Consider the following 56,518-nt stretch of genomic DNA (forward strand, 5'->3'; position numbering starts at 1 on the left):
GGCGATGAAGATAGCATGGCCGCCCATGAGTTCCCTGCCCCGGTCCCGCACCCACGCCGAGCCGCAGCTGCTGCTGCTGTTGCTGCTGGCCGCCGTCGTCGCGCTGCCGTTCCTTTTCGCGCCCAGCTTCTCGCCCACCACGACCTTCGTGAACCAGTGGCTGTCGTTCGCCGGTCTGGCCTTGCTGCTGCTGCTGTGGCGGCTGGCGTGGCGACCGGGGCCGGACGACCGGCTGGTCTCGCGTGCGACCGCAGGTCAGGGCTGGGACGCCCTGCGGCTGCTGGTGCTGCTGCTGCTGGTGCTCGCCGCCGGCCAGGCCTGGACCACCGCGCCGCTCGGCCAGCGCCTGATCCCCATCGCCACGCTGCTGCTGGCCGCCGTGCTGGCGTGGGTGGCCGGACGCAGCGCACGTGTCTGGCAAGGCTCGGCGTCCGATGACGGTGCGCCGTCCGGTGACCTGTGGTGGCATGGCCTTCTGCTCGGCCTGCTGCTGGCCGGGCTGCTGAGCGTGGTGGTGTCGGTGGTGCAGGTCTTCGTGCCCGATCTGGCCGACGGCCTATCGGTCGCGGCGACGACCACGCCAGGCCGGGCGATCGGCAACATGCGCCAGCCCAACCAGCTCTCGACGCTGCTGCTGTGGGCCTGCGGTGCAACGATCTGGCTGTCGCGCCGAAATGGCTGGGGCTGGCCGGGCACGGCGCTGCTGCTGGTCGCGCTGGTCGGCGCCGAGGTGCTGAACGCCTCGCGCACCGGCATGGTCGGCGTCGGCCTGCTGGCGCTGTGGGGTCTGGTCGACCGCCGTCTGTCACGCGGCGCGCGGCTCGCGATGGTGCTGGCCATCCCCGTCTACCTCGCCGGCTGGTGGGCGATGGAGCACTGGGCCAGCCTGCAGGGGCAGATGTATTACGGCGACGACCAGCTGCGCAAGACGCTGCATGGCGACCCGAGCAGCTCGCGCGGGAAGATCTGGGCCAACACGCTCGTGCTGATCGCCGAACACCCCTGGACGGGCGTGGGTGCCGGTGCCTTCAACTTCGTCTGGTCGATGACGCCGTTCCCGAACCGGCCGGTGGCCTTCTTCGACCACACCCACAACCTGGTGCTGGAACTGGCGGTCGACTTCGGCCTGCCCTACACGCTGCTGGTGCTGACGCTGATGGCGGCCTTCGCATGGCGACTGCGCGGCGCCTTCACGCAGGCCGACGACCTGCGCGCCCACGCGGCCCGCTGCGCCGCCTTCCTGCTGGTGCTGGTGCTGCTGCACAGCATGCTGGAGTACCCGCTCTGGTACGTCTACTTCCTGCTGCCGACGGCCCTGGTGGCCGGCTGGCTGGCCGGCCTGGTGCCGCGCGACGATTCGCCTCCAGCGGCGATCGGCGTACCGGCTTCGGCGACGCTGCCGGTGCGGGCGGCCCGTCTGCTGCTGCTGGTCGTGCCGGCGGCGGCGTTGCTGGGCTCGATCGACGCGGCGCGCCAGTACCACGACGTCGCGGTCGTGTTCGATCCCGACCTGGTGCCGGGTGGCCACCCGGCGCCCTTGTCGCAACGCATCACGCAGGGCCAGCGCAGCGTGCTGTTCGGCCATCACGCCGACTACGCACGCGTGACGATGACGCCGCAGCCCGAGCTGGTGTTCGACGACTTCGAAGGCCCCCTGTTCCACCTGCTCGACACCCGGCTGATGGTGGTCTATGCCCGTGCGCTGGATGCCCGTGGCGAACGCGACCGCGCCCGCCATGTCGCGGCCCGGCTGCGCGAGTTCCGCAACCCGGCCTCGGCGATGTTCTTCGCGCCCTGCGGCGACCGGCCGGACGACTCGCCGGGCGCGCCTTTCCAGTGCGGCTCCGATCCGGCCTTGCCGGCCGACCGGCTGCGGCCCTGACGCAGCGGCTCAGCCGGCCTTCCAGTGCCCGCTCTTGCCGCCCTGCTTCTCGAGCAGGCGGATGTCGGTCATGACCATGCCCTTGTCGGCGGCCTTGCACATGTCGTAGATGGTCAGCAGGCCGATCTGCACGGCGGTCAGCGCCTCCATCTCGACGCCGGTCTGGCCGAGCGTCTCGGCCGTGGCGGTGCAGTGCACGCCGGGCAGGTCGGCATCGATGCGGAAGTCGACCGCCACGCGCGTCAGCGGCAGCGGGTGGCACAGCGGGATCAGGTCCGAGGTCCGCTTGGCGCCCTGGATGGCGGCGATGCGGGCGATGCCGATCACGTCGCCCTTCTTCGCGGTGCCCTGGGCGATCAGCGCCAGCGTGGCCGGCAGCATGCGGATCGAGCCGGCGGCGGTGGCGACGCGGTGGGTCACGGCCTTGGCGGCGACGTCGACCATGTGAGCCTGACCCTGGGCGTCGAAGTGGGTCAGCGGGTGGGCGGTGTCATGGGAAGTCATGGGCGCAGATCGGTCTTGAAACAGTCGTGGCGGACAACCGGTGCATCATAGGTCGCCGTTTTTGCCGGGCCCGAGCCCGCTTCTGGACATGTCCGTGCCGACCCTTCGCCCCGCCACCCCTACCGCTCGTCGCCCGCTGCGCGCATCCGCCGCGCTGCTGGCGGGTCTGCTCTGGCTGGTGCCGGTACCGCCCAGCGCGCAGGCGCAGGGCGTGGGTGGGTCGGCCTTGCCGGCGCTGGGCGACGAGTCCGGCGACGAGCTCTCGGTGCCCGCCGAGGCCCGCCTGGGCGAACGGATCATGCAGCAGCTGCGGCGCGACCCGGACGTGGTCGACGACCCGCTGCTGGTCGAGTACATCGAGCGCATCTGGTCGCCGCTGCTGACCGCCGCCAAGGCGCGTGGCGACATCCCCGAGGACCTGGCCCAGCACCTGGCCTGGCAGACCTTCGTGGTGCGCGACCGCACGATCAACGCCTTTGCATTGCCGGGCGGCCACGTCGGCGTCCACATGGGCCTGATCGCGATGACGACGACCCGCGACGAGCTGGCCTCCGTGCTGGCGCACGAGATGTCGCACGTCAGCCAGCGCCACATCGCCCGCATGATGAGCAGCAACCGGCGCAGCTCGACGCTGGCGCTGGCCTCGACGCTGCTGGGCATCCTCGCGCTGTCGCGCAGCCCGGATGCCGCGCAGGCGCTGGTGCTCGGGGGCCAGGCGGCCGCCATCCAGGGGCAGCTGAACTTCTCGCGCGACATGGAACGCGAGGCCGACCGCATCGGCTCGGGCATCCTGCAGGCCGGTGGCTACGACGGCATCGGCATGGTCGGCATGTTCGAGCGCATGGCCAGTGCCTCGCGGCTGACCGACAGCAACGCCTTCCCCTATCTGCGCTCGCACCCGCTGACCGGCGAGCGCATCGCCGATGCGCGCAACCGCCTGGGCATCGAGGCCGCCTCGGCGCCTTCGGCCACGGTCGGCTCGGGCGGCCCCGCCGCGCTCTGGCTGCATGCCGCGATGCAGGGGCGCGCGCGTGCGCTGATGGACCTTCGTGACGCGACCCAGCAGCAGCTGGCCGCGCTGACCTTGCCGGCGTCCCGGGATGCCACGTCGCTGGCGGTGGCGAGCACCGTCGCGCTGGCCGCCACGCAGGTCAAGCAATGGGCCCGGGCCGACGCCGCGTTGGCGCGGGCGCGCGAACTGGCCGCGCCGTGGGAATTGGCCAGCCGGGCGGTGGTCGTGATGCGGCTGGACTCGCTGGTCGCGCGGGGTGACCTGGCCGGCGCGCTGGCGCTGCTGCAGTCGCCCGACGGCGCCCGCATCGACGACGGCAGCCGCGCCGGGATGCTGGAGGCCGCGCAGGTGCTGATCGCCGCGCGCGCCCAGGTCGCCGTGCCCGACGAGCGCCTTCGCCGCGAGGCCGAGTCGCTGCAGCTCTGGGTCAGCGGGCATCCGGACGATGCCGGCGCCTGGGATCACCTGGCGCAGTTGCAGCGTGCGCGCGGTCAGACCTTGGCCGCCTTGCGTGCCGAGGCCGAGTCACGCGCCGCGATCGGCGACTGGCAGGGCGCCGCCGATCGCTTGCGCGCCGGTCAGCGGCAGTCGATGCAGGACCCGATCGAGGGATCGGTGCTCGATGCGCGGCTGAAGGCGGTCGAACAGCGACGTCGCCAGCAACTGGCCGACGAACGCCGCGGCGAGTGAGCCTCAGTGCTGTTCAGGCGTCGCCGAACAGCCGTGGCAGGGCGGCGTCGATGACCATGCCGCAGGCGCTGTAGATCAGCGAGGCCAGCAGCGCCGAGCCGAAGCTGGCGACGGTCAGGTCGTCGAGCAGCCAGGCCGCGCCGTAGAACATCAGCGCGTTGATGACGAACAGGAACAGGCCCAGCGTCACCAGCGTCACCGGCAGCGTCAGCAGCAGCAGGACCGGCCGCACGAAGGCGTTCAGCAGGCCCAGCACCAGCGCAGCCAGCAGGGCCGATCGGAAGCTGGTGACCGACACGCCGACGTCAAGGTTGGCCACCAGCAGCAGGGCGGCGGCCAGCAGGAACCAGCGCACGAGTAGCTTGATCATGGCGTGGACTCGGAGGGTGTCGGGATGGCGCGGATTGTGAGCGATCGAGCACGCGCAACCTGCCCCTGAAAGTCAAAGACCCCGGCCTCGCGGCACGGGGTCTTCGTGTGGATCAGCCGTTCAGGCCGATCGGATCGATCCGCTCAGGCCGATCAGATCAGGCCGGTCAGATCAGGCCCTTGAGCAGCCGCCCCATCTCCGACGGGTTGCGGGTGATGGTGAAGCCGCACTCTTCCATGATGGCGAGCTTGGCATCGGCCGTGTCGGCGCCGCCGCTGATCAGCGCGCCGGCGTGGCCCATGCGCTTGCCGGCCGGGGCGGTCACGCCGGCGATGAAGCCCACGATCGGCTTCTTCATGTTGGCCTTGCACCATTGCGCGGCTTCGGCCTCGTCCGGGCCGCCGATCTCGCCGATCATGATCACGGCGTCGGTGTCCGGGTCGTCGTTGAAGGCGCGCATCACGTCGATGTGCTTCAGGCCGTTGATCGGGTCACCGCCGATGCCCACGGCGCTGGACTGGCCCAGGCCGATCTCGGTCAGCTGCGCCACCGCTTCATACGTCAGCGTGCCCGAGCGGCTCACGACGCCGATGCGGCCCTTGCGGTGGATGTGGCCCGGCATGATGCCGATCTTGATCTCCTCGGGCGTGATCAGCCCGGGGCAGTTCGGGCCCAGCAGCAGCGTCTTCTTGCCGCCGGCGGCTTCCTTGGCCTTCATCTTGTTGCGCACTTCCAGCATGTCCCGCACGGGGATGCCTTCGGTGATGCAGATGGCCAGGTCCAGGTCGGCCTCGACCGCTTCCCAGATCGCCGCGGCCGCGCCGGCGGGCGGCACGTAGATCACGCTGACGGTCGCGCCCTGCGCCTGCGCGGCTTCCTTGACGGTCGCGTAGATGGGGATGTCGCTGAACTTCTCGCCCGCCTTCTTCGGGTTCACGCCCGCGACGAAGCAGTTCTTGCCGTTGGCATAGGCCTGGCAGCCCAGCGTGTGGAACTGGCCCGTCTTGCCCGTGATGCCCTGGGTGATGACGCGCGTGTCCTTGTTGATGAGGATGCTCATGTCTGGATTCCTTGGTTCTCTGGGCGGGGGCTTACTTGACCGCGTTGACGATCGCGGTGGCGGCTTCGGCCATCGTGTCGGCCGCGATGATCGGCAGGCCCGACTCGGCCAGCATCTTCTTGCCCAGGTCCTCGTTGGTGCCCTTCATGCGCACCACCAGCGGCACGCTGAGGTTCACGGCCTTGCAGGCGGTGATGACACCCTCGGCGATGGTGTCGCACTTCATGATGCCGCCGAAGATGTTGACCAGGATGCCCTTGACGCTCTTGTTCTTGAGCATGATCTTGAAGGCCTCGGTGACCTTCTCGGCGGTCGCGCCGCCGCCCACGTCCAGGAAGTTGGCCGGCTCGCCGCCGAACAGCTTGATGGTGTCCATCGTGGCCATCGCCAGACCGGCACCGTTGACCAGGCAGCCGATGTTGCCGTCCAGGCTGATGTAGGCCAGGTCGAACTTGCTGGCCTCGACCTCGGCCGGATCCTCTTCGTCCAGATCGCGGTAGGCCACGATCTCGGGGTGGCGGAACAGCGCGTTACTGTCGAAGTTGAACTTGGCGTCCAGCGCGATCAGCTTGCCGTTCGAGTCGCAGTTCAGCGGGTTGATCTCGACCAGCGAGGCGTCCGTCTCCATGTAGCAGCGGTACAGGTTCTGGAACAGCGTGACGGCCTGCGCGATCGACACGTCGCCCAGGCCGATGGCGCGGGCGATCTTCTCGGCCTGCGCGGCACCCAGGCCGGTCAGCGGATCGATCACCTCGGTGATGATCTTCTCGGGGGTCGAATGGGCGACTTCCTCGATGTCCATGCCGCCTTCGCTCGACGCGATGAAGGCGACCTTCTGGCTCTGGCGGTCGGTGACCAGCGAGACGTAGTACTCCTTGCGGATGTCGGCGCCTTCCTCGATGTAGAGGCGACGCACCTTCTGGCCTTCCGGGCCGGTCTGGTGCGTGACCAGCTGCATGCCCAGGATCTGGCCGGCCAGCGTCTGCAGGTCGTCCATCGAGCGCGCGAGCTTGACGCCGCCGCCCTTGCCACGGCCACCGGCGTGGATCTGGGCCTTGACCACCCACACCGGGCCGCCCAGCTTCTGCGCGGCCTCGGCCGCCTCCTGGACCGTGAACGCCGGATAGCCGCGGGGCACCGGCACGTCGAACTGGCGCAGGATTTCCTTGCCTTGGTACTCGTGGATCTTCATGGGTGTGGTGTGTGCGTGGTCCTGGGGAGGACGGTGGGAACAGCGCGGCTTCGAGGCCGTGTCAGGGGGCGTCCTGGGGCGGGCGTGAGGGTCACGCAAGGCCGACGGCGCGGCGGCACTCTAGCATGTTGCACTGCCGCAACCGTACGGTCGTGCGGCGATATTCAGCATGCGGTCCATCATTCTTCGGATGGTTCCCGGCCGCCTCCTCGCCAGCGGACGACCTGGCGCACGACCTCGCTGCTGAAGCCGCGCGAGAGCAGGAAACGCTGTTGCCGGGCCGCTTCCCGGGCATCGGCCGGGTCGGCCCCATATCGGCGTTCCCACAGGTCGCGCGCGCGGCCGAGTTCGCCATCCCGCAATTCGCCGAGCGCACCCGCCATCAGTTCGGGGGCGATGCCCTGGGCCTGCAGTTCCTGCCGGATCAGGCGCGTGCCGCTGCGCGCGGCGCGGCGGTGCACGACCGAGGCCACGTAACGCGCCTCGTCGAGGTAGCCGCGCAGCGTCAGGTCGTCCAGGACGGCGGCGAGGTCGTCGCCGTCCTGCAGATGCGGCGTGAGCTTGCGCGTCAGTTCGGCGCGCGAGTGCTCACGTGCGGTCAGCAGCTTGAGCGCTCGCGCCTTGAGCGACAGCGTCGTGGTGGCCATGGCGAGGTGGAGAAGAGGCTTGTACGGTGCGGCCGGAAACGACAAGGCCCGGTCGAGCGCCGGGCCTTGGGGGTGTCATGGATCGCGCGGGGCGCGCGTCGCCGATCAGGCGGCCGCGGCGTCCGATCCGCCCGAGGGCAGCAGGGCGATGCCCAGCGAGTCGCGGATCTTGTTCTCGATCTCGACGGCCAGCGCCGGGTTTTCGCGCAGGAACTCGCGGGCGTTGTCCTTGCCCTGGCCGATCTTCTCGCCGTTGTAGGCGTACCAGGCGCCGGACTTGTCGACGACCTTGGCGATCACGCCCATGTCGATGATCTCGCCTTCGCGGCTGATGCCTTCACCGTAGAGGATGTCGAACTCGGCGGTCTTGAATGGCGGCGCGACCTTGTTCTTGACGACCTTGACCTTGGTCTCGCTGCCGATGACCTCCTCGCCCTTCTTGATGCTGCCGATGCGACGGATGTCGAGGCGGACCGAGGAATAGAACTTCAGCGCGTTGCCGCCGGTGGTGGTCTCGGGGCTGCCGAACATCACGCCGATCTTCATGCGGATCTGGTTGATGAAGATGACCATGCAGTTGGTCTTCTTGATCGTGGCGGTCAGCTTGCGTAGCGCCTGGCTCATCAGGCGGGCCTGCAGGCCGGGCAGGGCGTCGCCCATCTCGCCTTCGAGTTCGGCCTTCGGGGTCAGCGCGGCGACCGAGTCGACGACGATCAGGTCGACCGAACCGGAACGCACCAGCGCGTCGACGATCTCGAGGGCCTGTTCGCCGGTGTCGGGCTGGCTGATCAGCAGGTCCTGCAGGTTGACACCGAGCTTCTGGGCGTACTGGGCGTCGAGCGCGTGTTCGGCGTCGATGAAGGCGCAGACGCCGGAGAGCTTCTGCATCTCGGAGATGACCTGCAGCGTCAGCGTGGTCTTGCCCGAGGATTCCGGCCCGTAGATCTCGATGACGCGGCCGCGCGGCAGGCCGCCGACGCCCAGCGCGACGTCCAGGCCGAGCGAGCCGGTGGAGACGACCTGGATGTCCTCGATCACCTCGCCTTCGCCGAGCCGCATGATCGAGCCCTTGCCGAACTGCTTCTCGATCTGGGCCAGCGCGGCCTGCAGGGCCTTGGCCTTTTCGCCGCTGAGGGCGGACTTCGCGGTGCTCGCGTCCATGCGTTTCTCCGTGGGTTTGGTTGCCATTATGTTGAAGTGCTGGATGTTTGTACAGTACCGGGAAAGCATGTCGCATGCGCCGGAGCGAGCGCCGGATTCTGCATGCCGCACCGCGACAACACCGATGGAGGCCGACTGTGAGCGCTTCCTACAATGACCGGGTTCAGTACCAGACAACGCCCCGGGGCATCCGGGCAGCCCGCGAGGAGACACCACGATGCGCATCCTGATTGCCGAAGATGACCAGGTCCTGGCTGACGGCCTGCTGCGCAGCCTGCGCGCGGCCGGTTACGCGGTCGACCATGTGGGCAGCGGTTCGGAGGCCGATGCCGCTCTCGCCGCACACGAGTTCGACCTGCTGATCCTCGACCTCGGCCTGCCCAAGCTGCACGGGCTGGAGGTGCTCAAGAAGCTGCGTTCTCGCGGTTCGTCGGTGCCGGTGCTGATCCTGACGGCGGCCGACAGCGTCGAGCAGCGTGTCAAGGGCCTCGATCTGGGCGCCGACGACTACATGGCCAAGCCGTTCTCGCTGCAGGAACTGGAAGCCCGCGTGCGGGCGCTGACGCGGCGCGGCCTGGGGTCGGCCAGCGCCATCATCCGCCACGGTCCGCTGAGCTTCGACGCGACCGGGCGCGTGGCCTACATCAACGAGCAGATGGTCGACCTGTCGGCGCGCGAGCTGAGCCTGCTGGAAGTGCTGCTGCAGCGCGCCGGCCGGCTTGTCAGCAAGGACCAGCTGGTCGAGCGGCTGTGCGAATGGGGCGAGGAAGTCAGCAACAACGCGATCGAGGTCTACATCCATCGCCTGCGCAAGAAGATCGAGCAGGGCCCCATCCGCATCGCGACGGTGCGCGGCCTGGGCTACTGCCTCGAGAAGATCCCGGCGTGATGCGGACCTCGGCCCCGTGACCGGCCTCACCGCATGAAGCGCCCGGCGCTGGCCGGACTGGCGCGGCGGCGCGAGCAGCGTTCGCTGTTCGGCGAGATCCTGGACTGGATGCTCGCCCCGCTGCTGGTGATCTGGCCGATGAGCCTGGCGCTGACCTGGCTGGCCGCGCAGGGCATCGCGAGCAAGCCCTATGACCGCGCGCTGCGCGAGTCGGTCCGCACGCTGGCCCAGCGCATCGAGGTGCGGCCCGGCGGCCTGGGCTTCGACCTGCCGCGCGAGACCGCCCGGCTGTTCCGCGCCGACGAGGTCGACAACGTCTACTACCAGGTGCTGGGGGCGCGCGGCGAGTTCGTCAGCGGTGACCGCGATCTGCCCGTGCCGCACGAAGGCGAACCGCCCCGCCCGGGCGAGCCGATGCTGCGCGACGACGAGATGCTCGGCGACAGCGTGCGCGTGGCCTACGAATGGGTCGAGCTGCCGGGGCTGGATCGGCCCGCGCTGGTGCAGGTGGCCGAGACGCTGACCAAGCGCTCGCGCCTGGCCACCGAGATCATCAAGGGCGTCATCCTGCCGCAGTTCGTGATCCTGCCGGTGGCGGTGCTGCTGGTCTGGTTCGCGCTGGCGCGTGGCCTGGCGCCTTTGAACGCGCTTCAGCAGCGCATCCGCCAGCGACCCAGCGACGACCTGTCGCCGATCGACGTGCTCGACGTGCCCGAGGAGGTCTCGCCGCTGGTCCAGGCGATCAACGACCTGCTCGACCGCCAGCAGGACTCGATGGCGACGCAGAAGCGCTTCCTGGCCGACGCGGCGCACCAGCTCAAGACGCCGCTGGCGGGGTTGCGGATGCAGGCCGAGCTGGCCGCGCGTGCGATTGCCGATGGCAACGGCGATCCGCGCTCGTTGCGCGAGTCGCTCGAACACATGGCCAATGCCTCGCAGCGTGCCGCGCACATGGTCAACCAGCTGCTGTCGATGGCCCGCACCGATGCCCAGGCGACGAACGCCGCCCGGGTCCCGCTGGACCTGCGCGAGCTGGCCGTGGACGTGGTGCGCGACTTCGTGCCCAAGGCGCTCGACAAGGGCATCGACCTCGGTTTCGAGGGGCCGGGCGGCGAGAGCGATGACGGTGATCCGGCCCATGACTGCCACGTGCTCGGCATCCCGCTGATGCTGCGCGAGCTGGTGGCCAATCTGGTCGACAACGCGCTGCAGTACACGCCGGTGCGTGGCACGGTGACGGTGCGGCTGCTGGTCGATCCGTTCGGCCAGGTGGTCGTGCTGCAGGTCGAGGACTCGGGCCCGGGCATCCCGGAGAGCGAACGCGAGCTGGTCTTCCAGCCCTTCTACCGGGCGCTCGGAACGACGGTCGACGGCTCGGGGCTGGGCCTGGCCATCGTGGCGGAGATTGCCGCGCAGCACGGCACGGCGATCATGCTGGACGATGCCCGCGCGCCGCACCAGGTGCCGCCGGGCGAGGGTCCGGGCGCCCGCTTCACGGTGCGCCTGCCGCGCCAGCTGCCACCGGCCGCCGCCGCGTCGCCGGCCGCTCCGGTCCCGCAGCCGGTGGCCGACGGCGCCGCCTGAAACCGGCGGGCCGGCTCAGCGCTGCATCAGGCCGCGCGAGCGCGAGATCGACATCAGGATGCCCAGCGACAGGCCCAGCATCACCATCGCGGTGCCGCCATAGCTGACGAAGGGCAGCGGCACGCCGACCACCGGCAGGATGCCGCTGACCATGCCCATGTTGACCATCGCGTAGGTGAAGAAGCTCATCGTGATCGCACCGCCCAGCAGGCGCGAGAACACGCTGGGCGCCGCGAACGAGATGGCCAGGCCGCGCAGGATCAGGAAGGTGAAGCCGACCAGCAGCACGAGCGCGCCGATCAGGCCGAACTCTTCGGCGTAGGCCGCGAAGATGAAGTCGGTGGTGCGCTCGGGGATGAACTCGAGGTGGGTCTGCGTGCCCTTCATGAAGCCCTTGCCGGTGACCCCGCCCGAGCCGATCGCGATCATCCCCTGGATGATGTGGAAGCCCTTGCCGAGCGGGTCCTTGGTCGGGTCGAGCAGGGTGCAGATGCGGTTCTTCTGGTAGTCGTGCAGGACGACCCAGTTGACGCCCGGCTCGCACAGGGTCGGCCCGGCCAGCACCAGCGCGATGATGCCGATCACGCCGATGGTCGCCACCGGGATGATCAGCCGCCAGGACAGGCCGGCGAAGAAGATCACGAAGAAGCCGGCCGACAGGACCAGGATGGCGGTGCCGAGGTCGGGCTGCTTGGCGATCAGCGCGGCGGGCAGCAGCAGCAGGGCGCCGGCGACGACGAAGTGGCGCGTCTGCGCGCGGCCCTCGCGGCGCTGGAACCACCAGGCCAGCACCAGCGGCGTGGCGATCTTGAGGATCTCGCTGGGCTGGATCACCACGCCGACGTTGAGCCAGCGGGTTGCCCCCTTCTTCGTCAGTCCGAACAGCGCGGTGGCCACCAGCAGCAGCATGCCGAGGGTGTAGAGCGGCACGGCCATGGCCATCAGCCGTTGTGGCGGCACCTGCGCGACCAGGAACAGGATCAGCGCGGCCAGCATCATGTTGCGGGCGTGGTCGACGAAGCGGGTGCCGTGGTCGAAGCCGGCCGAGTACATCGCCAGCAGGCCGCAGCCGCACAGCAGCAGGATGGCGCAGACCAGCGGCACGTCGAAGCCGTCGAACCACGGCCGCAGGCGCTGGCGCAGCGTCAGTTGGTTGAAGGGCTGGTTCATCGGCGTCGCATCAGCAGGGCGGGCGGGGAGGCCGCGGCGGCGACCGGGGCGGCGGAGGCTGCCGATGCAGGCGGCTGCGCCGTGGCCGGGCGCGCGGGCGCGGGAGTGGACGAGGCCGCGCCGGAGGCCGCCGAGGCCGCGTCCGACGCGGCCGCCGGTGTCGCGATGCCGGCGTTCATCAGCGTGGGCATCGGGATGTCGGCGGCCCGGCGCGACTGGCCGACCGGTGCGCCGGACTTGCCGATGCGGGTCAGCTCGATGTCTTCCTCGCTGGGGTACTGGCCGGACAGCAGGTAGTCGAGCACGCGACGGGCGATCGGCGCGGCGGCCTCGGCGCCGAAGCCGGCGTTCTCGACGATCACCGCCAGCGCGACGGTCGGTTCGTCCAGCGGCGCGAAGGCCGTGTAGAGCGAGTGGTCGCGGAAGTACTCGGCCATCTTGGCGGCGTTGTACTTCTCGTTCTGGCCGACGCTCTTGGCCTGGGCCGTGCCCGTCTTGCCGCCGCTGGCGTAGGGCGCACCGGCGAAGACGCGGGTCGACGTGCCCTCGGTCGTCACGCCATGCATCGCGCGGCGGATCACCTCGACATGCTCGTGCTTGAACGGCAGCGCCTCCAGCGGCTCGCCGGGCGGCGGACGGCGCTCGTGGGTGACGACGTTCTCGATCTCGCGCACGACCCGCGGCTCATGCCGCTGGCCACCCGAGACCAGCGTCGCCAGCGCATGCGCGAGCTGCACCATCGTGAAGTTGTTGTAGCCCTGGCCGATGCCCAGCGAGATGGTCTCGCCCGCGTACCAGCGCTGCTGGTCCGGGCGCTTGTACTTGCGGCGCTTCCACTCGGTCGACGGCAGGTCGCCAGTGGCCTCGCCGTCCAGGTCGATGCCGGTGCGGCGGCCGAAGCTGAAGGGTTCGAGCTGCTGGTGCATCAGGTCCACGCCCATCTCGTTGGCCAGCGAGTAGTAGTAGACGTTGCTCGACAGCACGATCGACTTGACCATGTCGACCGGCCCGAGCCCGGTGTCGCCGTGGCTGCGGAAACGGTGGTTGCCGAACATGAACGAGCCGGTGTCGTTGATGATCTGCGTCGCGCTGCGCTTGCCGGTGTTCAGCGCGGCCATCGCCATGAAGGGCTTGAAGGTCGATCCAGGCGGATAGGTGCCCTTGAGCGCGCGGTTCAGCAGCGGCTTGTCGATCGACTCGTTGAGTTCCTTCCAGCTGTCCTGGTCGATGCCGTCGACGAACAGGTTCGGGTCGAAGGTCGGCTTGCTGACGAAGGCGAGCACCTCGCCGCTGCGCGGATCGATCGCCACCAGCGCGCCGCGCCGGTCGCCGTAGAGGCGCTCGATCAGCGCCTGCAGCTTGATGTCGATCGACAGCCGCACGGTGCTGCCGGGCGACGACGGCTCCGAGCGCAGCCGCCGCACCGGCCGGCCGCCGGCGCTGGTCTCGACCTCCTCGACGCCGGTGATGCCGTGCAGCTCGCGCTCGTAGCGCTGCTCGATGCCGAGCTTGCCGATCACCTCGGTGCCGCGGTAGTTGGCGTAGTCCTCCTCGGACCACTCGTCCATCGCGGCCTTCTCGGTCTGGTTGATGCGGCCGATGTAGCCGAGCACGTGGCTGGCCAGCTCGCCGTAGGGGTAGTTGCGGAACAGCCGCGCCTTGATCTCGACGCCGGGAAAGCGGTAGCGCTGGGCGGTGAAGCGGGCGACCTCGGCGTCGCTCAGCTTGGTGCGGATCGGCAGCGACTCGAAGCTCTTGCTGTCCTCCATCAGGCGACGGAAGCGGCGCCGGTCGCGCGGCTGGATCTCGATCACCTCGGCGAGCTGGTCGATCACCTCGTCGAGCGGGCCGGTGAGCTGCGAGCGGTTGATCTCCAGCGTGTAGGCCGAGTAGTTGTCGGCCAGCACGACGCCGTTGCGGTCGACGATCAGGCCGCGGTTCGGGACGATCGGCACCACCGCGATGCGGTTGTTCTCGGCCTGGGTCGACAGCTCGTCGTGCGTGACGATCTGCAGGTGCACCAGCCGCATCACCAGCAGGCTGAAGCAGACCAGCACCAGCAGCGCGGCCACGATCAGGCGGGTGCGAAATCGCTCCAGCTCCTGTTCGACGTTGCGCAGCTCGATCATCGCGGTGGGGCCCCCGGGGGCGGCGTCAAAGCGGCCGGTGCTTGTCGGGATCGGGCGCGCGCCGCTGCGGGGCCAGCAGCAGCAGGCTCACGACCGGCCACAGCAGGGCCTCGAACAGCGGCGACAGCAGCAGCTCCCAGCCCGGGAAATCGCCGCCCGAGGCCAGCCGCAGCAGCAGCGTCACGAGGTGCGCGGCCGCCATCAGCGGCAGCACGTGCAGGGCCTGCGCCGGTGCCGTGAACCACAGCAGGCGGCGATGGATCGTGATCGCGAAGTAGCTCAGCAGCGTGTAGGCCAGCGCGTGCTGGCCGAGCAGCGCGCCTTCGTGGACGTCCATCAGCAGGCCGAACACGAAGGCCGCGCCGACACCGACGCGGCGCGGCTGGTGCACGTTCCAGAACACCAGCACGACGGCGACGAGGTCGGGCAGGGCCGGCTGGCGGCCCAGCGGAATCATGTTGACGGCCAGGGCCAGCAGCAGGCTGCCCCACATGAACCACGGGTTGACCGGCAGCAGCAGCTGGTCACCGATGCGGGGCATCATGGCCGGCTCCCGGCAGGCGACTGGGGCCGCCTCGGGTTGGCCCGGCCGGCGGGCGTCGAGGCGGCCGGCGCGGCCACCTCGGGGCGAGCCGGCAGCTGGGTGCCGATCGGGTCGATCACCAGCACGTGGCGCACGCCGTCGGCCTGGGCCAGCGGCTGCAGCAGGATGCGGGCGAAGTCGTTCTGGGTCCGGCGTTCGAGGCTCACGACCCGCGCCACCGCCAGGCCCGGCGGGTAGACGCCGTCCAGGCCGGAGGTCTGCAGCTCGTCGCCGTCCCGGACATCGGCGTTGGCGGCCACGAAGCGCAGCTCCATGCCGTCGCTGGCCGGCGCCCCATAGGCGACGTTGCGTTGCTGGGTGCGGCGGTTCAGGACCGGGATCGCGGCGTCGCGGTCGACCAGCAGCGTGACCTCGGCCGTCAGCGCATACAGCCGCGTGACCTGGCCCAGCACGCCGCGTGCGTCGATCACCGGCGAGCCCTGCATCAGGCCGGCCTGCTCGCCCTTGTCGATGACGACCTTGCGGCTGTAGGGGTCGGTCGCCTCGTAGAGCACTTCGGCGGCGTGGCTGCGCAGCGCCAGGCGGTCACGCAGTTCGAGCAGGCTGCGCAGCTGCGCGTTCTCGTGCATCAGCTGTTCGACCGGCAAGGCGCGTTCGGCCTGCCGGCGGGCTTCCGCGCGCGCGACTTCGGCGTCTTGCCGGGCCTGCGCGACGCCGCCCAGGTAGTCGCTCGCGTTGCCGATGCCGCGGACCGGCGCGAGCAGCGCCAATTCGATCGGGTGCAGGGCCATCGCGATGATCGAGCGCACCGGCTGGCCCAGGCCGAGCCGGGTATCCGCCGCCATCAGGAAGACCGCGGCCGAGGCGAAGAACACCAGCCGCGTCAGGGCCGAGGGGCCCTGGCGGAAGAAAGGCGGTGGGGTGCGATCGAGGGAGCCGAGCGGCATGTCCGTCGCGTCCGATCAGGCCGTGGTCACACGCCGGTGCGGCGCGTGACGGGCGGCCCGTGTCATTCCGACGTGAAGATCGAGCCCAGGCGCTCCATGCGTTCGAGCGCCATGCCGCATCCGCGCACGACGCAGGACAGCGGGTCCTCGGCCACGAGCACCGGCAGGCCGGTCTCTTCGGCCAGCAGGCGGTCCAGGTCACGCAGCAGCGCGCCGCCGCCGGTCAGCATCATCCCGCGCTCGGCGATGTCGGCGCCCAGTTCCGGCGGGGTCTGCTCCAGCGCCTTCTTGACGCTGGAGACGATCTGGTTGAGCGGGTCGGTCAAGGCTTCGAGGATCTCATTGGACGAGACCGTGAAGCTGCGCGGCACGCCTTCGGAGAGGTTGCGGCCCTTGACCTCCATCTCCTTGACCTCGGAGCCCGGGAAGGCGCTGCCGATTTCCTTCTTGATGGCTTCGGCGGTGGGCTCGCCGATCAACATGCCGTAGTTGCGGCGGATGTAGTTGATGATGGCCTCGTCGAACTTGTCGCCGCCGACCCGCACCGAGCCCTTGTAGACCATGCCGCCGAGCGAGATCACGCCGACCTCGGTGGTGCCGCCGCCGATGTCGACGACCATCGAGCCCGAGGCCTCGCTGACCGGCAGCCCGGCGCCGATCGCGGCGGCCATCGGTTCCTCGATCAGGTAGACCTCGCTGGCGCCGGCGCCGAGGGCGGATTCGCGGATCGCGCGGCGCTCGACCTGGGTCGAACCGCAGGGCACGCAGATGATGATGCGCGGGCTCGGCCGCAGCAGCGAGCGCGGGTGCACCATCTTGATGAACTGCTTGAGCATCTGCTCGGTGACGGTGAAGTCGGCGATCACGCCGTCCTTCATCGGGCGGATCGCCTCGATGTTGCCCGGCACCTTGCCGAGCATGGCCTTGGCCTCGGCACCGACGGCCTGGATCGTCTTCTTGCCGTTCGGTCCGCCTTCATGGCGGATGGAGACCACGGACGGTTCGTTCAGCACGATGCCCGTGCCGCGGACGTAGATCAGGGTGTTGGCGGTCCCCAGGTCGATCGCGAGATCGGTGGAGAAGTAACGGCGCATCGATCCGAAGAACATGGGCAACTCGGCAGCATCAGGAGGTCGGCCACGTGCGGCGGACACCTCCCGAGTAATCAACGGAACCCCGCGTGGCGGGGCACAGGCGACGGGTTCGGTGACAGTTCGTGACCGTTCACCGGACCCCAGAAACCACGAGCCGCCCGGGGCGTGACCACAGGCGGCAGCGTGCTTCTTGCAGGGCGGACCTGCTGGAAAGGCGGGCCATAATACCGCAAGCACCCGGGCGGCCTGCCGCATCGGGACCGCGTCGGAACCCCTGGCGCGACGGTCACGGCACCGGTCTCGCGACCGGCCGGGCGCAGGCTCCCGACGGGCTCGACGGCCCGTTCCGCCCACGCCGACCGGCGCGCCCGCACCCACCCAGACACCATGGCCCTCACCCCTGCGGACGTGAGCCGCATCGCCCATCTGGCGCGGCTCGATCTCGGCGAGGCCGAGCAGCGCGACCTGCTCGGCCAGCTCAACGGCTTCTTCGACATCGTCGAACGCATGCGTGCGGTCGACACCACCGGCGTCGAGCCGCTGTACACGCCGCTGTCGGCGGTCCAGGACGTCAGCCTGCGCCTGCGCGAGGACGGCGTCACCGAGACCAACGAGCGCGAGGCCAACCAGAAGAGCGCGCCGGCCGTCGATGGCGGCCTGTTCCTCGTCCCCCGCGTGATCGAGTGAAGCCGCGAGCCGACCTGCCCATGAGCCAAGACCTGCATCACCTCGGCGTGGCCGACCTGGCCGCCGCCCTCGACGCCCGCACCGTCTCCAGCGTCGAGCTGACCCGCCACCTGCTCGACCGCGTCGCCGCGCACGAGTCGCTCGGCGCCTTCCTCTGCACCGACGCCGACGTCGCGCTGGCGCAGGCTGCCGCCGCCGATGCGTGGCGCGCCAAGGGCGTCACCAGCACGTCCGGATCCGGCCACACGCTGCTGGGCGTGCCGATCGCGCACAAGGACATCTTCGTCACGCGCGACTTCCCCAGCACCGCCGGCTCGAAGATGCTGGCCGGCTACCGCAGCCCGTTCGACGCGACGGTGGTCAGCCGCCTGGCCTCGGCCGGCGCGGTCACGCTGGGCAAGCTCAACTGCGACGAGTTCGCGATGGGCGGCAGCAACGAGAACTCGGCCTGGTTCCCGGCCCGCAACCCGTGGGACCCGAGCCGCATCACCGGCGGTTCGTCGGGCGGCAGCGCCGCCGCCGTCGCGGCCCGGCTGGTGCCGGCGGCAACCGGCACCGACACGGGCGGATCGGTGCGCCAGCCGGCCGCCTTCACCGGCATCACCGGCATCAAGCCGACCTACGGCCGCTGCTCGCGCTACGGGATGATCGCCTTCGCCTCCAGCCTCGACCAGGCCGGCCCGATGGCCCGCAGCGCGCTCGACTGCGCCCACCTGCTGCAGGCCATGAGCGGCTTCGATCCGCGCGACGCTACCAGCGCCGAACAGCCGGTGCCCGACTTCGTCGCCGCGACCACCGCGCTGCGCGAGGGCGCGACCGCCGCGCTGCCGCTCAAGGGCCTGCGCATCGGCCTGCCGCGCGAGTTCTTCGGCGAGGGCGTGACGGCCGACGTGCTGGTCGCGACCCGGGCCGCGCTGGCCGAGCTGGAAAAGCTCGGCGCCACGCTGGTCGACGTCAGCCTGCCGCGCACCGAGCTGTCCATCCCCGTCTACTACATCATCGCGCCGGCCGAGGCCAGCTCGAACCTGGGCCGCTATGACGGCGTGCGCTACGGTCACCGGGCCCAGGACTTCAAGGACCTCGGCGAGATGTACCGCAAGAGCCGAAGCGAGGGCTTCGGCCCTGAGGTCAAGCGCCGCATCATGATCGGCACCTATGTGCTGAGCCACGGCTACTACGACGCCTACTACCTGCAGGCGCAGAAGCTGCGCCGCATGATTGCCGACGACTTCCAGGCCGCCTTCGCCCAGTGCGACCTGATCGCCGGCCCGGTGGCGCCGACGGTGGCGCGTGCGCTGGGCAGCCAGAGCGATCCGGTGGCCGAGTACCTGGCCGACATCTTCACCTTGCCCGCCAGCCTGGCCGGCCTGCCCGGCATCAGCGTGCCGGCGGGTTCGGGCGAGGCCGGCCTGCCGGTCGGCCTGCAGCTGATCGGCAACTACTGGCAGGAAGGCGCGCTGCTGCACGCGGGTCACGCGCTGCAGCAGGCGACCGACTGGCACCTGAAGGCGCCGGCACTGGCGGGCTGATCGGCGCTGGCCGCGCTGGCCGTTCAGGCCGGCCGGCGGCCGGTCTCGTGTTCGATGCGCCGCAGGAAGTCGGCCAGCGTGCGGCCGGCTTCATCGCGGAAGGTCTCGTCCAGCGTCTCGATCCCGGCCATGCGGTCGAGCCGGAAGTGGCGGAAATCCGAGCGCTGCTCGCACCACGCCGCCAGCGTCCAGACCGTGTCCCAGCAGAAGCAGCCCAACGGGCGAACGACGCGCACGCTGTCGTTGCCGGCGGCGTCGCGGTAGGCCAGCCGCAGCTTGCGGCGCTGGTCGATCGCCAGCCGGACGGGCGCCAGCGCCTCGCGCCCGGGCATGCGTTCGTGCAGGTGACCGGGCACGAACAGCGCGAGCCGGTCGGCCGCCGTGCGTTCGGTCGTCGGCATGACGGCCAGGATGCGGCCGAGCGCGTCTTCCGCGTCGCGCGCCATGCGCTCGTCCAGCCGGGGCGCGGCCACCCGGATTGCCGCCACCAGCGCCTGCGCCTGGGCGCTGCTGAACATCAGCGGCGGCAGTTCGTAGCCCGACCCGAGCCGGTAGCCGACGCCGGCCTCGCCCTCGATCGGCACGCCCTGCGCCATCAGGTCGGCAACGTCGCGGTAGACGGTGCGGGCCGACACGCCCAGCCGTTCGGCCAGCCAGGCGCCGGTCGACAGGCGACGGCCGCGGATCAGCTGGACCAGCTCGAAGAGGCGTTCGGCGCGGCGCATTCAGCGGCTCCGGCGCGGCGCGGCGCCCAGGTCGTCCAGCCGCATCAACAGCTCGGTGCGGCGCTCGCGGGCGACCTCGCGCCAGTGGCAGCCGTCCTGCACGGCCACCAGCGCCCACAGCAGGTTGAGGCCGGCGGCCGGCCAGATCTTGCGCACGTCCAGATAGAGCCGGACCGCGTCGCGCGCCTTCACGTCGGCGACGGTGTGCACGCCGACCTGGGCCAGCCAGGCGGCGGAGGCCGGGCCCAGCGGCGCGGCCTGGTCGTCGACGGGCGAGCGGGCCATGCCTCAGGCCGGCACCGGCGTGCAGAGCTCAACCAGGCTGCCGTCCGGGCAGCGCACGTAGGCGACGGTCTGGCCCCAGGGCTTGACGGTCGGGGCCTTCAGCGCGGTCGCGCCGGCCTCGACCGCGCGGGCGTAGGCGGCCGGCACGTCGGCGACCGCGAAGCCGATCTCGATGCCCGGCGGGCGGGCCGAGGCGTCGACCGCCGCGTAGTCGTGGCCCAGGCTGTCGCGCGCCAGCGCGTGGCGGGCGAACGAGATCGTCGTCGCGCCGGTCTGCAGCTCGCCGTAGTCGCCGTCCGGCGAGATGAAGCGGCGGCTCAGGCCGAAGGCGCGCTCGTAGAAGGTCAGCGACTCTTCGGGCTCGCTGACGTAGACGATGGTGTAGGCGTAGTGCAGGGCGTGCATGGCAGTCTCCGACGGGTCGGTCGGACAAGTATCCGACCGGTCGCGATCCACGCCGACGTGGCCCGTCAGCGCAGCGCGTGCATCCCGACGTGATTGCCCTCGCTGTCGACGATCACCGCGAAGGCGCCCATGTCGCCGGGCAGGTCGACACGCGGCACCAGCACGCGCAGGCCGGCGCGTTCGGCGCGGCCGACGGCGGCGTCCAGCGACGGTTCGGCGTTCAGGTAGATGCGCGCGCCGTCCGGGCTCGGCCGCAGCCCGGGCGACTTCATCAGGCAGCCGCCGGTGGCCGCGCCGGGCTCGTACGGGAAGACGGCCAGTTCGGCTTGCGGGCCCATCGATTCGCGCCGCAGCGGGCGGTCGAGCACCGCCTCGTAGCAGCGCTGGGCGCGGTCGAGGTCGGTCACCGGGATCTCGAACCAGTTGATGGCGCGCTCGGGCTGGGCGGCGGGGTGGGACGGCTGGGTCATGAAGGACTCCTCATCGGTCGGTTGCAGGAGCCTTCATGCTGCGCCGCCCCTGCTGACAGCGGGGTGTCAGCAGGGGCGGCGCCCGTATCATCCGCGCCCCGCCGAACCCAGCCAGCCGAGAAAGCCGCCTCCTTGACCGCCAGAAACATCCCCGCCGACGACTTCTGCGCGATCGACTTCGGCACCTCCAACTCGGCGATCGCCGTGCCCGACGCCAGCGCGCCCGGTGGCATGGCGCTGGTGCCGCTGGAGGACGGCCAGCTGACCATGCCGACCGCCGTGTTCTACCTGGCCGAAGGGCCGGGGCTGCAGAACCTGCCGCGGCTGTTCGGCCGGGCGGCGGTGGCGGCCTACACCGAGGGCACCGACGGCCGCCTGATGCGGTCGATGAAGAGCGTGCTCGGCTCCAGCCTGATGGACCAGCACACCGACATCGGCGCCGGCCGTTCGGTCAGCTTCGGCGACGTCATCACCGGCTACCTGATGCACCTCAAGCGCGCGGCCGAGGCGCGGGCCGGCCATGCGATCCACCACGCCGTGCTGGGTCGTCCGGTCTTCTTCGTCGACGACGACCCGGTGCGCGATGCCCAGGCGCAGGCCGCGCTGGAAGCGGCCGCGCGGGCGGTCGGTTTCGAGGAAATCGCCTTCCAGTACGAGCCGCTCGCGGCGGCGCTGCACCACGAGGCCACGGTCGATGCCGAGCAGTGGCTGCTGGTGGCCGACATCGGCGGCGGCACGTCCGACTTCTCGGTCGTGCGCATCGGCCCCGAGCGCCGGACCCGGCTGGATCGGCGCGACGACGTGCTGGCCAACCACGGCGTCCACATCGCCGGCACCGACTTCGACCGCCGCGTCGAGCTCGGCGCGATCCTGCCGGCGCTCGGCTACGGCAGCGTCGGCCCGTCGATCGGCGGCCAGCCGCCGCGCGAGGTGCCGAGCCGGATCTACTTCGACCTCGCCACCTGGCACCTGGTCAACACGCTCTACCGCCCGCAACGGCTGGCCGAGGCGCGTGCGACCAAGGTCAACTACGCCGATCCGCTGATGCACCAGCGCCTGATGAAGGTGCTGACCGACCACCTGGGCCACGACCTGCTGGCGCGGGCCGAGCGGGCCAAGATCGACGTGGCGGCCGGCGGTCAGACGCGCGTCTCGCTGGCGCTGGTCGAACGCGGCCTGGACGTCGCCCTGGACGCCGAGCGGGCCGGCGAGCTGGTGGGCGACGACATCGGCCGCATCACCGCCGCCGCGCATGAGACGGTGCGGCTGGCCGGGCTCGAACCGTCGCGCATCGACGCGCTGTTCTTCACCGGCGGCTCGACCGGCCTGAAGGGCCTGACCGACCGCCTCGCCGCCGCCTTCCCCGCCGCCCGGCCGGTGCATGGCGACCGGCTCGCCAGCGTCGCGGCCGGCCTGGGTGTCTACGCCCGCCTGTTGCGGGCCTGACCGCCGGCGTCAGCGGCCACGCTCCCCGCGGTCACCGCGGTCACCGCCGCGATCCCCTCCGCGATCACCGCCCCGCTCGCCGCGTTCCGGTGGCCAGATCTCCGGTCGGCCGCCGCGTTCGCCGCCGCGCTCGCCCCGGTTGGCGCGCGGGAAGTCGGGCTGGCGAGTATCGGGTTGACGGAACTCGGGTTGACGGAACTCGGGTTGACGGACCTCCGGCGGTCGCATCGGCTGCGGTCGGGGTGCCTCGATCCGCGGCGGTTCGGCGCGGGGCTGGACCTGGGGCATCACCGGAGGTGCGGGTTGCATCACCGGCGGTGCGGGTTGCATGACCACCGGCGGGCGCGGGCTGTCCTGTCGCTGCATGTCGGGCCGGCGCACCTCGGGCGGCGGCACGTCCACACGCGGGGCAGGGAAGGCGCCGCGATCCGGGCGATCCGGCCGCTCGATGCGGTCCGGTCGATCCGGTCGATCGGGTCGATCCGGCCGCTCGTACACCCGGGGCGGCGGCGCGTCGCGTCTGGGCAGCACCGGCGGTGGCGGTTCGAGCGCCCGCACGCGTGGCGGCAGGCGGTCGTCGTCGCGCCAGGGTTGCGGGCGGATCACGACCGGACCGGTCTCGACCCGGCCACGCACGCCGTCGCCGACGCTGATCGCGGCGCGGAAGCCGCTGTAGCGGAACGGCGTGCTGCGCAGCACCTCGTCCGGACGCTCGACCACGCGGCCGAACAGGCGGTCGTCGTGGATGTGCGGGCGGTTGACCGACTGGACATAGTGGAAGCCGACCCGGAACGACGGCACGTAGACCTCGCGCGGCGCCAGCGGATACCAGGCCACGCCGGTGCCGATCGAGACCGACCACGACACGCCTGGATTGCCGTTCCAGACCACCAGCGCCGGGGCCCAGACCGGGCGCGGCGTCCAGTCGCCGGGGACCCAGCCCCAGCGGTCGCGCCACCAGACCCAGCGGCCGTAGTGGAACGGCGCGTAGCCCCAGGGCGCGTCGTCGATCCAGGTCCAGCCCCACGGCCGGACCCAGACCCAGCGGCCGTCGCGGTAGGGTGCCCAGGACGGGCCGACCCGGCGCGGGAACCAGACCCAGCCGTAGTCGGGCGCGCGGGTCCAGTCGCCGTGTTCGGCCAGGTCATCGGCACCGGTCATCTCGGACGGCACCGGGTCGTCCCGGCCGGCCAGCGGGCGCAGGCTGTCCTGCGTCATGGCCCAGCGGGCGAACTCGTCCGATTCGGGCGTCGTCAGGCGCCAGCCGCCGTCACGGTACAGCTCGGCACGCTGGCCCGAGCGCAGGGTCTGACGCCCGACGCCCGGCTGCTCGATCACCAGGCCTTGGCGCCAGGCGGTGGCCGAGGCGGTGTCGGCCTCGCCCCGGCGCGGCGGCGGCACGTCGACCCGGAACAGGCCCGCGCCGAGCGGGCTCAGGCGGCCGGCGGGTGTCTCGACGGTCAGCTCGCGGGCCACCTCGTCGCTGCGCAGCACGATCGCCAGGCTGCCCTCGACCAGATCCAGCGCGATGCGGTCGTCGTCCAGCGCGGTCAGCGTCAGCTCGCTGCCTTCGCCCAGGCGCAGGCGGGTCGAGCCGATCGCGATCTCCAGCCGGCTGTCGCGCCCGACCGAGAGGCGGTCGCCGCCGGTCACCGGCCAGTTGCGCAGGTTGTCCTCGCGGTGTTCGAGCGCCGGCGTGCCGTCGTCGTGCCGCAGCCGGGCGTCGCCCTCGACCCAGGCGATGCGGCCGACCCGCCCGGGCGGATCGTCGGCCGCGCGGGCCGGTGCCGTGACGGCCGCCAGACCCGCCATCGCCAGCGCCAGTGCGGCGACCCGGCGCAGCCAGGTGGTGCGGACCCATGAACTCAAGGACATCGGAAGCTCCAGACGGGCAGGGAAGGGTGTGCGTGGCACAACGTCCGGCCGTGCGCACCGGCTGACATGGGTCCGGCATGGACAATGCACCGATGTGGACCGGAACCCTCTTCGCCCTTGCCGCCGGACTGATGTGGGGGCTCGTCTTCGTCGGCCCGCTGATGCTGCCGGAATACCCCGCCGCGCTGCAGTCGTTCGGGCGCTACCTCGCCTTCGGCCTGATCGCCCTGCCGCTGGGCTGGCTGGACCGCGAACGGCTGCGCGGCCTGAGCCGCTCCGACTGGCGCGAGGCGCTGCGGCTGGCGCTGGTCGGCAACGTCATCTACTACCTCTGCCTGTCGGCCGCGATCCAGCGCGCCGGCGGGCCGCTGCCGACCATGATCATCGGCACGCTGCCGGTGATCATCGCGATCACCTCCAACCTGCGTGACGCGCAGCGCGACGGCAAGCTGCCGTGGCTGCAGCTGCTGCCCTCGCTGCTGCTGATCGGCGCGGGCATCGGCTGCGTCAACCACGTCGAGCTGGAGGCGCTGCGGGCCGATCCGGACGCCGACTTCGGCCGCTACGCCACCGGCGCGCTGCTGGCCGTCGGCGCGGTCGTCTGCTGGACCTGGTACCCCTTGCGCAACGCCGACTGGATGCGCGCCCACCCCGACCGCAGCCCGCGCACCTGGGCCACCGCGCAGGGCCTGGCCACCTTGCCGCTGGCGCTCGTCGGCTATGCACTGACCTGGGCCGTGATGACGCTGTCGGGCAGCGACTTCCCGATGCCGTTCGGGCCGCGACCGCTGTTCTTCATTGGCCTGATGGCCACGATCGGCCTGCTCGCGTCCTGGGTCGGCACGCTGTGCTGGAACGAGGCCAGCCAGCGCCTGCCGACCACGCTGGTCGGGCAGCTGATCGTGTTCGAGACCCTGGCCGCGCTGAGCTACGCCTTCATCCTGCGCGGCCATCCGCCCGGGCCGGTGACGCTCGCGGGCGTCGCGCTGCTGGTCATCGGCGTGCTGTCGGCGCTGCGGGCCCGGCCCGAGCCGCTCGTGGCGCAGGCCCATCCGGACTGAAGGCGGCCGATGCAACCCACCCACCGGACCGAATGGAAGGCCCCGCGCTGGGCCCAGGCGCTGCTGCTGGCCAGCCTGGGCACGCTCGGGCCGTTCTCGATCGACACCTACCTGCCGGCCTTCGCCGGCATCGCCGCGTCGCTCGGCGCCACGCCGGTCGAGATGCAGCAGACGCTGTCGGCCTACCTGCTCGGCTTCGCGCTGATGAACCTGTTCCACGGCGCGCTGTCGGACTCGCTCGGGCGCCGGCCGGTCGTGCTGGTCGGCGTCGCGATGTTCACGCTGACCAGCCTGGGCTGCGCGCTGACCGGCCACATCGGCTGGCTGATCGCGCTGCGGGCGCTGCAGGGCATGTCGACCGGCGCGGGCATGGTGGTCTCGCGGGCGGTCATCCGCGACGTCTACCCGCCCGAGCAGGCCCAGAAGATGATGTCGCAGGTGACGATCTTCTTCGGCATCGCGCCGGCGATCGCGCCGATGGTCGGCGGCTGGCTGTTCGTCCACATCGGCTGGCGCTCGGTGTTCTTCTTCCTCGCGCTGGTGGGCTGCGCGATCTGGGCCGGCGTCTGGCGGTCGTTGCCCGAGACCCTGCCGCGCGAGCGCCGCCAGCCGCTGTCGCTGCATGCGCTGTGGCAGGGCTACTGCGAACTGGGGCGCGACCGGCGCTTCTGGCTGCTGGCGCTGGCCTCGGGCGTGCCGTTCAACGGCATGTTCCTGTACGTGCTGGGCGCGCCGGCCTTCCTGGGCGAGCTGATGGGCTTGCAGCCGGCGCAGTTCTTCTGGTTCTTCATCTCGACCATCGCCGGCGTGATGCTGGGTGCCATCGCCAGCGGCCGCATGGCCGGCCGGCTGGCGCCGCGCCGGCAGATCCGGCTGGGCTTCCTGATCATGGGCGCGGCCTCGCTGCTCAACATCGCCGGCACCCTGCTGCTGCCGCTGCACCCGCTGTGGGCCTTCCCGCCGATCCTGATCTACAGCCTGGGCTGGGCGGTGCTGGTGCCGGTCGTCACGCTGATGGTGCTGGACCTCGCGCCCGAGCGGCGCGGCATGGCCTCGTCGCTGCAGGCCACCGTCGGCAGCCTGGCCAACGCGCTGGTGGCCGGCGTGCTGACGCCGCTGGTCATGCACAGCGCGCTGGCGCTGAGCCTGGCCTCGGCCGGCCTGATGGCGGTCGGCCTGCTGGCCTGGCTGTGGCACCGCTGGCTGATCCGGCGCGAGATGCGACCTGCTGCACATCCGGCGTCCTGAAGTGCTCAAGTCCATGCGGGCAGACGCCGAAAGCAGGGGTAGACCTCCTGACGCCGCGAGCCCCGCATGGACCATCCGCCCGACCGCCTTTCCCGTCTCCCGCAGCCGCTGGCCCGGCCGCTGACACAGCCGCTGTCCCGGCTCGCCGCGACGCTGCTGCTGACGACCGCCGCCGCCCTGCCGCTCTTTCCCACGTCGGCGCGCGCCAACGACGCCGCGCCGGCCGCCCGGCCCGATGCGAAGGCGGCCGGCAAGTTGGCTGACAAGGTGGGTGACAAGGCCGGCGGCAAGCCGCTCACGCTCGATGAGCTGCGCGACAAGCTGGCCGACCGCGTCGCCGAGGTGCGGGGCGCCCAGCAGGCCCGCGACGCCAAGCCCGGCGCGGTGCCGGTGATGCGCGTGACGGTCAAGTCGACCGGTCACGGTGCCGCCGCCGAACCCGATCCCCATGCGGCGCCTGCGGCCCGACCGAACCGTGTGGCCCGCGCCGCGCCCGGTGCGGCGGCGGGTGTGGCCGCCAAGGCGGCCGTGCCGTCCGGCCACGGCGGTGCGCCGCACTGGTCCTACCAGGGCGCGGAAGGTCCGGACAGCTGGGCCGACCTGGCGCCCGAGTTCGCCAGCTGCGCCCGCGGCCAGCGCCAGAGCCCGATCGACATCCGCGACGGCATCCGGCTGGAACTCGATCCGCTCAAGTTCGACTACCAGCCGGTGCCCTTCGGCGTGATCGACAACGGCCACACCATCCAGGTCAATGTCGGGCCGGGCAACGCCATCGAGGTCAGCGGGCGCCGCTATGACCTGGTCCAGTTCCACTTCCACCGGCCGTCCGAGGAACGCATCAACGGCCGCCAGTTCGACATGGACGTCCACCTCGTCCACAAGGATCCGCAGGGCCGGCTGGCGGTGGTCGCCGTGCTGCTGCAGCAGGGGCGCCAGCATCCGCTGATCCAGTCGGTCTGGAACAACCTGCCGCTCGAGAAGGGCGAGGAACAGCGCGCCGCCGGCACGATGGACCTGACCCAGCTGCTGCCCGAGGACCGCCGCTACTACACCTACATGGGTTCGCTGACCACGCCGCCGTGCAGCGAAGGCGTGCTGTGGATGGTGTTCAAGCAGCCTGTCGCGGTGGCCGCCGAGCAGCTCGCGGTGTTCGGCCGTCTCTATCCCATGAATGCCCGGCCGGTGCAGCCGGCGGGCAATCGCATCATCAAGGAGTCGAACTGATGGACATGTCGACCCGGCCTGGTTTCCTCCTGCGCTGACGGTGGCGCCGGCCGCGTCCCCATGAGCGGGGACGACGGGGTGCCGCCAGCCGATCCCGATCGGCTTTTCGACCGATCCTCTTCACGGAGGGTCGGTTTTTTCATTTTTCGGACCGATTTCGGACGAACACGGGGGGGTGGGGTTCTGTCAAGGCCCGGTCAAGAGGGGTAACACCTCAAGTTCAACCTCATCAAGTGGGTGCAAGTCCTTCTTTTTGCTAGCTTTTTTGGTTACTGATGTCGATTGGGTTGAACAAGCTAAGTGCTTGATTTCATTGGCAATTTCTCACGGCTCAACTTGACCCTGTGTCTTTTTCTCCGCTACAGTGGGCGAACGTGTCTTATCGTGGGTTTTTGTGGCGGACTTTCATTTTCAAGGGACTTCAGCCCTCGCGCTGGACGCCAAGGGACGGCTCACCGTCCCTGCGCGCCACCGTGAGGTCCTGGTGTCGCTTGCAGAAGGCCGCCTGACGCTGACCAAGCACCCCGAAGGCTGCCTGATGGTCTTCCCGCGACCGGTCTGGGAAGCGTTCCGCGCCAAGGTCGAGGCCCTGCCGATGTCGGCGGCCGGCTGGAAGCGCATCTTCCTGGGCAGTGCGATGGACGTGGAGATCGACGGCGGCTCGCGCGTGCTGATCTCGCCCGAACTGCGGGCGGCGGCCGGGCTCGACCACGACGTCCACCTGATCGGCATGGGCAACCACCTGGAGCTCTGGGACGCCGCGCGCCACAGCGCCGCCGAGGCCGCCGTGCTGCTGCAGCCGATGCCCGAAGCGCTGCAGGACTTCACCTTCTGATCCCCATGGCCACCGCTGTTGCAGTTCCCGGCCAGCACCGAACGGTGCTGCTGCACGAGGCGGTCGATGCCCTCGTGCAGTCGCGCTCGGGCGTCTATGTCGACGGCACCTTCGGCCGTGGCGGCCACAGCCGGCTGATCCTGTCGCGGCTGGATGCCGACGGCCGGCTGATCGCGATCGACCGCGATCCCGAGGCCATCGCCCATGCGCGCGACGGCGAGGCGCGCATCGACGATCCGCGCTTCTCGATCCACCACAGCCGCTACGCCGACTTCAACGAGGTGCTCGACGAGCTGGGCATCGCCCAGGTCGACGGCCTGCTGCTGGATGTGGGCGTGTCGTCGCCGCAGATCGACGACCCGGGCCGCGGCTTCAGCTTCCGCTTCGACGGCCCGCTCGACATGCGCATGGACCCGACCCGCGGCCAGAGCGCGGCCGAGTTCATCGCGACCGCGTCGCAGGGCCGACTGATCGAGGTCATCCGCGACTATGGCGAGGAGCGTTTCGCCCCCGCGCTGGCGCGTGCGCTGATCGCCCGCCGCGAGGAAGGTCGTTCGCCGACCCGCACCAGCGAGCTCGCCGCCCTGTGCGCCAGCGTCGTCAAGACCCGCGAGCGTGGCCAGGATCCGGCCACGCGCACCTTCCAGGCGCTGCGCATCGCCGTCAACGGCGAGCTCGACGAGCTGGAGCGGGCGCTGGCGCAGTCGCTGCGGCGGCTGCGGCCGGGTGGCCGGCTGGCGGTCATCAGCTTCCATTCGCTCGAAGACCGCATCGTCAAGACCTTCATCGCCCGCCATGCCCAGGAGGTCTACGACCGCCGCATGCCGCATGCGCCGAGCGCACCGCTGGCGCTGCGCGCGATTGCCCGCATCAAGCCCGGTGACGACGAGGTACAGGACAACCCGCGCGCCCGTTCCGCCATCCTGCGCGTGGCCGAACGCACCGATGCGGCCTTGCCGGCGGAGGGTGGCCGATGACCGCGCGCCTGAACTTCCTGCTGCTGATCGCGCTGGTCGTCAGCGCGGTCTACCTGGTCGAGACCTCCTACCACTCGCGCCAGCTGTTCGTTCGGCTCGAACGCGAACGCGCCCAGGCCCGCCAGCTCGAACTCGATGCCGAACGCCTGACGCTGGCGCGGCGTGAACTGGCCGCCAACGGCCGTGTGCGCCAAGAGGCCGTGACGCGGCTGGGCATGCGTTCGGGCAGTGCCGGCGTGATGGTCGAGGTCGAGGATCCGCTCGCCCGCGTGACACCAACGCCAACGCCAACGCCAACGCCGACGCCGACGCCGGCCAACGCCGCCTCGGCAGGGGCGCGGCCATGACGCGCCAGAACCGCCGCGCCACCGCGCCCGGTCCGGGCCTGCTGGGCCGGATCGCCGCGCTGTCCAGCCGTGGCGCCGGGTCGGGTCGATCGGGTGCCGCCAACCGGCCTGGCGCCCGCCGCGATGCCGTGCCGCGCGCGTCCGCCAACGTCGGTCATCCGACCCAGTACGCCAGCAGCCCGCTGCTGGCGGCCAAGACGCCGCTGTGGCGTTCGCGGCTGGTCGTGCTGGGCGTCGGGCTGGGCTTCGTCGTGCTGCTGGCCAAGGCGGTCTACATCCAGGCCGTCAACACCGACTTCTATCTGAAGCAGGGCGAGAGCCGCTACGCCCGCACCTTCGAGCTGCCAGCCCGGCGTGGCCGGATCTTCGACCGCAACGGGCTCGAACTCGCCGGCAGCGTGCCGGCGCAGTCGATCTGGGCCATCCCGAAGGACTTCAAGGCCGACCCGGGCGAGCTGCAGGCGCTGGGGCGTCTGCTCGGCATGAGCCCGCGCGAGCTGAACCTGCGGCTGGCCGAGAACCCGAACTTCGTCTGGCTGCGTCGCCAGGTCGACGACGGCGTGGCCGCGCAGGTCCGCAAGCTCGGGATCGACGGGCTGCACCAGTCGCGCGAGTTCCGTCGCCAGTACCCCGAAGGCGAGGCCGCCGCGCACGTGGTCGGTTTCACCAACTTCGAACAGAAGGGCCAGGAGGGCATCGAGCTGACCTTCCAGCAGGACCTGGAGGGGCGACCCGGCAGCCGCAGCGTCGTGCGCGACCGCCTCGGCAACATCGTCGAGGAGATCGGCGAAGGGCTGGAGCCGGTGGACGGCAAGGACGTGACGCTGTCGATCGACGCCAAGGTCCAGTACTACGCCTACCAGAAGGTCAAGGAAGCGGTCGAGGAACACAAGGCCAAGTCCGGCAGCGTGGTCGTGCTCGACACCCGCACCGGCGAACTGCTGGCGCTCGCGAACTACCCGAGCTATGTGCCGGGCGACCGCCAGGCGCTGGCCGGCGGGGCACTGCGCAACCGTGCGCTGACCGACACCTTCGAGCCCGGCTCGACGATGAAGCCCTTCGTGATCTCGCTGGCGATGCAGTCCGGCCGGGCACGCCCGGACACGGTCATCCAGACCGCGCCGGGGCGCCTGACGATCGGCGGCTCGACGATCTCCGACTCGCACGCGCACGGCGCGCTGACGGTCGAGCAGGTGATCCAGAAGTCCAGCAACATCGGCACCGTCAAGCTGGCCATGCAGATGCAGCCCAAGGAGATGTGGGACGTCTTCAATGGCGTCGGCCTTGGCCAGAAGCCGCAGCTGCCGTTCCCCGGTCTGGCCTCGGGCCGGCTGCGGCCCTACAAGAGCTGGCGGCCGATCGAGCAGGCGACGATGAGCTACGGCTACGGCCTGTCGGTCTCGCTGGTCCAGCTGGCGCGGGCCTACACCGTGTTCGCGCGTGACGGCCAGCTGATGCCGGTGACGATCCTGAAGAACGACCTGAACGCCAGCGGCGTCCAGGTCTTCTCGCCCGAGGTGGCGCGCTCGGTGCGCAAGATGCTGCAGATGGCCGCCGGCGAAGGCGGCACCGCCCCGAAGGCCCAGACGCTGGGCTATTCGGTCGGCGGCAAGACCGGCACGGCGCACAAGCAGGAAGGCAGCAGCTACCAGAGCAACAAGTACCGCGCGTGGTTCGTCGGCATGTCGCCGATCACGTCGCCGCGCATCGTCGTGGCGGTCATGATCGACGAGCCCAGCAACGGCCGCTACTTCGGTGGCGACGTCGCCGCGCCGGTCTTCAGCCAGGTCGTCCACGAGTCGCTGCGCGCCTTGCGCGAGCCGACCGACCTGGCGGTGCAGCCGCAGATCTACGCGCGCTCGGTGGCCGTGCCGGCCGAGGTGGAGTCCAACTGATGGCCCGCCAACCTGATTCCACCGGCGGCCTGCTGACGCTCGCCAGCCCCGAGGCCGCGCTGGCCTGGCTGCTCGAACGCACCGGCCCGACCGCGACGCTGCAGACCGACAGCCGCCGCATCGCCCCGGGCGACGTCTTCATCGCCTGGCCGGGTCATGCGACCGACGGCCGCGCCCATGTCGGCGCCGCACTGGCCGCTGGGGCCAGCGCCTGCCTGGTCGAGTCGGCCGGCGTCGATGCCTGGGCGTTCACCGACCCGCGCATCGCCGCCTTGCCGGGCCTGAAGGCGGCCACCGGCGAGCTGGCCCACCGCTGGCACGGCGAACCCGGCCATCGGCTCGACCTGATCGCCACCACCGGCACCAACGGCAAGACCTCGACCGCCTGGTGGACGGCGCAGGCGCTGACCGGCGCCGGCCGGCGTTGCGGCGTCATCGGCACGCTCGGCGTCGGCGAGCCGCCGACCGCGCAGCATCCGCACGCGACCGTGCACGCCACCGGCCTGACCACGCCCGACCCGGTCACGCTGCACCGCGCGCTGCGCGGCTTCGTCGACCGCGGCTATGCGGCCTGCGCGATCGAGGCCTCGTCGATCGGCATCGTCGAACGCCGGCTTGACGCGACGCGGCTGCGCGTGGCGCTCTACACCAACTTCACGCCCGACCACCTCGACTACCACGGCGACATGGCCAGCTACTGGGCCGCCAAGCGCCAGCTGTTCGACTGGCCGGGTCTGCAGGCGGCGGTGCTCAACCGTGACGACACCGCCGGCGCCGCGCTGGCCGAGGAACTCGCGGTGCGCGGCGACCTCGACATCTGGACCTACACGCTCGGCAACCTGCCGGCCCGGCTGCGGGCGAGCGACCTGCACTACGTCGACGGCGGCCTTGCGTTCACGGTGCACGAGGCCAGCACGGTCGAACCGGCCAGCCGCCAGGACCTGCACACCCGCGCGCAGGTCCGCACCCAGCTGATCGGCCACTACAACGCCTCGAACGTGCTGGCCGTGATCGGCGGGCTGCGTGTGCTGGGCCTGCCGCTGGCCCGCTGCGCCGAGCTGGCCGCCGGCTTCACGCCGGTGCCCGGCCGCATGCAGCGCGTGCGCATCGACGGCCCGGCGGCGCTGCCGCAGGTCGTCGTCGACTACGCCCACACCGCCGATGCGCTGGACAAGGCGCTCGGCGCGCTGCGGCCCGTGGCGCAGGCCCAGGGCGGCCGGCTCTGGTGCGTGTTCGGCTGCGGCGGCAACCGCGACGCCACCAAGCGCCCGGCGATGGGTGCGGTCGCGACGCGGCTGGCCGATGTCGTCGTCGTCACCAGCGACAACGCCCGGCTGGAAGACCCGCTGGTCATCATCGACCAGGTGCTGGCCGGCTGCGGCGGCGCGTCGCATGTGCGCGCGGTGCCGGACCGGCGCGAGGCCGTGTTCGCCGCGCTGGCCGAGGCCGCGCCCGAGGATGTCGTGCTGATCGCCGGCAAGGGTCACGAGGACTACCTTGACGTCGGCGGCGTCAAGCGGCCGTATTCCGATCTCGACACCGCCGCCGAGGCGCTGCGGGCCAGGAGCGCCTCATGACGGACTGGCTGACGCTCGCACAGGCTCACGCGCTGATCCAGCGCCGCATCCCGCAGGCCCGGCTGGTGGGCGACCCGGCCACGCCGCTGCGGCGTGCGCACAGCGACACCCGCACGCTGCAGCCGGGCGACCTGTTCGTCGCGCTGCGCGGCGAACGTTTCGACGCCAACGACTTCATCGGCCAGGCCCGCGATGCCGGGGCCGTCGCCGCGCTGGCCGAACGCGGATTGCAGGCCGCCCGCCTGCCCGGCATCGAGCTGCCCGACAGCCTGGCCGGCCTGCAGGCGCTGGCCACCGCCTGGCGCGCCGGCTTCACGCTGCCGCTGATCGCGGTGACCGGCAGCAACGGCAAGACCACCGTCACGCAGATGATCGCGGCGATCCTGCGCGCCTGGCAGGGCGACGCGGCGCACGCCACCGCCGGCAACTTCAACAACCACATCGGCGTGCCGCTGACGCTGCTGGCGCTGCGTGATTCGCATCGTGCCTCGGTCGTCGAGCTGGGCATGAACCACCCGGGCGAGATCGCCGAGCTGGCCGCGATTGCGCAGCCGACCGTCGCGCTGGTCAACAACGCGCAGCGCGAGCACCAGGAGTTCATGCACACGGTCGAGGCCGTCGCGCGCGAGAACGGCTGCGCCATCGCCGCGTTGCCGGCCGACGGCACGGCGGTGTTCCCGGCCGATGACGCCTACACCGGCCTCTGGCGCACGCTGGCTGGCGCGCGTCGCGTGCTGACCTTCGCGCTGGCCGATGAGGCCGATGCAGCGGCTGGGGCCACGGCGGTGACGGCAGACTGCCTCGCCCGCGCCGACTGGGCCGGTGACCACTGGCAGGCCCGCTTCGACACGCCGGCCGGCACGATCGAGGTTGCGCTGGCCGTGGCCGGTCGCCACAACGTCAAGAACGCGCTGGCCGCCGCCACCTGCGCCATCGCCGCCGGTTGCCCGCTCGAAGCGGTGCAGCGCGGCCTGGCCGGCTTCGCGGCGGTCAAGGGCCGCTCGCAGGTGTCGCGGCTGGACTGGGGCGGCCGCACGGTCACGCTGATCGACGACAGCTACAACGCCAACCCCGACTCGATGCGCGCCGCCATCGAGGTGCTGGCCGAACTGCCCGCGCCGCGCTGGCTGCTGCTGGGCGACATGGGCGAGGTCGGCGACCAGGGCCCGGCCTTCCATGCCGAGGTCGGCGCGCTGGCCGCCGAACGTGGCATCGAGCACCTGTGGACCGCCGGCACGCTGGCCGTCGAGGCGGCCCGGGCCTACGAGGATCACGGCGGTCGACGGGATGCGCGGCATGGTGCGCAGCATGCCGGCGCGCAGGCTCAGGCGGTGAGCCACCCGGCCGCTGCCCGCCATCACGCCGGAACCGCCGACCTGCTGACCACGCTGGGCGATGCCGGCCAGGCGCTGCCGCCGGCCGCGTCGGTGCTGGTCAAGGGCTCACGTTTCATGGCCATGGAGAAGGCCGTGGCGGCGCTGCGAGCGCGCGCCGCCGCAGCCCCGGATGCAACGCCAGGAGAACAACAACATGCTGGTTAGCCTTGCCGCCTGGCTGCAGAGCCTCGCCCCCGACGCGCTGGGTTTCCTGCGCGTCTTCCAGTACCTCACCTTCCGTGCGGTGATGTCGGCCATGACGGCGCTGCTGCTCGGGCTGGCCTTCGGCCCGTGGGTGATCCGTCGCCTGACCGAGCTGAAGATCGGCCAGCCGGTGCGCGCCTATGGTGTCGAGAGCCACCTGGTCAAGACCGGCACGCCGACGATGGGTGGCGTGCTGATCCTGCTGTCGATCGCGATCTCCACCGTGCTGTGGTTCGACTGGAGCAACCGCTTCGTCTGGATCGTCATGCTCGTGACCTTCGGCTTCGGCGCGATCGGCTGGGTCGACGACTGGCGCAAGGTCGTGCACAAGAACCCCGAGGGCATGGCCTCGCGCGAGAAGTACCTGTGGCAGTCGCTGATCGGCCTGGTCGCGGCGATCTACCTCGCCTTCAGCGTCTCGGAGACCAGCAACCTGCGCGTGATCGAGCTGTTCTTCCGCTGGATCGGCTCGGGCTTCTCGAACAACCTGCCGCCCAAGGCCGACCTGATCGTGCCGTTCTTCAAGACGGTCAGCTATCCGCTGGGCGTGTTCGGATTCATCTTCCTGACCTACTTCGTCATCGTCGGCGCGAGCAACGCGGTCAACCTGACCGACGGCCTGGACGGCCTGGCGATCATGCCGGTCGTGCTGGTCGGCTCGGCCCTCGGCCTGTTCGCCTACGTCACCGGCAACGCGGTGTTCTCGAAGTACCTGCTGCTGCCCTACATCCCCGGGGCCGGCGAGCTGCTGATCTTCTGTTCGGCGATGGCCGGCGCGGGGCTCGCCTTCCTGTGGTTCAACGCCTACCCGGCGCAGGTCTTCATGGGCGACGTCGGCGCGCTGGCACTTGGCGGCGCACTCGGCACCATCGCGGTCATCGTGCGCCAGGAGATCGTGCTCGGGATCATGGGCGGCATCTTCGTGGTCGAGGCCCTGTCGGTCATGGCCCAGGTGTCCTACTTCAAGTACACGAAGAGGAAGTACGGCCAGGGCCGGCGCATCCTGCTGATGGCGCCGCTGCACCACCACTTCGAGAAGAAGGGCTGGGAAGAGACCCAGGTGGTCGTGCGCTTCTGGATCATCACGATGCTGCTGTGCCTCGTGGGCCTTTCCTCGCTGAAGCTGCGGTGACATGAAGTTCCTCGCAGGTCTCCAGATCCTCGTGCTCGGCCTCGGTGATTCCGGGCTGGCGATGGCGCGCTGGGCGCGCCGCTGCGGTGCCGCGCGCATCGTGGTGGCCGACAGCCGCGACGCGCCGCCGCAGGCCGCACGGCTGGCCGACGACGTGCCGGGCGCCGAACTGCGCTGCGGCCCGTTCACGCCCGCGCTGATCGAGGACGGCCTGAACCTGGTGCTGAAGAGCCCCGGCCTGTCGCCGCTCGATCCGGCCGTGGCCGCGCTGATCGACGCGGCCGAGCAGCGCGGCCTGCTGGTGCTCGGCGAGCTGAGCCTGTTCTCGCACGCGCTGGCCGACCTGAAGGCGGCGCGCGGCTATGCGCCCAAGGTCATCGCGATCACCGGCACCAATGGCAAGACCACCACCACCTCGCTGACCGCGCTGCTGGTCGAACGCGCCGGCCTGCGCGTGGCGATGGCCGGCAACATCGGCCCGACCCTGCTGGACACGCTGGGCGCGGCGCTCGATGCCGAGACCGAGACCGAGACCGAAGATGCCGGCGACGTGGCCCTCGCCGATCCGGTCGCGGTCGTCGAGGCAGCCGATGAACACGAGGCTGCTGACGAGGACGGCACCGAGGAAAGCACCGAGGACACCCCCGAAGACAGCACCGAAGACAGCACCGACAACGAGTCCGTGCCTGACGAGCCGCCCGCCGAACCCGCCGCTGCCCCGGAAGACGACACCGAGGTCATCGGCGGTGGTCCGCCGCCGCACCTGGTCCCGCCGCCACCGCCCGGCCCCGAGTTCGCGCACCTGCCGCAGGCCTGGGTGCTGGAGCTGTCGAGCTTCCAGCTCGATGGCGTCACGAACTTCGAGCCGACCTCGGCGGCGGTCCTCAACGTCACGCAGGACCACCTCGACTGGCACGGCGACATGACGGCCTATGCGGCGGCCAAGGCGCGCATCTTCGGCAAGCAGGCCGTGATGGTGCTCAACCGCGACGACCCGACGGTGCTGGCGATGGTGCCGCAGCCGCCGCCGCCCGAGCTCAACAAGGCCGGCAAGCCGGTCAAGGCCAAGGGCCCGAAGTGGCAGCCGCGCCGCGCCGCGCTGTTCGGCCTGGACCGCCCGCGCCGCCCGGGCGACTGGGGCCTGGTGGTCGAACACGGCATGGCCTGGCTGGTGCGTGCGCACCCCGGCGATCCGCTCGACGAGGCCACCGCCCGCCGTGCCGCCGTCGCCTACGACCCCGACGAACTGTCGCTGCAGCGCCTGATGCCGGCCGATGCGCTGCGCATCCGTGGCCGCCACAACGCCGCCAACGCGCTGGCGGCGCTGGCGCTGGCGAGCGCTGCCGGCCTGCCGCTGGCGCCGATGCTGCATGGCCTGCGCGAATACCGGGGCGAGCCGCACCGGGTCGAGTTCCTGCGCAGCGTCGACGGCATCGAGGCCTACGACGACAGCAAGGGCACCAACGTCGGCGCGACCGTGGCCGCGCTGACTGGCCTGGGTCCGGACAAGGCGCCCGCCCGGCTGGCCGTGATCCTCGGTGGCGACGGCAAGGGCCAGGACTTCTCGCCGCTGGCGCCGGCCGTCGCGGCCCATGCGCGGGCGGTGGCGCTGATCGGCCGTGATGCCGCCGCGATCGAGGCCACGCTGGCCGACGTCGCCGCCGCGCAGTCCCTGCCGATGGCCCGTTTCGACACGCTGGAGGCCGCCACGCGCTGGTGCTTCGAACAATGCCGGGCCGGCGATGCCGTGCTGCTGAGCCCGGCCTGCGCCAGCCTGGACATGTTCCGCAACTACGCCCACCGGGCCCAGGTCTTCGCCGACACGGTGGCCGCGCTGGCCGAGGAACGCGGGGAGTACGGCGCATGAACGCACCGGGCTTCCTGGGTCGCCTGAGCAGCTGGTTCGCGCGCCGTCCGGCCGAGCCGGCCAACCGCATGGCACGTGCCGCGCGCGAGACCGCCCGGCCGTCGCTGATGGCCCGCCTCGCCGCCTGGGGTGGCGGCCTGCTGGGCCTGCTGCGCGGTGATGTCGCGACCGGCGAACGCGACCGGGGCTGGGACGCCTCGGGCCAGCCGACCCGCTGGGTCGGCTTCGACGTGGCCTTCGTGTGGGTCGTCGTCGGCCTGCTGGCGCTGGGCACGGTGATGGTCTATTCGGCCTCGATCCAGCTGCCCGACAACCCCAAGTTCGCGAACTACTCGTCGACCCACTTCTTCACCCGCCACATCGCCTCGATCGCGCTGGCCGGCATCGCCGCGAGCGTGATGCTGACCGTCCCGATGCGGGTCTGGGAACGCTACGCGCCGATCATCTTCATCGTCGCGCTGCTGCTGCTGATCGTGGTGCTGATCCCGGGCATCGGCCGGGTCGTCAACAAGTCGCGCCGCTGGATCCCGCTGGGCATCATCAACTTCCAGCCCAGCGAGCTGGCCAAGCTGGCGATGGCCATGTACGCGGCCAACTACATGGTCCGCAAGATGGACGTCAAGGAGAGCTTCAGCCGCGCGGTGCTGCCGATGGCCATCGCGCTGCTGGTGGTGGGCCTGCTGCTGCTGGCCGAGCCGGACATGGGCGCCTTCATCGTCATCGCGCTGATCGCCATCGGCATCCTGTTCCTGGGGGGCGTGAACGGCCGCATGTTCGTGATCTCGAGCGCCGTGCTGGTCGGCAGCTTCGTGCTGATGATCACCTTCAGCGAGGTCCGGCGCGAGCGCATCCTGGCCTACCTGAACCCGTGGGACGAGAAGTACGCGCAGGGCAAGGGCTACCAGCTGACCCATTCGCTGATCGCCTTCGGACGCGGCGAATGGACCGGCCAGGGCCTGGGCTCGTCGGTCGAGAAACTGCATTACCTGCCGGAGGCCCACACCGACTTCCTGCTCGCGGTGATCGGCGAGGAACTCGGCCTGATCGGCGTGGCGGCGGTGATCGTGGCCTTTTTCTGGCTGGTGCGCCGCATCTTCGTGATCGGCCGCCAGGCCATCGCGCTGGACCGCGTGTTCTCGGGTCTGACGGCGCAGGGCATCGGCGTGTGGATCGGCGGGCAGACCTTCATCAACATGGGCGTCAACCTCGGCGTGCTGCCGACCAAGGGCCTGACGCTGCCGCTGATGAGCTACGGCGGCTCGGCCATCGTGCTGGGCGTGATCGCGCTGGCGGTGGTGCTGCGGGTCGACATGGAGAACCGCCAGCTGATGCGCGGTGGAGGCCGGCCATGACGGGCGTGTCGCGTCACCTCGTGATCATGGCCGCCGGCACCGGTGGCCATGTCATGCCCGGACTGGCGGTGGCTCGGGTGATGAGCCAGCGCGGCTGGTCGGTCAGCTGGCTGGGCACGCCCGCCGGCATGGAGAACCGCCTGGTGCCGCCCAGCGGCATCCCGATCGACCGCATCGCCTTCGCCGGCCTGCGCGGCAAGGGTTTCGTCGGCGCGTTGCGTGGCGCCGCCCAGCTGCTGTGGAGCCTGGGCCAGTGCGCCGCGATCCTGCGTCGCCGCAGTGCCAGCGCGGTGCTGGGCATGGGCGGCTACGTCTGCGTGCCCGGCGGCCTGGTGGCGCGGCTGATGCGCCGGCCGCTGGTGCTGGTCAACGCCGATGCGGCGCTGCTGCTGTCGAACCGGGCGCTGGCGCGCTGGGCCGACCGCATCGCCTTCGGCTTCGATGGCGAGGCTGCCCGTTCGATGCCGCGGGCGCGGGTGACCGGCAACCCGGTGCGGGCCGAGATCGAGGCGCTGGCGCCGCCGGCGCAGCGTTATGGCGGCCGCAGCGGCCCGCTGCGCGTGCTGGTCGTCGGCGGCAGCCTGGGCGCCCAGGTGCTCAACCGGACCTTGCCGAAGGCACTCGCGCTGCTGGCGCCGCACGAGCGTCCGCAGGTGGTCCACCAGACCGGCGTGGCCCATGCGGCCGACGTGCGCGAGGCCTATGCCGAGGCGGGCCTGGAGGCCAACGGTGTCGACGTCAACGTGCGGCCCTTCATCGACGACATGCCGCAGCAGCTGGCGGACTGCGACCTGATCGTCTGCCGGGCCGGCGCGATCACCGTCAGCGAGCTGTGCGCGGCCGGCGTCGCCAGTGTGCTGGTGCCGCTGGTGGTGTCGACCACCTCGCACCAGCGCGACAACGCGGCCTGGCTGGCCGACCAGCAGGCCGGCATCCACCTGCCGCAGGCCGAGTTCACGCCCGAGCGCCTGGCCGGGCTGCTGCGCACGCTGGACCGCGCGACCCTGCAACAACAGGCCGAGCGCGCCCGCGCGCTGGCCCTGCCACGCGCCGCCGAGCGCGTGGCCGACGAGATCGAGGCCCTGACCGGCCGGAAGGAGGCTGCATGAAACACGCAGTCAAGCGGATTCACTTCGTTGGCGTCGGTGGCGCCGGCATGTCGGGCATCGCCGAGATCCTGCACAACCTGGGCTACGCCGTGTCGGGCTCGGACCAGTCCGACGGTGCCGTGACGCGGCGGCTGGCCGAACTGGGCATCCGCATCCACATCGGCCATGACGCGGCGCATGTCGCCGGCGCGCAGGCGGTCGTCACGTCGACGGCGGTGAAGGGCGACAACCCCGAGGTCATCGCGGCCCGTGCCGCGCGCATCCCGGTGGTGCCGCGTGCCGTCATGCTGGCCGAGCTGATGCGCCTGAAGCAGGGCATCGCGATCGCCGGCACGCACGGCAAGACGACCACCACCTCGCTGGTCACCAGCGTGCTGGCCGAGGCCGGGCTGGACCCGACCTTCGTGATCGGCGGCAAGCTCAACGCGGCCGGCGCGAACTCGGCGCTGGGCTCGGGCGACTACATCGTGGTCGAGGCCGACGAGAGCGACGCGTCATTCCTGAACCTGCTGCCGGTGCTGTCGGTCGTCACCAACATCGACGCCGACCACATGGACACCTACGGGCACGATTTCGCCCGTCTCAAGCAGGCCTTCGTCGACTTCCTGCACAAGATGCCGTTCTACGGCGCGGCGGTGCTGTGTGGGGACGACCCGGGCGTGCGCTCGATCATCCCGATGATCTCGCGCCCGGTCATCACCTACGGCCTGGGCGAGGACGTGCAGGTGCGCGCGGTCGACGTCGTCGCGTTGCCCGGCGGGCAGATGCAGTTCACCTGCCAGCGCCGCAACGGGACGGTGCTGCCGGACCTGGCCATCACCCTCAACCTGCCCGGCGAACACAGCGTGCGCAACGCGCTGGCGACCATCGCGGTGGCGACCGAACTGGAACTGCCCGACGCACCGATCGTCGCCGCGCTGGCCAAGTTCAGCGGCGTGGGCCGGCGCTTCCAGCGCTGGGGCGACCTGCCGAGCGCCCACGGCGACGGCACCTTCACGCTGATCGACGACTACGGCCACCACCCGGTCGAGATGGCGGCGGTCGTGTCGGCCGCCCGTGGCGCCTTCCCGGGGCGCCGGCTGGTGCTGGCCTTCCAGCCGCACCGCTACACCCGCACGCGCGACTGCTTCGAGGACTTCGTCAAGGTCATGGGCACGGCCGACGCGATCTGGCTGACCGAGGTCTACGCCGCCGGCGAGGCCCCGATCGTGGCCGCCGACGGCCGCAGCCTGGCGCGGGCGCTGCGTGTGGCCGGCAAGGTCGATCCGCTGTTCGTCGACGATGTCGCGGCGCTGCCGCAGGCCATCGTCGAGCAGGCGCTGCCGGGCGACGTGGTGATCGCGATGGGCGCAGGCTCGATCGGCGGCGTGCCGGCCAAGGTGGTCGAGCTGCTGAAGGAAGGGGCATGAACATGGCGACGGATGCCGCGATGAACGTGCCCATCGACGTGCAGGCCCTGGGCAAGGTCGCCGTGCTGTTCGGCGGTGACTCGGCCGAACGCGAGGTCTCGCTGATGAGCGGCAGCGGCGTGCTGGCCGCGCTGCGCGCCAAGGGCGTCGACGCACACGCCTTCGACCCGGCCGAGCGCGAGCTGGTCGAGCTCAAGCGCGAGGGCTACGCGCGCTGCTTCATCGCGCTGCACGGCCGGCATGGCGAGGACGGCGCGATCCAGGGCGCGCTGGAGCTGCTGCACATCCCCTACACGGGCAGTGGCGTGATGGCCAGCGCGATGGCGATGGACAAGGTCACGACCAAGCGCCTGTGGCAGGCCGACGGCCTGCCGACGCCGGCCTGGGCGCGGCTGGCGCCCGACGAGGTCGACGCGGCCCACCTGCTGTCGGTGGCCGACACGCTGGGCCTGCCGCTGGTGGTCAAGCCGCCGCGCGAGGGCTCGTCGATCGGCGTCAGCGTGGTGCGCGAACGCGCCGCGATGGTCGGTGCGGTCGAGCTGGCCGCGCGCTACGACGCCGACGTGCTGTGCGAGGCCTTCATCGACGGCGCCGAGCTGACCTGCCCGGTGCTGGGCGAGGGCGCCGACGCGGTCGCGCTGCCGGTGATCCGCATCGTTCCGCCGCCGGCCGGCTACGACTATCAGAACAAGTACTTCACCGACGAGGTGCGCTACCTCTGCCCGGCCGGACTGGATCCGGCGCTGGAAGCCGAGGTGCAGCGCCTGACGCTGGCCGCCTACCGCAGCCTGGGTTGCAGGGGCTGGGGCCGCGCCGACCTGATGCTGCGCGCCGCCGACCAGCGGCCGCTGTTGCTGGAGATGAACACGTCGCCCGGCATGACCGGCCATTCGCTGGTGCCGATGTCGGCCTGCGCGGCCGGCATGGACTACGAGACGCTGTGCCTGCGCATCCTCGCGTCGGCACGGCTGGACAACCCGCCGGCGGCTGCTGCCGCGGCGGCCTGACGCGCGACAGGCCCGATCGCCACGATGAACGCCGCCACCCTCCAGCGCCCCGAGCGCGACATCGACCCCGCGACGCTGCCCGGCGACGTGCGGCGGATGCGCGTCGCTGCGGCCCTGCTGCTGGGGCTGGCGCTGCTGGCCCTGCTGGTCAGCCTGGCGGGCTGGGTGATGCGCCGGCCGGCCTTCGCGCTGCGCGAGATCCAGCTGGTCGGCGAGGTCACGCACACCCGCACGGCGATGCTGGCCGAGCGGGTCCTGCCCCGGCTGCAGGGCGGCTATTTCGACATGGACCTGATGGCGGCGCGGCGTGCCTTCGAGGACCTGCCCTGGGTGCGCCACGCGCAGGTCCGGCGGGTCTGGCCGCAGCGCCTGGTGGTCAAGCTCGAAGAGCATGTGCCGGTGGCGTACTGGGAGCGCCCGGAAGGCGATCCGCACCTGGTCAACAGCCACGGCGAGGTCTTCGAGGTCAACCTCGGTGACCTCGATGACGACGACCTGCCGACGCTGCGCGGCCCGGGGGCCGACAGCGCGCCGCAGGTCTGGGCGATGTGGCAGCGGCTGTCGCCGGCCTTCGCGCCGATGGGCGCGCGTGTCGTGCGGCTGGCACTGTCGGACGGCGGCAGCTGGCGGGCGCAGCTGGACAAGGCCGACGCGGTGATCGAGATCGGCCGCGGCGAGCCCGACGAGGTGGTGCAGCGCGCCAGCCGCTTCGCGCAGAGCGTGCGGCAGGTCAGCGAGCAGTTCGAGCACCGGCCGGTGGTGCATGCCGACCTGCGGCATCGGGACGGCTATGCGCTGCAGCTCATGGGCCTGGGCACCAAGGATCCCGCGACGGCTGCGGCCAGCCGGCGTCGCTGAGCGGCGCCAGGGCACGGACAAGGAACAACATGGCCAAGGAATACAAGGACCTCATCGTCGGACTGGACATCGGCACTGCCAAGGTGATGGCGGTGGTGGCCGAGGTCCAGCACGACGGCGAGCTGCGCGTGGCGGGTTTGGGCATCGCCAACTCGAACGGCCTCAAGCGCGGCGTGGTGGTCAACATCGACGCGACGGTGCAGAGCATCCAGCAGGCGCTGAAGGAGGCCGAGATGATGGCCGACTGCCGCATCGGCCGCGTCTACACCGGCATCACCGGCAGCCATGTGCGCGGCCAGAACTCGACCGGCATGGTGATCGTGCGCGACAAGGAGGTCACCGCCTTCGACGTCGCCCGCGTGGTCGAGACCGCCAAGGCGATCAACATCCCCGGCGACCTGCGCCTGCTGCTGGTCGAGCCGCAGGAGTTCGTCATCGACGGCCACGAGGTGCGCGAGCCGGTGGGCATGAGCGGCGGCCGGCTGGAGGTCAAGGTCCACATCGTCACCGGCGCCCAGAGCGCGGCCGAGAACATCGTCAAGTGCGTGCGGCGCTGCGGGCTGGAGGTCGATCACCTGGTGCTCAACCCGAGCGCATCGAGCCTGGCGGTGCTGACGCCCGACGAGCGCGACCTGGGTGTCGCGCTGGTCGACATCGGCGCGGGCACGACCGACGTGTCGATCTACACCGACGGTGCGGTGCGCCATACCGCCGTCATCCCGATCGCCGGCGACCTGATCACCAGCGACATCGCGATGGCGCTGCGCACGCCGACCAAGGACGCCGAGGAGATCAAGGTCGAGCACGGCGTGGCCAAGCAGCTGCTGGCCGATCCGTCCGAGCAGCTGGAGGTGCCGGGCCTGGGCGACCGCCCGCCGCGCATGCTGAGCCGCCAGGCGCTGGCCGGCGTGATCGAGCCGCGCGTCGAGGAGATCTTCTCGCTGGTCCACCAGGTCATCCGCGAGAGCGGCTGCGAGGAGCTGCTGTCCAGCGGCATCGTGCTGACCGGCGGCAGCGCGGTCATGCCCGGCATGGTCGAGCTGGCCGAGGACATCTTCCTGAAGCCGGTGCGCAAGGGCGTGCCGCTGTACGGCGGGGCCCTCTACGACATGGTCGCGCACCCGCGCGCGGCCACCGTCATGGGCCTGCTCGAGGAGGCCCGGCTGGCGCGGGCACGTGGCATCAAGGCGGCGCAGTCAGGCCAGTCCGGCGGCTGGATCGGCAAGGCGCGCGACTGGTTCCTCAAGAGCTTCTGAAGCATCTGGGGCACGACACATACGCAGGGGAGGACAGGACCGGATGACCAGATCACACACACAGGGCGCGCCGCCCCTGCCTCGGCAGGGCGGCCTCCCCGGTGGACCGCGCAGGTTCTGCGGCGCGGACCTCACCGAGCAGGACGACAACAAGAAGTCAGCCAGGACCACGCAGACGAACGACGACACACAGACGACTCAAAGGAGAACGGCATGGGCATCGAGATGATCGAGGAATTCGACATGGGCACGCAGATCAAGGTGATCGGCGTCGGCGGCGGCGGCGGCAATGCGGTCGACCACATGATCGGACAGGGCGTGCAGGGCGTGGAGTTCATCTGCGCCAACACCGACGCGCAGGCGCTGAACCGCTCGCAGGCCCACAGCCTGCTGCAGCTGGGCCACACCGGCCTGGGTGCCGGTTCGCGTCCGGACCAGGGCAAGGCGGCGGCCGAAGAGGCGCAGGACCGCATCCGCGAATCGCTCGGCGGCGCGCACATGGTCTTCATCACCGCCGGCATGGGCGGCGGCACCGGCACCGGCGCGGCGCCGGTGATCGCGCGCATCGCCAAGGAGATGGGCATCCTGACCGTGGGCGTGGTCACCAAGCCCTTCGAGTTCGAGGGCAACCGCCGCATGAAGCAGGCCGATGCCGGCGTGGCCGAGCTGGAGGCCAACGTCGACAGCCTGATCGTCGTGCTCAACGAGAAGCTGCTTGAGGTCATGGGCGACGACGTCACCCAGGAACAGGCCTTCGCCGAAGCCAACGACGTGCTGAAGAACGCCGTCGGCGGCATCAGCGACATCATCCACATCCCCGGCCTGGTCAACGTCGACTTCGAGGACGTCAAGACGGTGATGAGCGAGCCCGGCAAGGCCATGATGGGCACGGCGACCGCCAGCGGCCCGGACCGCGCCACCAAGGCCGCCGAGGCCGCCGTGGCCTGCCCGCTGCTCGAAGGCATCGACCTGTCCGGCGCGCGTGGCGTGCTGGTGCTGATCGCCGCGAGCAAGCAGACCTTCAAGCTGGCCGAGAGCCGCAACGCGATGACCACCATCCGTCGCTACGCGGCGGAAGACGCGCACGTCATCTTCGGCACCGCCTACGACGAGAGCCTGGGCGACGCGCTGCGCGTCACGGTGATCGCCACCGGCCTGGCCTCGACCCGCCGCGTCGCGCCGACCATCCAGGTCGTGCAGCAGCCGCAGGTCGTGGTGCAGCGCACCGGCACCGACAACATCCCCGTGCTGACCCAGTCGGTCGCGGCGGCCTCGCCGGTCGGCGCGCACGGCCTGAGCGCCAGCGCGGCTGGCCACGGCGCGGCGGTGGGCGGCATGGGCGCGGGCGCGATGGCCTCGCCGGTCGGCGTCGGCAACGAGTTCGTGGTGCCCAGCGTCTGGCGCAACAACCGCACCCAGGCGGCTGCCAAGGTCGACGCCCTGGCCAGCAACGGCATGGACGAGATCGAGATCCCGGCCTTCCTGCGCAAGCAGGCGGACTGATCCGCCCCGTTCCGTCGTTCTCCTTGATCCCGGCGCGCGTCGCCCGCGCGCCGGGTTTTTGCCATGGCGGCGATAGGCACGGCCATGTCCGGTCGACCGGTCCGGGACGGATCGAACTTCTAAAATCGCGCCCATGCTCAAGCAACGCACCCTGAAGTCGTTGACCCGCGCCGTCGGCGTGGGCCTGCACAGCGGCAAGAAGGTCGAGCTGACGCTGCGTCCGGCGCCGCCCGACACCGGCATCGTCTTCCGCCGCATCGACCTGCCGCAGCCGGTGGACATCCCCGTGCGCGCCGACGGCGTCTGCGAGGCCCGCATGGCCACGACGCTGTCGCCCGGCGGCGATCCCGGCGCGCCCAAGGTCAACACGGTCGAACACCTGATGTCGGCCTGCTGCGGACTCGGGCTGGACAACCTCTACATCGACATCACGGCCGAGGAAGTGCCCATCCTCGACGGCTCGGCCGCGTCCTTCGTCTTCCTGCTGCAGAGCGCCGGCATCGAGCTGCAGAACGCGCCCAAGCGCTTCCTGCGCGTGCGCAAGCCCATCGAGGTCAAGGTCGGCGAAGGCCAGCGCGCGATGTGGGCGCGGCTCGAACCGCACCACGGCTACAAGCTGACCTTCGAGATCGACTTCGACCACCCCGCCGTCGACCAGACCGGCCAGCGCGTGGTCTTCGACATGGGCTCCGGCCAGTACAAGCGCGACATCGCGCGGGCCCGCACCTTCGGCTTCACGAAGGACCTGGAGCTGATGCGATCACGCGGCCTGACGCTCGGCGGCTCGATGGACAACGCCATCGTGGTCGACGACTACCGCGTGCTCAACAGCGACGGCCTGCGCTACGACGACGAGTTCGTGAAGCACAAGATCCTCGATGCCATCGGCGATCTCTTCCTGTGCGGCATGCCGCTGCTGGCGCACTACGTCGCCTTCAAGAGCGGCCACGCGCTGAACAACCAGCTGCTGCGCAAGCTGCTGGCCGACGCCGAGGCCTGGGAGGTCGTGACCTTCGAGGACGAGAAGCTCGCCCCGCAAGGCATGGCCGAGCTCGCGCCCGCCTGGTGAGGACGCGGCCATGCTGGTGATCCGCCTCGTCTTCATGCTGCTGATGGTCGCGGCCATCGCCTGCGTCGCCGCCTACATGGCCACCGGCCAGGTCGTCTGGCGCCAGCGCGGCCTGCTGATCGTCAAGTGGACCGTGCTCGCCGGGCTGGCCGGCGCGGTCGTGCTTCTGCTGGAACGGCTGACGCTGGCGTTGTAGCGGGCGTACGGGCGGGCCAAGTGCGTCGCCGGATGGCGACGGGGAATGAACCCCTCACCCTACCCTCTCCCGCAAGGGAAAAAGGGTTCTGGCCTCGTGCTGATCGGTGTTGTTGGCAGTGGCTCATTCGATGAGCCTGTCACGAAACCATGACGCCTCATCAGCGCGACACCCTGCCAACCGAGTCATCCCTCGCCCCTTGCGGGAGAGGGACCGAGGGTGAGGGGTCTCTCCGCCCCGCGCCTCACCCCCCATTCGCCAGCCACCCCGCCAGCTCCTCCGCCTTCATCGGTCGCCCATGCAGATACCCCTGCAGCAGCGTGCAGCCGCGCTGGCGCAGGAACAGGGACTGGGTCTCGGTCTCGACCCCCTCGGCGACCACCTCGATGCCGAGGCTTTCGCCGATGCGCAGCACGGTGGTCGTCAGCACCTGGGCGTTGGTGTCGGTGTCCAGGTCGTGCACGAAGCTGCTGTCGAGCTTGACGCGCTGGATCGGCAGGCGGTGCAGGTGGCTGAGGCTGGAGTAGCCGGTGCCGAAGTCGTCCAGCGCCAGTCGCACCCCCAGCGCGCGCAGGGCGGCGAGATCGGCCAGCGTGTCGGTGCGGCGGTCCAGCAGAGCCGATTCGGTCAGTTCGAGCGTCAGCGCCTCGGCCGGCAGCTGGTGGCGGCGCAGCGTCGCGGAGATCCAGTCGAGCAGCGCCGGGTCGTGGAAGTCGCGTGCCGACAGGTTCACCGAGACCTGTGGCACGGCCACGCCGGCTTCGCGCCAGGCGACCATCTGGGCGCAGGCGCTGTCCAGTGCCCAGCGTGACAGCGCGCCGATCAGGCCGCAGGACTCGGCCAGCGAGATGAAGCGCGACGGGGCGATCTGGCCCAGTTGCGGGTGATGCCAGCGGGCCAGTGCCTCGACGCTGTGCAGGCCGTGGATGCGCTCGAAATCCGCCTGCACGACCGGCTGGTAGACGAGGCTCAGCTCACCGGCGCCGATGGCGCGGCGCAGGTCGATCTCCAGGCGCATGCGTTCGCGGCTGCGTTCGTCGAGCTCGCGGTGGAAGAACGCGAGCTGGCCGCGGCCCAGGGCCTTGGCCTGGTACATCGCCAGGTCAGCGTGGCGCAGCAGCGTCTCCATGTCGAGGCCGTCCTCGGGCAGCATGGCCACGCCGATGCTGGCGCCGGCATGCAGCGTCAGCGACGCGCCGGGCGGGTTGGGCACCGACAGCGGTTCGGCCAGCCGGGCGGCGATGCGTTCGGCCATGTCGCGCGTGGTGGCGGCGTCGCAGCTGGGCAGCACGACGACGAACTCGTCGCCGGCCAGCCGGCCGACCAGGTCGTCCTGCCGGACCGAGCGTTGCAGCCGCTGCGCGATCAGCCGCAGCACCGCGTCGCCGATGGCGTGGCCCTGGCTGTCGTTGATCAGCTTGAAGTCGTCCAGATCGATGAACAGCAGCGCCAGCGGCTGCTGCTCGCGCCGGGCCGCTTGCACGGCCACTTCGGCCAGGCGCTGCAGCTCGCCGCGGTTCGGCAGGCCGGTCAGGCCGTCGTAGTAGGCCAGCGCGTGGATGTGGGCGCGCGAATGCTCGCGCTCGAAGGCCAGCGTGCACAGGTCCAGGCAGGTCGCGACCAGGCGGCGGTGCAGCACCGACGGCCCGCGGGCCTCGCGGAAGTAGAAGGCGAAGGTCGCCAGCACGCGCTGCGCGTGGTTCTTGACCGGGCTCGACCAGCAGGCCCGCAGACCCAGGGGCAGCACGGCCGAGCGGTAGTCCTCCCACAGGGGATCGTGGGCGATGTCGGTCACCAGCACCGGACTGCCGCGCCACGCCGCCGTGCCGCAGGAGCCGACCACCGGACCGATCGGGATGCCCTTGAAGCCGAGCGAGACCTCGTGCGGGAAGCTCGGCCCGGCCAGCGGGTCGAGCTGGCCCTCGTCGTCGATGCCCAGCACGGTGGCGACCACGTCGGGCGCCAGCGCCTCGACCTGCCGGCAGACCAGCGCCATCAGCTCGTGCAGCGGCTGCTCGTGCACGATCGCGTCGAGCACGGGGGCCTGCAGCACGGCCTGGATCCGCTCGGTCGTGATGTCCTCGATCACCAGCGCCGACAGCATCGGCCCACCCGAGCTGGGGCCGGGCAGGCGGTCGAGCGTCAGGCGGGCCCACAGCGCGACGTCGTGGCCGCTGCCAAGCAGCATCTCGGCCTGCGCGCTGCCGTCCCGGCTCGCCCGCTGGCGCAGCAGACCCCAACGGGTCAGGTTGCCGCCAGGACCGGCCAGCACGTCCTCCGGACGCCGGCCCAGCGCCGCGCCGGGCGCCAGCTTCAGCAGCGTCGCGCTGGCGGCGGTGGCGTGCACGACGCGGTCGTCCTCGTCGCAGATCCAGACGCAGTACGGACCCTGTTCGAACACGCGCAACACGGCCGGCAGCAGGTCGCCTTCCAGGCGGGAGGCGGGCGGGTTCGGGCTCTGCAGGGCGGGCTCGGGCATGGTGGCGGGACCGCTGGGCGAGGGATATCGCTTCGGTTCATGATCGTAAGCGTCGTGCGTCCGCTCGTGGCAGGAAATGCGCAACGGGACTTGTCCGGCGTCAAGCTGGCCGGTCGGAGATCACGCCGGGGCGTCGCCGGGCCGGCTCAGTAGATGCGTCCGCCCTTGTACTGGGCGTGCTGGCGACGCGTCAGCGTGGTGCTGGCGGCGGCGGCGGCGAAGGTGCCGCCGGCATGGGCGTGGGCGATGGCGAGGCCGAGCGCGTCGGCGGCGTCCTTGCCCGGTTCGCCGGGCAGCTGAAGCAGCCGCGCGACCATCGCCTGGATCTGTTCCTTGCGGGCCTGGCCGTGGCCGACCACGGCCTTCTTCATCTGCACCGCCGTGTATTCGGTCACCGTCAGCCCGGCGCTGACCAGCGCGGCCAGCGCCGCACCGCGGGCCTGGCCGAGCAGCAGCGTGCTCTGCGGGTTGACGTTGACGAAGACGATCTCGAGCGCGGCGACCTCGGGTGCGTAGGTCGTGACGACCTCGCGCACGCCCTCGAAGATGATCTTGATGCGGCCCGGCAGGTCACCGATGGCCGCCTCGCGGGTCTTGATCGTGCCGCTGGCGATGTAGCGCAGCCTCGGTCCGTCGGCCTCGATCACGCCGAAGCCGGTCGTGACCAGGCCGGGGTCGATGCCGAGGATGCGCACCGGGCTCAGTGGCGGAAGTGGCGCACGCCGGTGAAGACCATCGCGATGCCACGTTCGTCGGCGGCGGCGATGACCTCCGGATCGCGCATCGAGCCGCCCGGCTGGATCACGCACAGCGCGCCGGCATCGGCCAGCACGTCCAGGCCGTCGCGGAACGGGAAGAACGCGTCGCTGGCGACGACGCTGCCGGCCAGCGTCAGCCCGGCGTGGCCGGCCTTGATGCTGGCGATGCGGGCGGAGTCCAGCCGGCTCATCTGGCCGGCGCCGACGCCCACCGTCATGCCGTCCTTGCAGAACACGATCGCATTGCTCTTGACGAACTTGCCGACCTTCCAGGCGAACAGCAGGTCATCGAGCTGGGCCTCGGTCGGGGCGAGCTTCGTGACGACCTTCAGGTCAGCGCGCTGCAGCTCGTGGTTGTCGGCGCTCTGGATCAGCAGGCCCGAGCCGACGCGCTTGACGTCGTGCGCGTTCTGGCCGCGCTGCCAGGCCGAGGCGCTGCGGCGGTCGATGCCGTCCAGCGGGATCTGCAGCACGCGGGTGTTGGCCTTGGCCGCGAAGATCGCCAGCGCCTCGTCGGTGTAGGCCGGCGCGATCAGCACCTCGACGAACTGCTTGGCGACACGTTCGGCGGCGTCGCGGTCGACCGTGGTGTTGAAGGCGATGATGCCGCCGAAGGCCGAGGTCGGATCGGTCTGGAAGGCCTTCGCATAGGCCTGACCGGCGTCCGCGCCCAGCGCCACGCCGCAGGGGTTGGCGTGCTTGACGATCACGCAGGCGACCTCGCCGGCGGCGGCGTCGAAGCTCTTCACGCACTCCCACGCCGCGTCGGCATCGGCGATGTTGTTGAAGGACAGCTCCTTGCCCTGCAACTGGCGGGCCGTGACCAGCGAGCCGGGGGCCGGGTGCAGGTCGCGGTAGAAGGCGGCGGCCTGGTGCGGGTTCTCGCCGTAGCGCAGGTCCTGCAGCTTGACGAAGCGGCCGTTGGACTGGGCCGGGAACTCGGTGCGGGCCGGGGCGGCGCCGTTGGCGGTGGCGGCGCCGTCGACCAGCGAGGACAGGTAGTCGCTGATCGCCGCGTCGTAGTTGCTGATGCGGTTGAAGGCGGCGACCGACAGCTTGAAGCGGGTCTCGCGGCGGGTGCGGCCGTCGGCCTGCAGCTCGGCCAGCACCTCGGCGTACTGGCTGGCGTCGGTCAGCACGGCGACGTCGGCCCAGTTCTTGGCGGCGCTGCGCACCATCGCCGGGCCGCCGATGTCGATGTTCTCGATCGCGTCCTCCAGCGAGCAGCCGGGCTTGGCGACCGTGGCCTCGAACGGGTAAAGGTTGACGACCAGCAGGTCGATCGTCTCGATGCCGTGGGCGTCCAGCGCGGCCATGTGCGCGCCCAGGTCGCGGCGCGCCAGCAGGCCGCCGTGGATCTTCGGGTGCAGCGTCTTGACGCGGCCGTCGAGCATCTCGGGGAAGCCGGTGTGGTCGGCCACCTCGGTGACCGGCAGGCCGGCCTCGGCCAGCAGCTTGGCGGTGCCGCCGGTCGACAGCAGCTTGACGCCCAGCGCGTGCAGGCCGCGGGCGAAGTCGACGACGCCGGTCTTGTCGGAAACGGAGAGGAGAGCGGTGGTCATGGTGGGAGCGGGCCGTCGTCGGCCACGGTGAAGTTCAGGAATCGGGCGGCGTCGAGGGCCGGGAGCGCGAGCCTTGCGGGTGGCTCAGTCGATGAGCTTGTGCTCGATCAGCTTGCGGCGCAGCGTGTTGCGGTTGATGCCCAGCCACTCGGCGGCGCGGCTCTGGTTGCCGTCGGCCTTGCGCATGACGACGTCGAGCAGCGGACGTTCGACGGCCTTCAGGACCATGTCGTAGAGCGCGTGCGGCTCGGTGCCGTCGAGGTCCTCGAAATAGATCTCGAGGTTCTGGCGGATGGAGTCGTCGATCGGAGGGGAGGAACTCATGCGGTCAGGGCAGCCGGCGGCTGTGCGTCGTCGTGGGTGGGCTCGCCTTCGGCGGTGACCGTGGCGGCCGTCTCGGGCCAGGCCGGGTGGTGGTCGGCCAGCCCGGTCAGGTAGTCGTCGAGCGCGCGCCATTGTTCGGCGGTGCTCGTCAGGGTGTTCATGCGGGCGCGGAAGGCGCTGCCGCCGGGCAGCGCGTGCACGGCCCAGCCGATGTGCTTGCGCGCGGTGCGCACGCCGGCCAGTTCGCCATAGAGGCCGTAGTGGTCCTGCAGGTGTTCGAGCAGCCAGTCGCGCACCTGCAGCGTGGCGGGCGGCGGCAGTTCGGTGCCGGTGGCCAGGAAGTGGTGGATCTCCTGGAAGATCCACGGCCGGCCTTGCGCGGCGCGGCCGATCATGACGGCGTCGGCGCCGGTCGCGGCCAGCACGGCGGCGGCCTTGCGCGGGCTGTCGATGTCGCCGTTGGCAACCACCGGGATGTCCAGCGCGGCCTTGACGGCGGCGATCGTGGCGTATTCGGCCTCGCCCTTGTAGCCCTGCTCGCGGGTTCGGCCATGCACCGTCACCATCGCCACGCCGGCGGCTTGCGCGGCGCGCGCGATGACCAGCGCGTTCTTCTGTTCCTGGCACCAGCCGGTGCGCATCTTCAGCGTCACCGGCACGCCCAGCGGGGCGCAGGCGTCGACCACGGCGGCGACGATGCGGGTGGCCAGGTCCTCGTCGCGCATCAGGGCCGAACCGGCCCAGACGTTGCAGACCTTCTTGGCCGGGCACCCCATGTTGATGTCGATGATCTGGGCGCCGCAGGCGATGTTGTCGCGCGCGGCCTGCGCCATCTCGGCCGGGTCGGTACCGGCGATCTGCACGGCGATCGGGGCGACCTCGCCGGTGTGGTCCAGCCGGCGGCTGGTCTTGCGGCTGTCGCGCAGCTCGGGCCGCGAGCTGACCATCTCGCTGACCGCGTAGCCGGCCCCCAGGCGCTTGCAGAGCTGGCGGAACGCGCGGTCCGTCACCCCGGCCATCGGGGCAACGAAGAGCCGGTTCGGCAGCATGTGAGGGCCGATCTGCATCACGAGGGGGAGGGGAGAGGAGGGGCGCCGGAGCCGGATGCCGGCCGCCGGTTGCTGCAAAAGGAGGCAGAGTATAGCCAGCGTCCACCCCTGGATTGGCGCTTGGGATGGCTGCGTCGGGCCACCTGGCGGGCCTCCGGGAAGGGCTTGTCGTCGCGCCAGAATCGCCCGCATGGACACCTGGATCCCGACCCTGCTGGCCGCGCTGGCCTTGCCGAAATACAGCCTGCTGGCCGTCTTCGTCGTCTCGACGCTGTCGGCCACGATCCTGCCGATGGGCTCGGAGCCGGTCGTCTTCGGACTCGTCAAGCTCAACCCGTCGGAGTTCTGGCCGGTGGTGCTGGTGGCGACCGCCGGCAACACGCTGGGCGGCGCGATCTCGTGGTGGATGGGCTGGGGCGCCGAACGCGCCTACGAGCGTGTCACCCACCACGGACCGGAGAACCGCGCGCTGGCGATCCTCCAGCGCTTCGGGCCGAAGGCCTGTCTGCTCGCCTGGCTGCCGGTCGTCGGCGATCCGCTGTGCCTTGTCGCCGGCTGGCTGCGGCTGCCGTTCTGGCCCTGCGTCGGCTGGATGGCGCTGGGCAAGCTGATCCGCTATGTCGTGATGACGGCCGGCCTGCTGTGGGTGTTCCCGGGAGCGCTGACGATCGGCTGATCGTCGCCCTGCGCCCGGGCGTCAGGGCGTCAGGGCGCTGGGCTCAGGACCCGAACGGATAGACCGGCCAGCTGGCGGCTTCCAGGTCGAGCCAGACGCCGTCGGCCGGGGCGTAGTCCGGGAAGGCGTAGAAGGCCAGCGGGGCGACGGGCAGGCCGAGGTCGGCAACCGAGTCCATCGCGGTGCTGCTCAGCGGGATGCCGTACAGCGCGAAGATGCGGCGCAGGTCGCGGCCGATGATCTTCGAGCTGAGCACGTAGACCAGGTCCTGGTTGCCGATCGCGTTGCTGGCGTAGCGGCCCATCGCGTAGCGGCTGGCGTTGGCGGTGCTCCAGTCGGCGCTGACGAGGCGGTCGCCCATCGTCAGCATGCGCAGGAAGTCGAACATCATCTCCCGCTCGACGATCGGGCTGTCCGGATGCCGGTACTTCGCGTAGAGCGCACCGAGCTGGAAGTGCAGGCTCCAACGGGCGATTTCCGATCCGTTGACCCAAAGTCGCGTGCCCGTCATCAGCCGGGTCTGCTCCGGTGTCAATCCTCGACGAATGGCCTCGGCCCGGGCCGGCTGCAGGATGTCGACGTAGAGCTTGCGCGTGCCCACCCGGCCGGAGCCGATGTTGCGGCCTTCACGGGCCCACACCGCCATGCCGGTGACGACCGACAGGATGTTGTTGTTGCACTCGGTGTAGCAACCCTTGTTGACCGTCAGGCCGGTGTCGAAATCGGGTTCGGTGAAGGAGATCGTGTGGACCCGCTGGACCGTGTTGTGACCCAACTCATGCGCGGTACCCCATCCCGCGCTGAAGCCGCCGTAGGCGTCCACGGGTTGACCGGAACACAGGCTGCCACAGGTGGCGATCCAGCCCACGAAATGCTGTACGCCGGGTGCCCGGTGCAGGTTGGAGGTGCAGTCCCAGGCGAACTGCGCGCACAGCGCGGCGACGGTGGGCGAGTGGGTCACGTTGCGGTAGCCGTTGGCGCGGTGGTTCACCTGGAAGACGTCGTCCTGCAGGGCGTATCGCAGGTAGTCCGACAGGCTGCGGCCGACCCAGTTGAAGCGCGACAGGGGGATCTTCTGTTGCACTTCGCCGCCCACGAACTTGAAGCTCATCCAGTCCAGCACGTCGTTGCTGATGCGCGTGGCCATCTCGTCGATCTGGGCTTGCGTGACCGGCGTTGGCTGGGTGAAGTCGATGTGGGCATAGGTGGCCGCGCCGCGAAGGCGCAACTTCACGACATCGCCTGGCTTCGCTCCGTTGTAGGTCAGCATGAGCGGGCCACCGAACGGCGAAATGAAATGCCGCACTTCCCCGGTTTTCAGGGGCACGGGCCAGGACCCCGGACGGCGCGGGTTCTGGTATCGGATCGCCCCGGGCGAGCCCGCGTCAAAGCTCATGGGATTGCCCCAGGCGCGCAGGTAGCTGGTCTGGACCGCCAGAGCCGTGCTGCTGCCAGCCGTGACGACCTCGATCTCGACGGCCTGACCTGGTACGGCGGCCCTGCCGATCAGGGTGATGCCATCGGACTGCGCGATCGTCACGTCGATGTCCTCGGCTTCAGTGCCGGGGCGCATCTCGCGGGCCGCCAGGGCGGGCGTGTAGTCGCCAGCGCCCTGGGCTGGCAGCGTGAGGGACCGACGGTTGTTCTGGATCCATGAATCCGACGCGTAGGCGCGCAGGAATGCAAGCCGGTTCACCGACTTGTCGATGCTCGCGCCGTAGACCACCTGCGGGCGCCAGGCATCGGCCCAGGCCACCAGCAGGCGCAGCAGGTCCCTGCCGCCGCGCTGGTTGAGCACGCTGATGTCGCGGGCCTGAAATTGCCGAAGCGCGTCGTGCGCCCAGTCGATCAGTTCGATCGGTCGGCGGTTG

At 70.9% G+C, this 56,518-nt stretch carries 50 protein-coding genes (1 of these 50 only partly in view); 28 read left to right on the forward strand and 22 right to left on the reverse strand.

What is annotated here, in order from left to right:
• The first annotated feature begins 25 nt into the window (after positions 1–25).
• Positions 26–1,882: a Wzy polymerase domain-containing protein gene (locus ACWA7K_RS21100; RefSeq protein ID WP_456163995.1), complete on the forward strand. Its 1,857-nt coding sequence runs from the start codon at positions 26–28 to the stop codon at positions 1,880–1,882.
• Positions 1,883–1,891: 9 nt separating this feature from the next.
• Here ACWA7K_RS21100 and moaC read toward each other — a convergent pair whose 3' ends face one another.
• Entirely contained in the window at positions 1,892–2,386 is a 495-nt protein-coding gene (gene moaC, locus ACWA7K_RS21105; protein WP_456163997.1) for a cyclic pyranopterin monophosphate synthase MoaC, read from the reverse strand.
• A gap of 88 nt (positions 2,387–2,474) precedes the next feature.
• On the opposite strand from moaC, the gene ACWA7K_RS21110 reads away from it, so the two are divergent.
• Positions 2,475–4,088: a M48 family metalloprotease gene (locus ACWA7K_RS21110; RefSeq protein WP_456163999.1), complete on the forward strand. Its 1,614-nt coding sequence runs from the start codon at positions 2,475–2,477 to the stop codon at positions 4,086–4,088.
• Positions 4,089–4,101: 13 nt separating this feature from the next.
• Here ACWA7K_RS21110 and ACWA7K_RS21115 read toward each other — a convergent pair whose 3' ends face one another.
• From ACWA7K_RS21115 to recA, 5 genes are all read right to left on the reverse strand, one after another.
• Positions 4,102–4,458: a phage holin family protein gene (locus ACWA7K_RS21115; RefSeq protein ID WP_456164000.1), complete on the reverse strand. Its 357-nt coding sequence runs from the start codon at positions 4,456–4,458 to the stop codon at positions 4,102–4,104.
• A 166-nt stretch (positions 4,459–4,624) separates the two neighbouring features.
• Complete coding sequence (sucD, locus tag ACWA7K_RS21120; protein ID WP_456164002.1) at positions 4,625–5,518, reverse strand: succinate--CoA ligase subunit alpha; 894 nt, start codon at positions 5,516–5,518, stop codon at positions 4,625–4,627.
• A 31-nt stretch (positions 5,519–5,549) separates the two neighbouring features.
• The gene (gene sucC, locus ACWA7K_RS21125; RefSeq protein ID WP_456164004.1) at positions 5,550–6,710 is read right to left on the reverse strand and encodes an ADP-forming succinate--CoA ligase subunit beta; all 1,161 of its coding nucleotides are present in this window, start codon (positions 6,708–6,710) and stop codon (positions 5,550–5,552) included.
• Positions 6,711–6,889: 179 nt separating this feature from the next.
• Positions 6,890–7,357: a recombination regulator RecX gene (gene recX, locus ACWA7K_RS21130; RefSeq protein WP_456164006.1), complete on the reverse strand. Its 468-nt coding sequence runs from the start codon at positions 7,355–7,357 to the stop codon at positions 6,890–6,892.
• A gap of 105 nt (positions 7,358–7,462) precedes the next feature.
• A complete protein-coding gene (gene recA, locus ACWA7K_RS21135; RefSeq protein ID WP_456164008.1) occupies positions 7,463–8,518 on the reverse strand; it encodes a recombinase RecA in 1,056 nt (351 codons plus the stop codon).
• 217 nt (positions 8,519–8,735) lie between these two features.
• On the opposite strand from recA, the gene ACWA7K_RS21140 reads away from it, so the two are divergent.
• Together ACWA7K_RS21140 and ACWA7K_RS21145 are read left to right on the forward strand one after the other, a co-directional pair.
• Complete coding sequence (locus ACWA7K_RS21140) at positions 8,736–9,407, forward strand: response regulator transcription factor (protein ID WP_130479999.1); 672 nt, start codon at positions 8,736–8,738, stop codon at positions 9,405–9,407.
• A gap of 33 nt (positions 9,408–9,440) precedes the next feature.
• Positions 9,441–10,991 (forward strand): sensor histidine kinase, encoded by a 1,551-nt coding sequence (locus ACWA7K_RS21145; RefSeq protein ID WP_456164011.1) that lies wholly within the window; start codon positions 9,441–9,443, stop codon positions 10,989–10,991.
• 15 nt (positions 10,992–11,006) lie between these two features.
• Here ACWA7K_RS21145 and rodA read toward each other — a convergent pair whose 3' ends face one another.
• The 5 genes from rodA to ACWA7K_RS21170 form a co-directional block, all read right to left on the reverse strand.
• Positions 11,007–12,161, reverse strand: a complete 1,155-nt coding sequence (rodA, locus tag ACWA7K_RS21150; protein WP_456164013.1) for a rod shape-determining protein RodA — start codon at positions 12,159–12,161, stop codon at positions 11,007–11,009.
• Positions 12,158–14,290, reverse strand: a complete 2,133-nt coding sequence (gene mrdA, locus ACWA7K_RS21155) for a penicillin-binding protein 2 (RefSeq protein ID WP_456164015.1) — start codon at positions 14,288–14,290, stop codon at positions 12,158–12,160. Before mrdA ends, rodA begins: the two co-directional genes overlap by 4 nt.
• Positions 14,291–14,315: 25 nt before the next feature.
• Positions 14,316–14,834 carry a rod shape-determining protein MreD gene (gene mreD, locus ACWA7K_RS21160; RefSeq protein WP_456164017.1) on the reverse strand — a complete coding sequence of 173 codons (519 nt, stop codon included), beginning with the start codon at positions 14,832–14,834 and terminating at the stop codon, positions 14,316–14,318.
• Positions 14,831–15,781: a rod shape-determining protein MreC gene (gene mreC, locus ACWA7K_RS21165; RefSeq protein WP_456164019.1), complete on the reverse strand. Its 951-nt coding sequence runs from the start codon at positions 15,779–15,781 to the stop codon at positions 14,831–14,833. The genes mreD and mreC overlap by 4 nt, the downstream gene beginning before the upstream one ends.
• A 62-nt stretch (positions 15,782–15,843) precedes the next feature.
• Complete coding sequence (locus ACWA7K_RS21170) at positions 15,844–16,890, reverse strand: rod shape-determining protein (protein WP_456164021.1); 1,047 nt, start codon at positions 16,888–16,890, stop codon at positions 15,844–15,846.
• A gap of 372 nt (positions 16,891–17,262) precedes the next feature.
• On the opposite strand from ACWA7K_RS21170, the gene gatC reads away from it, so the two are divergent.
• Together gatC and gatA are read left to right on the forward strand one after the other, a co-directional pair.
• A complete protein-coding gene (gatC, locus tag ACWA7K_RS21175) occupies positions 17,263–17,562 on the forward strand; it encodes an Asp-tRNA(Asn)/Glu-tRNA(Gln) amidotransferase subunit GatC (protein ID WP_456164023.1) in 300 nt (99 codons plus the stop codon).
• Between the two features lie 20 nt (positions 17,563–17,582).
• Positions 17,583–19,091, forward strand: a complete 1,509-nt coding sequence (gene gatA, locus ACWA7K_RS21180) for an Asp-tRNA(Asn)/Glu-tRNA(Gln) amidotransferase subunit GatA (protein WP_456164025.1) — start codon at positions 17,583–17,585, stop codon at positions 19,089–19,091.
• 23 nt (positions 19,092–19,114) lie between these two features.
• On the opposite strand, the gene ACWA7K_RS21185 is transcribed toward gatA, so the two are convergent.
• The 4 genes from ACWA7K_RS21185 to ACWA7K_RS21200 form a co-directional block, all read right to left on the reverse strand.
• Positions 19,115–19,816 carry a helix-turn-helix transcriptional regulator gene (locus tag ACWA7K_RS21185; protein WP_456164027.1) on the reverse strand — a complete coding sequence of 234 codons (702 nt, stop codon included), beginning with the start codon at positions 19,814–19,816 and terminating at the stop codon, positions 19,115–19,117.
• On the reverse strand, positions 19,817–20,101 hold the full coding sequence (locus ACWA7K_RS21190) for a TfoX/Sxy family DNA transformation protein (protein WP_456164029.1): 285 nt from the start codon (positions 20,099–20,101) through the stop codon (positions 19,817–19,819).
• A gap of 3 nt (positions 20,102–20,104) precedes the next feature.
• Positions 20,105–20,506, reverse strand: a complete 402-nt coding sequence (locus tag ACWA7K_RS21195) for a VOC family protein (RefSeq protein WP_456164031.1) — start codon at positions 20,504–20,506, stop codon at positions 20,105–20,107.
• A gap of 65 nt (positions 20,507–20,571) precedes the next feature.
• Positions 20,572–20,976, reverse strand: coding sequence for a VOC family protein (locus ACWA7K_RS21200; RefSeq protein WP_456164033.1), 405 nt, complete (start codon positions 20,974–20,976; stop codon positions 20,572–20,574).
• Positions 20,977–21,108: 132 nt separating this feature from the next.
• Here ACWA7K_RS21200 and ACWA7K_RS21205 point away from each other — a divergent pair, with 132 nt between their 5' ends.
• Positions 21,109–22,422 carry an Hsp70 family protein gene (locus ACWA7K_RS21205; RefSeq protein WP_456164035.1) on the forward strand — a complete coding sequence of 438 codons (1,314 nt, stop codon included), beginning with the start codon at positions 21,109–21,111 and terminating at the stop codon, positions 22,420–22,422.
• Positions 22,423–22,431: 9 nt separating this feature from the next.
• On the opposite strand, the gene ACWA7K_RS21210 is transcribed toward ACWA7K_RS21205, so the two are convergent.
• Complete coding sequence (locus tag ACWA7K_RS21210) at positions 22,432–24,297, reverse strand: DUF6600 domain-containing protein (RefSeq protein ID WP_456164037.1); 1,866 nt, start codon at positions 24,295–24,297, stop codon at positions 22,432–22,434.
• A gap of 92 nt (positions 24,298–24,389) precedes the next feature.
• Here ACWA7K_RS21210 and ACWA7K_RS21215 point away from each other — a divergent pair, with 92 nt between their 5' ends.
• From ACWA7K_RS21215 to ACWA7K_RS21310, 20 genes are all read left to right on the forward strand, one after another.
• Entirely contained in the window at positions 24,390–25,358 is a 969-nt protein-coding gene (locus tag ACWA7K_RS21215) for a DMT family transporter (protein ID WP_456164039.1), read from the forward strand.
• Between the two features lie 9 nt (positions 25,359–25,367).
• Positions 25,368–26,606, forward strand: a complete 1,239-nt coding sequence (locus ACWA7K_RS21220) for a multidrug effflux MFS transporter (RefSeq protein ID WP_456164041.1) — start codon at positions 25,368–25,370, stop codon at positions 26,604–26,606.
• 66 nt (positions 26,607–26,672) lie between these two features.
• Positions 26,673–27,830, forward strand: coding sequence for a carbonic anhydrase (locus ACWA7K_RS21225; protein ID WP_456164043.1), 1,158 nt, complete (start codon positions 26,673–26,675; stop codon positions 27,828–27,830).
• A 394-nt stretch (positions 27,831–28,224) separates the two neighbouring features.
• Positions 28,225–28,665 carry a division/cell wall cluster transcriptional repressor MraZ gene (locus ACWA7K_RS21230; RefSeq protein WP_456164045.1) on the forward strand — a complete coding sequence of 147 codons (441 nt, stop codon included), beginning with the start codon at positions 28,225–28,227 and terminating at the stop codon, positions 28,663–28,665.
• Between the two features lie 5 nt (positions 28,666–28,670).
• A complete protein-coding gene (gene rsmH, locus ACWA7K_RS21235; protein WP_456164047.1) occupies positions 28,671–29,642 on the forward strand; it encodes a 16S rRNA (cytosine(1402)-N(4))-methyltransferase RsmH in 972 nt (323 codons plus the stop codon).
• Positions 29,639–29,989, forward strand: coding sequence for a cell division protein FtsL (gene ftsL / locus ACWA7K_RS21240; protein WP_456164049.1), 351 nt, complete (start codon positions 29,639–29,641; stop codon positions 29,987–29,989). The genes rsmH and ftsL overlap by 4 nt, the downstream gene beginning before the upstream one ends.
• A complete protein-coding gene (locus ACWA7K_RS21245) occupies positions 29,986–31,884 on the forward strand; it encodes a peptidoglycan D,D-transpeptidase FtsI family protein (RefSeq protein WP_456164051.1) in 1,899 nt (632 codons plus the stop codon). The genes ftsL and ACWA7K_RS21245 overlap by 4 nt, the downstream gene beginning before the upstream one ends.
• Positions 31,884–33,461 (forward strand): UDP-N-acetylmuramoyl-L-alanyl-D-glutamate--2,6-diaminopimelate ligase, encoded by a 1,578-nt coding sequence (locus ACWA7K_RS21250; protein WP_456164053.1) that lies wholly within the window; start codon positions 31,884–31,886, stop codon positions 33,459–33,461. Before ACWA7K_RS21245 ends, ACWA7K_RS21250 begins: the two co-directional genes overlap by 1 nt.
• A complete protein-coding gene (locus tag ACWA7K_RS21255; RefSeq protein ID WP_456164055.1) occupies positions 33,458–35,002 on the forward strand; it encodes a UDP-N-acetylmuramoyl-tripeptide--D-alanyl-D-alanine ligase in 1,545 nt (514 codons plus the stop codon). Before ACWA7K_RS21250 ends, ACWA7K_RS21255 begins: the two co-directional genes overlap by 4 nt.
• Positions 34,992–36,173: a phospho-N-acetylmuramoyl-pentapeptide-transferase gene (gene mraY / locus ACWA7K_RS21260; RefSeq protein WP_456164057.1), complete on the forward strand. Its 1,182-nt coding sequence runs from the start codon at positions 34,992–34,994 to the stop codon at positions 36,171–36,173. The genes ACWA7K_RS21255 and mraY overlap by 11 nt, the downstream gene beginning before the upstream one ends.
• A gap of 1 nt (position 36,174) precedes the next feature.
• Positions 36,175–38,040, forward strand: a complete 1,866-nt coding sequence (locus tag ACWA7K_RS21265) for a Mur ligase family protein (RefSeq protein ID WP_456164059.1) — start codon at positions 36,175–36,177, stop codon at positions 38,038–38,040.
• Between the two features lie 68 nt (positions 38,041–38,108).
• On the forward strand, positions 38,109–39,392 hold the full coding sequence (ftsW, locus tag ACWA7K_RS21270; RefSeq protein WP_456168903.1) for a putative lipid II flippase FtsW: 1,284 nt from the start codon (positions 38,109–38,111) through the stop codon (positions 39,390–39,392).
• Complete coding sequence (murG, locus tag ACWA7K_RS21275) at positions 39,389–40,501, forward strand: undecaprenyldiphospho-muramoylpentapeptide beta-N-acetylglucosaminyltransferase (RefSeq protein WP_456164061.1); 1,113 nt, start codon at positions 39,389–39,391, stop codon at positions 40,499–40,501. Before ftsW ends, murG begins: the two co-directional genes overlap by 4 nt.
• Positions 40,498–41,910: a UDP-N-acetylmuramate--L-alanine ligase gene (gene murC, locus ACWA7K_RS21280; protein WP_456164063.1), complete on the forward strand. Its 1,413-nt coding sequence runs from the start codon at positions 40,498–40,500 to the stop codon at positions 41,908–41,910. Before murG ends, murC begins: the two co-directional genes overlap by 4 nt.
• Positions 41,907–42,917 carry a D-alanine--D-alanine ligase gene (locus ACWA7K_RS21285; RefSeq protein ID WP_456164065.1) on the forward strand — a complete coding sequence of 337 codons (1,011 nt, stop codon included), beginning with the start codon at positions 41,907–41,909 and terminating at the stop codon, positions 42,915–42,917. The genes murC and ACWA7K_RS21285 overlap by 4 nt, the downstream gene beginning before the upstream one ends.
• A gap of 24 nt (positions 42,918–42,941) precedes the next feature.
• Positions 42,942–43,775 (forward strand): cell division protein FtsQ/DivIB, encoded by an 834-nt coding sequence (locus tag ACWA7K_RS21290; protein WP_456164067.1) that lies wholly within the window; start codon positions 42,942–42,944, stop codon positions 43,773–43,775.
• A gap of 29 nt (positions 43,776–43,804) precedes the next feature.
• Positions 43,805–45,031 carry a cell division protein FtsA gene (ftsA, locus tag ACWA7K_RS21295; protein WP_456164069.1) on the forward strand — a complete coding sequence of 409 codons (1,227 nt, stop codon included), beginning with the start codon at positions 43,805–43,807 and terminating at the stop codon, positions 45,029–45,031.
• Between the two features lie 213 nt (positions 45,032–45,244).
• Complete coding sequence (ftsZ, locus tag ACWA7K_RS21300) at positions 45,245–46,534, forward strand: cell division protein FtsZ (protein WP_456164072.1); 1,290 nt, start codon at positions 45,245–45,247, stop codon at positions 46,532–46,534.
• A gap of 133 nt (positions 46,535–46,667) precedes the next feature.
• Entirely contained in the window at positions 46,668–47,603 is a 936-nt protein-coding gene (lpxC, locus tag ACWA7K_RS21305; protein ID WP_456164074.1) for a UDP-3-O-acyl-N-acetylglucosamine deacetylase, read from the forward strand.
• Positions 47,604–47,613: 10 nt separating this feature from the next.
• Positions 47,614–47,799 carry a hypothetical protein gene (locus ACWA7K_RS21310; protein WP_456164076.1) on the forward strand — a complete coding sequence of 62 codons (186 nt, stop codon included), beginning with the start codon at positions 47,614–47,616 and terminating at the stop codon, positions 47,797–47,799.
• A 244-nt stretch (positions 47,800–48,043) separates the two neighbouring features.
• Here ACWA7K_RS21310 and ACWA7K_RS21315 read toward each other — a convergent pair whose 3' ends face one another.
• The 5 genes from ACWA7K_RS21315 to dusB all read right to left on the reverse strand — a co-directional run bounded on the left by ACWA7K_RS21315 (position 48,044) and on the right by dusB (position 53,989).
• On the reverse strand, positions 48,044–50,278 hold the full coding sequence (locus ACWA7K_RS21315; protein ID WP_456164078.1) for a putative bifunctional diguanylate cyclase/phosphodiesterase: 2,235 nt from the start codon (positions 50,276–50,278) through the stop codon (positions 48,044–48,046).
• Positions 50,279–50,424: 146 nt separating this feature from the next.
• On the reverse strand, positions 50,425–50,973 hold the full coding sequence (gene ruvC, locus ACWA7K_RS21320; protein WP_456164080.1) for a crossover junction endodeoxyribonuclease RuvC: 549 nt from the start codon (positions 50,971–50,973) through the stop codon (positions 50,425–50,427).
• Positions 50,974–50,978: 5 nt separating this feature from the next.
• Entirely contained in the window at positions 50,979–52,598 is a 1,620-nt protein-coding gene (gene purH, locus ACWA7K_RS21325) for a bifunctional phosphoribosylaminoimidazolecarboxamide formyltransferase/IMP cyclohydrolase (RefSeq protein WP_456164082.1), read from the reverse strand.
• A gap of 84 nt (positions 52,599–52,682) precedes the next feature.
• Entirely contained in the window at positions 52,683–52,922 is a 240-nt protein-coding gene (locus ACWA7K_RS21330) for a Fis family transcriptional regulator (RefSeq protein ID WP_456164084.1), read from the reverse strand.
• Positions 52,919–53,989, reverse strand: coding sequence for a tRNA dihydrouridine synthase DusB (dusB, locus tag ACWA7K_RS21335; RefSeq protein WP_456164086.1), 1,071 nt, complete (start codon positions 53,987–53,989; stop codon positions 52,919–52,921). The genes ACWA7K_RS21330 and dusB overlap by 4 nt, the downstream gene beginning before the upstream one ends.
• A 172-nt stretch (positions 53,990–54,161) precedes the next feature.
• Here dusB and ACWA7K_RS21340 point away from each other — a divergent pair, with 172 nt between their 5' ends.
• Positions 54,162–54,647, forward strand: coding sequence for a YqaA family protein (locus tag ACWA7K_RS21340; RefSeq protein ID WP_456164088.1), 486 nt, complete (start codon positions 54,162–54,164; stop codon positions 54,645–54,647).
• Positions 54,648–54,690: 43 nt separating this feature from the next.
• Here ACWA7K_RS21340 and ACWA7K_RS21345 read toward each other — a convergent pair whose 3' ends face one another.
• Positions 54,691–56,518 carry the 3' portion of an ImpA family metalloprotease gene (locus ACWA7K_RS21345; RefSeq protein WP_456164090.1) on the reverse strand. The gene runs 1,220 nt beyond the window's last position, so 1,828 of the gene's 3,048 nt are visible here — the last part of the coding sequence; its start codon lies beyond the right edge, outside the window — the gene reads right to left on this strand; it ends in the stop codon at positions 54,691–54,693.

The sequence above is a fragment of the Leptothrix mechoopdaensis (SeqCode) genome (assembly GCF_053893855.1).

Bases quoted from the DNA above. Each gene is read 5' to 3' on its own strand.
- murG (WP_456164061.1), top strand. From the start codon at position 39,389: ATGACGGGCGTGTCGCGTCACCTCGTGATCATGGCCGCCGGCACCGGT.
- ACWA7K_RS21315 (WP_456164078.1), bottom strand. From the start codon at position 50,278: ATGCCCGAGCCCGCCCTGCAGAGCCCGAACCCGCCCGCCTCCCGCCTG.
- recA (WP_456164008.1), bottom strand. From the start codon at position 8,518: ATGGACGCGAGCACCGCGAAGTCCGCCCTCAGCGGCGAAAAGGCCAAG.
- ACWA7K_RS21255 (WP_456164055.1), top strand. From the start codon at position 33,458: ATGACGGACTGGCTGACGCTCGCACAGGCTCACGCGCTGATCCAGCGC.
- moaC (WP_456163997.1), bottom strand. From the start codon at position 2,386: ATGACTTCCCATGACACCGCCCACCCGCTGACCCACTTCGACGCCCAG.
- ACWA7K_RS21245 (WP_456164051.1), top strand. From the start codon at position 29,986: ATGACGCGCCAGAACCGCCGCGCCACCGCGCCCGGTCCGGGCCTGCTG.
- mreD (WP_456164017.1), bottom strand. From the start codon at position 14,834: ATGATGCCCCGCATCGGTGACCAGCTGCTGCTGCCGGTCAACCCGTGG.
- mreC (WP_456164019.1), bottom strand. From the start codon at position 15,781: ATGCCGCTCGGCTCCCTCGATCGCACCCCACCGCCTTTCTTCCGCCAG.
- ACWA7K_RS21225 (WP_456164043.1), top strand. From the start codon at position 26,673: ATGGACCATCCGCCCGACCGCCTTTCCCGTCTCCCGCAGCCGCTGGCC.
- gatC (WP_456164023.1), top strand. From the start codon at position 17,263: ATGGCCCTCACCCCTGCGGACGTGAGCCGCATCGCCCATCTGGCGCGG.
- ftsW (WP_456168903.1), top strand. From the start codon at position 38,109: ATGGCACGTGCCGCGCGCGAGACCGCCCGGCCGTCGCTGATGGCCCGC.
- ACWA7K_RS21115 (WP_456164000.1), bottom strand. From the start codon at position 4,458: ATGATCAAGCTACTCGTGCGCTGGTTCCTGCTGGCCGCCGCCCTGCTG.
- murC (WP_456164063.1), top strand. From the start codon at position 40,498: ATGAAACACGCAGTCAAGCGGATTCACTTCGTTGGCGTCGGTGGCGCC.
- ACWA7K_RS21215 (WP_456164039.1), top strand. From the start codon at position 24,390: ATGTGGACCGGAACCCTCTTCGCCCTTGCCGCCGGACTGATGTGGGGG.
- ftsA (WP_456164069.1), top strand. From the start codon at position 43,805: ATGGCCAAGGAATACAAGGACCTCATCGTCGGACTGGACATCGGCACT.
- ACWA7K_RS21285 (WP_456164065.1), top strand. From the start codon at position 41,907: ATGAACATGGCGACGGATGCCGCGATGAACGTGCCCATCGACGTGCAG.
- ftsL (WP_456164049.1), top strand. From the start codon at position 29,639: ATGACCGCGCGCCTGAACTTCCTGCTGCTGATCGCGCTGGTCGTCAGC.
- sucD (WP_456164002.1), bottom strand. From the start codon at position 5,518: ATGAGCATCCTCATCAACAAGGACACGCGCGTCATCACCCAGGGCATC.
- ACWA7K_RS21190 (WP_456164029.1), bottom strand. From the start codon at position 20,101: ATGGCCCGCTCGCCCGTCGACGACCAGGCCGCGCCGCTGGGCCCGGCC.
- lpxC (WP_456164074.1), top strand. From the start codon at position 46,668: ATGCTCAAGCAACGCACCCTGAAGTCGTTGACCCGCGCCGTCGGCGTG.
- ACWA7K_RS21220 (WP_456164041.1), top strand. From the start codon at position 25,368: ATGCAACCCACCCACCGGACCGAATGGAAGGCCCCGCGCTGGGCCCAG.
- ACWA7K_RS21185 (WP_456164027.1), bottom strand. From the start codon at position 19,816: ATGCGCCGCGCCGAACGCCTCTTCGAGCTGGTCCAGCTGATCCGCGGC.
- ACWA7K_RS21145 (WP_456164011.1), top strand. From the start codon at position 9,441: ATGAAGCGCCCGGCGCTGGCCGGACTGGCGCGGCGGCGCGAGCAGCGT.
- purH (WP_456164082.1), bottom strand. From the start codon at position 52,598: ATGACCACCGCTCTCCTCTCCGTTTCCGACAAGACCGGCGTCGTCGAC.
- rodA (WP_456164013.1), bottom strand. From the start codon at position 12,161: ATGAACCAGCCCTTCAACCAACTGACGCTGCGCCAGCGCCTGCGGCCG.
- rsmH (WP_456164047.1), top strand. From the start codon at position 28,671: ATGGCCACCGCTGTTGCAGTTCCCGGCCAGCACCGAACGGTGCTGCTG.
- gatA (WP_456164025.1), top strand. From the start codon at position 17,583: ATGAGCCAAGACCTGCATCACCTCGGCGTGGCCGACCTGGCCGCCGCC.
- ACWA7K_RS21310 (WP_456164076.1), top strand. From the start codon at position 47,614: ATGCTGGTGATCCGCCTCGTCTTCATGCTGCTGATGGTCGCGGCCATC.
- ACWA7K_RS21265 (WP_456164059.1), top strand. From the start codon at position 36,175: ATGAAGTTCCTCGCAGGTCTCCAGATCCTCGTGCTCGGCCTCGGTGAT.
- ACWA7K_RS21250 (WP_456164053.1), top strand. From the start codon at position 31,884: ATGGCCCGCCAACCTGATTCCACCGGCGGCCTGCTGACGCTCGCCAGC.
- sucC (WP_456164004.1), bottom strand. From the start codon at position 6,710: ATGAAGATCCACGAGTACCAAGGCAAGGAAATCCTGCGCCAGTTCGAC.
- ACWA7K_RS21170 (WP_456164021.1), bottom strand. From the start codon at position 16,890: ATGTTCTTCGGATCGATGCGCCGTTACTTCTCCACCGATCTCGCGATC.
- ACWA7K_RS21330 (WP_456164084.1), bottom strand. From the start codon at position 52,922: ATGAGTTCCTCCCCTCCGATCGACGACTCCATCCGCCAGAACCTCGAG.
- ACWA7K_RS21210 (WP_456164037.1), bottom strand. From the start codon at position 24,297: ATGTCCTTGAGTTCATGGGTCCGCACCACCTGGCTGCGCCGGGTCGCC.
- ftsZ (WP_456164072.1), top strand. From the start codon at position 45,245: ATGGGCATCGAGATGATCGAGGAATTCGACATGGGCACGCAGATCAAG.
- ACWA7K_RS21290 (WP_456164067.1), top strand. From the start codon at position 42,942: ATGAACGCCGCCACCCTCCAGCGCCCCGAGCGCGACATCGACCCCGCG.
- ACWA7K_RS21340 (WP_456164088.1), top strand. From the start codon at position 54,162: ATGGACACCTGGATCCCGACCCTGCTGGCCGCGCTGGCCTTGCCGAAA.
- ACWA7K_RS21100 (WP_456163995.1), top strand. From the start codon at position 26: ATGAGTTCCCTGCCCCGGTCCCGCACCCACGCCGAGCCGCAGCTGCTG.
- ACWA7K_RS21110 (WP_456163999.1), top strand. From the start codon at position 2,475: ATGTCCGTGCCGACCCTTCGCCCCGCCACCCCTACCGCTCGTCGCCCG.
- ACWA7K_RS21200 (WP_456164033.1), bottom strand. From the start codon at position 20,976: ATGACCCAGCCGTCCCACCCCGCCGCCCAGCCCGAGCGCGCCATCAAC.
- recX (WP_456164006.1), bottom strand. From the start codon at position 7,357: ATGGCCACCACGACGCTGTCGCTCAAGGCGCGAGCGCTCAAGCTGCTG.
- ACWA7K_RS21195 (WP_456164031.1), bottom strand. From the start codon at position 20,506: ATGCACGCCCTGCACTACGCCTACACCATCGTCTACGTCAGCGAGCCC.
- dusB (WP_456164086.1), bottom strand. From the start codon at position 53,989: ATGCAGATCGGCCCTCACATGCTGCCGAACCGGCTCTTCGTTGCCCCG.
- mraY (WP_456164057.1), top strand. From the start codon at position 34,992: ATGCTGGTTAGCCTTGCCGCCTGGCTGCAGAGCCTCGCCCCCGACGCG.
- ACWA7K_RS21140 (WP_130479999.1), top strand. From the start codon at position 8,736: ATGCGCATCCTGATTGCCGAAGATGACCAGGTCCTGGCTGACGGCCTG.
- mrdA (WP_456164015.1), bottom strand. From the start codon at position 14,290: ATGATCGAGCTGCGCAACGTCGAACAGGAGCTGGAGCGATTTCGCACC.